Below are 57,671 nucleotides of genomic sequence, written 5' to 3' on the forward strand. Positions count from 1 at the left end.
AAAAGAGACAAAATTCTTTGGGGTTGAATCTGAAAAAGTTGGAAGGACTCCTCCCACTCCTGGCTGGGTGAAAGACAACCCGGAAAAGAGGATCGAGGATACCAAAGACTTCTTAGGTTATAGTATCCTCGAGCGTATTTAATTTTTTAAAACGTCTTCAATAGAAATATTCTCTTCTTTCACTCTTGAGATCGAAGCTCCTGGAAGTTCTTTTAAAGAGAAATCCATTTTTAATGAATAGTTTCTATCAATCGTATTTCTTAATCCTTGCTCTGCCTGGTACCATTCCATTTTGTCTTTATTGGCATTACATGACTGCAATGATTCAGCATCCAGCATCCCCCAACGAAGCTCAATACAGTGGTATGGATCAAAAGAGAGCTTAAAAATATTCTTTAAAACGTGATCCAGGTTAAACGACTTTATTGTTCCGTTTGTCCTTTTAATATCAAACGAGCAAGATTTGCTTTCTTTAGCATAAGCTGCTTTAAGATCCGCGATTAAATCATGCCCCTGGTATCTAATGGCCGGATCTGAGTTTCTATAACCCTCGATCATTTTAATCATAAGTGTACGCCCTTCACGAATCGATGCTTTTAAACGCGCATCTCTTGAAGGAGTTGAATAACTCTCCCAATCCCCGTCTGTTCCATAAATATTATCAGGAAGTTTATCCGGGTGGTTTTGAGTTGAAAGCCCTGCTTTAATAGAAGCATCGACCGCAGAAACTCTTTCTTTTACATCATGACAGATTTCATCCATCATTTCTGTTAACTCGACAACAGGGTTATAAACAAGATTGCCTACAGAAAGTTTATTGCGGACATATTCGTAAAAATCCATTTCTTTATTATTAAAAATAAATTTTTTACCTTTTTCAAATTGCTCTAAAGAATAATCAGGAAGTTCGTCGTTTGAAACGGCATTGACACCAGCTTCAACACTAAATGGTCTCCAGTTGGAAAATCCCCCACCAATTTCCACAATCGTCTGCGAGAATTTCTCTCCGTAAGTGATCGCCGTTAAGCTGTTATCTGGGTGAGCATCAATTAAGTGCACTTTCCCGTTAGTTGTCACTTCGTAAACGACAGCAATATGTCCGTTTGGATCGTATAGAACAGTCCCCGGTTTAATAGCATTTCTGTTAATCGACACCGGGTATGTATCTCTAAATAGTTCATTGGTCATATCAGACGAGGCATCGGTACGAAACGATGCTGTTGAAATGCTATTTGCAACGCCTTCGAGAATCGTATTGATATTGTCGCCGTTTTTTACATAGCGTTTTTGAACCAGAGTGTTTCCAAAACGATTGTAACGAATATCAGTGTCTTTATCCCCGTAGATTTTTTTTCTTATGCTTCTGATTTGGGCCTTAATAATCGGTTTTTTTAGAAAGCTTGCCTTTTCTAATTCAAGGTTTAGTCTTTCAAGTTCCGCCAATAGAGCTGTAATCTCAGGTGATTTAATTGGAGCTGGAGTTAGGTTAACCGGATACGTAAAGGGAAGATCATTCATCCAGCTAAAATACGCTCTCAAAATATACGGTAGATCAGCACAGTCCGAGTAAACATCAGAAAGACCTTCAGGATTCAAATTATAATAGCGAGGATTGGCCACAGGGCTCTTTAAGCAGTCACTCGTCGTGTGACAGGCACCAGATTTTTTCCCCTTCCCTAAAGTCGCAACGAACTCTTCATATGATTTCTCAAATGACTTGTTCCAGGTTTTATTTTTAATCTGCCAGCCAATTGGTTTTTTACTATCGGCCATCGCAGAAAAAGACGTACTCGAAAGAACGATCGCCAGGGCCACTAGTGCTTTATTGTTTGCCATAAAAAGTCCTCAGAATAAATTTCCGAGTTTCTACCCAGCGGGAGACAATAATTAAATGACGGACAGGGGGATCCTGTATTTTTTACAGGACTAAGGCTTGATATCAAGTGCTTCGAGGACTCCGAGGGCCGCAGTGTTGGCAACCATTTGGGCACCTAAAGGGGTAAAATGGCCGAAAACTTTTCCAAAGCCATCAGAGAAGAGGTCGCTGAACTGTTTTTTTTCCATCATTTTTTTGAAGTTCTCGTTGTTTTCAACGAAGGTCACTCCTTCGTGAGCAATGATCACTCGCTTCAGCGGGGCCACGGGGAGACGTGGGTACTGCATAACGACGACAGGAATTCCTTTCTCTTGAAAGCTTCTAATAATGCGCTGGATATTTGTTTTATAAGATGAATTTTCCCAATAATCTGTTTGAGTAGCATAGGTGATTCCGTCTGATGGAAGTTTTAACTCTTCTCGAAGGCTGTTTTTTATATTTACAAACATTGGACGGTGAAATGGGACGACGTCTGATTTTAAAACAATTTCAACTGTTTCTAAAGCAAGTTTAGGATTTTTTAGGGCATCACGCTGAATTTCAATTATTTTTTCTAATAATGGGTAGGAGTCGCTGCAATAGCCGTTGCTATTGAGAAGTTTCGCTTTAGCTTCCAGAAAATGAATCGCTTCCTTGGTCTTACCTTCTTCTACCATCAGCCCGGCACGATAAACATAGTCATTAAATTTTGTCTGAACTTCACTATAATGAGTTGTTTGCCCGCACCCTGAGGCAATCACGTGAGTTGTATCTTCTCTCAAGGCAAATTTCTTGTTAGCTAAAGTGATCCTGACAAATTTAGCAATCCTAGAGTATTCTGAAAGCCATTCCAATCCTGCTTCCCATGGCTCAGGATCATTATCGGCCAGCGACCATAAATCATTAATCCCTGTCATGACTATACCCACGTCAGGGGCGTGTTCCTGAATCAATTTAGGTGTATGCTCAATAAGCACTCTAGTCGTTGTTCCAGTTATTCCGCCATTGATTACTTGAAACGCATTTTCTCCAAACCTAAGGTTGAGAGTTTTTTCCAACAATGAAGGATAAGAAACATCCCCTCCCCAGGCAGTCGTTGATTCCCCAATACAAAGAATTTTATATTTGGCACCACTAACATGACTCTCCTGAGATTTTTGCAGTATCTTTTGAAGCACGAAGGCGGTGGTATGAAGTGAAAGCTCTAAAAAGAACAGCATTACAAAAGAAAAAATAATAATCTTCTTAAAAGTCTTCACGGTTTTTTCATGTCTCCTGAGATTTTAAGTATAACAGGAACCAGATTTTCTGCCATGGTTTGTGCGCCCAGTGGAGTCATGTGGCCAAAGACATGAGCAAAATGATCGGAAAAAACTTCGTTATAAGTCTTTTTCTTAAGGAGCTCTTCAAACTCATTGATGTTTTCAACAAAAGTCACGCCTGAATCATCTAAAAGTATACGTTTTAAAGGGTTAACTGGCATCAATGGGTACTGCATTACAATGACAGGCAATCCTTTTTCTTGAAACTTTCTTACGAGAGATTGCAGGTTTTTTTTGAAAGTCGTATTTTCCCAATACGTGAGAACCTTTGCCCTGGCCGGTGACATTCCCAAGTCTTTCCTGATTCTATTTCTCACATCCAATAGTTTAAAGCGATAATGGGTAATCATTCTTTGATTTAAAAATTCTTCAATCTGCTCAAGCGCTTTTTTAGGATCTTTTAAATCCTTTTCGTAATACTCTACAACTCTCTCCTGGAGTAAATACGAGTCTGCACAATATCCAAACGGATTGAGCCTTTTTATCCCTAACTTCAAAATCTCAATACTTTTTTGAATTTGATTTTTCTGACGGTATATTTGTGCCAGATTTAGGTAGATATCATAGCTGGTAATTTTTTGCGCCACTAATTCTTCTAGGGCCTTTTGATTTTGGTACTCAGGAGTTGAATATTTTGGACCTTGATTACAAGTCGAGATAAAAACTTCTCTCTCCTCTGGAATCGTATTATCGGACTTAAAATTAATAACACTCAGCCTGATGATCTTTGCAATTCTTGAGTATCCAGACACCCATTCCAGACTCTTCTCCCACCACTGCATTTCCTTATCCGGAAGGTTCCAATAATCATTAATCCCTACCATCAAAATTCCCAACGAAGGATTATTTTGAGCAATCAATGCATCTATATTATCTAAAATATCATTGGTGTCTTTTCCCGGCATTCCTGCATTAATGACTTTGTAGTGATTTGAACCACTTTTTATCGCCAATTTTTTTTCTAAAATCTTAGGATAAGATGACTCTCCTCCAAGTCCAGTTGTAGACTCCCCAAGGCAAAGTATATTAAATGTTCCTGATGAAATGTTAGCGCTTTGTCTTGAATGTTTATTCCAGCTCTGAACAGCAAAGGCCGTCAATTGTAAAAGAACCTCAAGGATGAGAATCCAGCCAATGAAATAAGCAATTTTTTTTTTCATTTACTTTATTCTAGCGTATGATGTGGGCAATGAACAAGGAGCCCTCCATGATTATTTTCATCACTGGTGCCACCGCAGGTTTCGGCGCTGCTATGACTAAACGCTTTATCAAATCAGGACATACCGTTATTGCCACTGGCAGACGAATTGAAAGACTCGAAGAAATGAAAAAAGAGTTAGGGGAAAACCTTTATCCGCTTAAGCTTGATGTTCAAGATAAAAAGGCGGTTGAATCTGCCATTGACTCGCTTCCGACAGAACTCAAAAACATCGACGTTCTAATCAACAACGCAGGCCTTGCTTTGGGAACAGACCCTGCTCACAAAGCTTCACTAGAAGATTGGGAGACAATGGTTCAAACCAATATCAATGGACTTCTTTACTGTACCCACAAAATCCTGCCTGAAATGGTCAAGAGAAACCGTGGTCACATTGTAAACCTTGGCTCAGTAGCCGGAGAATATCCTTATCCTGGAGGAAATGTGTATGGGGCAACGAAGGCCTTTGTTCATCAATTAAGTTTAAACATGCGCTCAGATCTTCTAGGAACAAAAGTGCGTGTGACAAATATTGAGCCGGGAATGTGCGAGAGCGAATTTTCAGAAGTGCGCTTTAGAGGAGACAAAAATAAAGCCGAAGCTGTCTATAAAGGCATGCAAGCTTTAAGTGCCGATGATATTGCTGAGACGATTGAATGGGTTATCAATAGACCTGCTCATCTCAATATCAATGTTATTTCACTGATGCCGACAGAACAGGCCTTTGGTCCTTTTGCTGTTTATCGCAGCCACAATTCATGAAACTTGCGAGAGAGGTCTTCACGGTGTTCCGGGGCTGCAATATTGATCAGCGCCTTTGACCTCTCTTCCAATGTCAGGCCATGCAGGTAGGCCACTCCATATTCAGTTACCACATATTGCACGTGAGCTCTGGTTGTCACAACTCCCGCCCCGGGTTTTAAGAAAGGAACAATCTTCGATTCGCCTTTTGATGTTTTAGAAGGAATAGCAATAATTGGCTTTCCTCCTTTTGACAGAGCGGCCCCACGGATAAAGTCCATCTGACCTCCAATCCCCGAATAAATTCGAGGCCCAATTGAATCAGCACAAACTTGTCCTGTGAGATCAATTTCAATCGCACTGTTGATCGCTACCACTTTTGGGTTCTGAGCGATGATGTGTGGATTGTTCGTGTACGAACAATCCAGAAGCAAAACTTCCGGGTTATCATCAATAAAGTCATAAATTTTTTGTGAACCAATAACAAAACTTGAAACAATTTTTCCCGGGTGTTTTACTTTATACTTTCCAGTGATAACGCCCTTATCTCTTAATGAGATAACACCGTCAGAGAACATTTCAGTATGAATCCCTAAGTCCTTATGGTTTCCGAGGCGAGATAAAACCGCATTCGGGATGGCCCCAATCCCCAACTGGAGTGTCGAGCCATCTTCAATCAGGCCCGCAATATTTTTCCCGATAGCATCCGTCACGGGAGAGCTAATGAGTTCTTTACTTTGATAGAGAGGGGCCTCAACTAAAATGGCCTTCGTGATTTTTGAGCAATGGATCTGGTCACCAAAAGTCCTAGGCAGGCGCGGATTAATTTGTGCAATAATTTTTTTAGCTGTTTTAAGGGCCGCGATAGAGATATCGACAGAAGGCCCAAGGCTACACATTCCATGCTTATCTGGTGGAGTTAGTTGCACCATGGCCACATCGAGTTCTACTTTCTGATTATAAAAGAGATGGGGAATGTCACTTAAAAAGATCGGTACGTAGTTCGACACCAAGTGATTGTTAGTAGCTTCGCGCATATTTCCGCCGTTAAAAAAGGAGTGAACCTTAAAATTTTCACGGTAAATGTCGCCGGCATAACTTGCGTCACCTTCAGTATGCATATGATAAATATGAACGTTACTTAGGTCTTTTGACCTTTTAACCATAGACTTAATAAGTTCTTGCGGAGTTGCGGCCGCAGAATGAATAAAAACATTGTCATTGGATTTGATTTCTAGAACGGCCTCATCGGCACTGACATAATTTAGCATCTTCGCCTCTTTGATTAGTTATCCTCATTTTATCCCTAGATCATCTAAAAAAACATAATATAAGTCAGATTCCCCTTAAAAAAGGGCAAGAGTTTCGATAAACTTTTATGAAAAACTAAGATAGGATTTCTTATGAACATACTACTCACTGGATTATTGTCCTTTTTTTTAACCGTAAAAGTGGCCTTTGCCGGTCCTATGGCCAATTACCATATAGAAAAAGGAAAACTGCACTCAGGCGGTAGCGCTCAGGTTGAAGTTCTGGAGAATTCTCCAGAAAAATTTGTTGCCAAGCTCAGTTACCATATTCAGAAAAAAATCCTGGTCCCCATTCCAGAAGATCAATTAAAAGGCGAAACTGTTTTTGAGTTTCCACCAGAGTTTCGTGACGAAAGAGGATACCTCGAACTAGAGACCAAAGGTGTAATTGAACTTGAGAAGGCCAAGCTTCAATTCGTAAAAAGAGTAAACTGGCGTGGTCTAAAAGACGCTTATCAAGTTTTAATTCTTCCAAAAAATGGGCGCTCTAAGATTGAGGCCGTTTACCACCCTTCTATTAAAGCTGCCGGCTGGGGACGAGTCTTGGTCACATTCATTAACTCTATTCCCATCTTTAACGGCTACCAGGTTCTTATTGAAATTGACAACTAGGTCTTATGAAAAAAGAAAACCGTACTCCTATCACCCATCACATTCTTCCCACGTCATCTAATCTGTTAGGGATTTGTTTTTTCATTTTAAGCTACGTTAAAATGGGAGAGAAATCAGAAATCACCTTGCTGGATGAGTGTGTAATTTTACCAATAGTGCTCTTCTTTGTGGCAAGCCTTCTTTCCTATCTATCCATGCGCTCAGAAAAAGACAAACCACGCATTGAAAATACGGCCGATCTTATCTTTATGTTTGGTCTCTTAAGTCTGTCAGTGATTGCTATTGCACTTTTTTTCGAGATCATTAGGTGAGTTTAAAAACAATTTTCGCCTTGCTTTTTTTTACTTTCTTTTTTAATGCCCATGCCGAAAATGTTACCATTAGAATCTGCAGTCTCGATACTGGCTTCCCTCCTTTTACCAACACTAAAGGAACCGGAAAATGGCAAACATTAATAAAAAAGACTTTTAGCAATCTCAATCTCACAGCTCGTTTTCAATACATTCCCCGTGAACGCTGCCTGCTAAAAATGAGACGCGGAGATATTGATGCTAGTTTTGCAGCCCCTTCCGACAAAAGGGCCAGTTATATGGCCTTCCCTAAATTAAATGATGACAATTACGACGCCAATAAGGTGGTGGATATTCTTGTCTTCAGAGTCTACAAAAAGAAGAATACCCCACTTGATTGGAATGGAAAAAAATTTGAAAATCTTAACGATAAAACAATTGGCGCACAAAAAGGCTTTAACACAATTGATGCTTTAAATGCTCTTAATGTGAAAACTGATGGTGACTTGGTTGCCACTGCTGAACAAAACATCATGAAACTTAATTTAAATCGTATTATTGCCGCTGTTGTTGAAGAAACCCAGGGTGATCAAATCATCAAAGAAAAAGGACTTAATGAATTGGTTAAACTCCCAACAGTCTTTGCCAGCGCGACCGTCTACCTGGCCTTTTCTCAAAGTTTTTACGCGCGAAACCCTGAACTTGCTGAAAAAATTTGGAACAATATCCAACCTAAAAAAAATAAAAAACTATCAATACTAAATCTTTAGAAGATAAACCCACTTCGTTTTCGTTCGTCCAATACTTTTTGCTGTTGCGAGTACTCTCTCCGTAGTGCTCGCTCCCAGATAAAATGGAAGCTTTTGTTTTTCAAATTCTCTCAACACTCTTTGATAAAGAAGCTTGCTCACTCCTTTGCCTTGAGAATCCCTGGCAACAAAAATAGCGGCAATTAAACCCAACTTTCTTTTTTTATCTATAAAATACCCGATATCTCCAACCAGTTTTCCTCTTTCTTTGGCCACAAACAAACTTTTATTCTTCAACAGTTCTTGATAGAACTTGCGCATTCCTTTTTTAGCATCTACTCGTTTAAAAAGAGTATGCATACGACTGGTTTTATCCTTGATGTGTGACTCGCAATCGAGCTCAACCAGGCGGTTGATATCTTTTTTCTCGAGAAGGTCTATTTTGATATCAGGGTTATCAAGTTGTTTTGAACGCAAAATGGCCAGACTCTTTTTAGTATTTCCCAAAAGTTCGATATAGGTCAATGTCCCCAGTTTTTCAAAATACTTTTGCGACACTGTGTCTTCGGCCGAAATCTCAATGGCCATACGACGAACCTTCTCCTCTTTTTTAGTTTCTTCTTTCATCGTCTTTGCACATCTCTTCAGATGAGCATAGAACTGGCGACGGACGGGAGGAAGGCAGTAACAAGAGGAGACATGAAAAAAATGTTCATGAAATTCGCCCATAAACATTTTACGAAAAACAAAAAAATACCCGAGTTTCCCATCAGCGAGAAGCCCATAGGCCAGGTTATTTTCCTCACTGGCCATCTCAATTGATTTAAGAATGGATTTCTTTTCACTGACAGGGGCACTCTGTTTATAGAACTGGCGATAGCGTTTAAAACTTACTCCAGCGATTTGATTTAAGATTTTTTTGTCCATAAATTAATCTTATTACAAAAGAATAGTGCACTCAACCTTGAATTTTCCCTCTGGAGAAGATAGATTTTTCTTCGTGCACAAGACCACTCGACTCAACCAAACTCTTTTATATTTAAAACTTATTGTTTTAAGTTTTATCTTCTGTTTGCCAAAAGCAGAGATGGTAAGCCTCGAGCGCCCGAATTTCTATAAAATTGACAAGGCCGAAACCTCGGCGCTTTTAATCGTTAATCATTCACAGATTGAAACAAAGGTCGCAAAAAAGTCAGGACAACACCTGGATTTTATCCTTCCTGATTTCACTACCCCACTTTTTTATTCTCTCGAAAAAGAAAGCCTTAATCGTTTTATCAAGGTTTCTTCCAACGATCAGTACATCTCTCATCTCAAAGCACGTGCTCCCCCTGTTATTGGCTAAAAGATTCTCTTAAATCAAAGACATTAATCAATTGTCCGCCATGGATACGGGAGCTATATGAGTGAATTGCCAACGAACGAATCAACTTCAAAACCAGAAGTAAAAAAGAACTCTAATTACCAAGCAGTTATTATCTTGATAGTTTTTATTGTAATGTTTGTGGGTCTTGTGGCCTACGAAATTGCAACTAGAAAATGATTGTCTAGGCAGAGACTCTTTCAAATCTCCGGTGTCTCTGCCTATTCTTTATACCAACAGCTTGCTCTCTTTGTTGGATTCCTAAAAGTCTCATATCGGCATTGAATTGAAGGATAATTGTTAATTAATGTCTCTTTTACCACCGTCACGTTCACCGCATGCCTGACCAACTTTCTTCCTTGTCCTACCGAATTAGAATCAAACTCTTTCATTGAGTTCATCATCTCAAAGCCGGCCTTTTCAACTCTCTTGGCGATATTTTGCTCCAACTCTCCGATCGCTTTATAATAACGAGGAAGGCAGACACTTGCTGCAAAAAAATCAGACTGACCTTCTGAAGAAGACCACTCAGCACCAGTTATAGTTTGATGAGGAGCGCCTCCGATAATATGTCCGATCTCGTGACAAACAACCGCTGCGTAGGCATCCAGACTCATGCCCTGAATTCTTGTTGTCCCACCTAAAATCATCATACGGAATTGCTGATTATAAAAGCTCACCCCCGCCCCAAAAAAAGGACTCTCCCATTGAGCATCAAGCATCAGCGGGTAACCAGTTTTTTGAAGTTCTTTGTTAAAAAGCCCCATTATTCTGGCCGGGATAGTATAAAAATCAGTTAATTTAATTGGTGAATTAGGGGCCATCTCTGGCGTGATACAAAAGTAATCATTGCGATCAGCAGGGCATGTGGCCGCAAAAGCAGTACCTGTAAAAAGTGTAAAGACCAGAATTCCCAATATTTTTTTCATAAATGTCTTATACCAAACTACAAAATGAAAGGTGATTTCGTGAAAATTTTCCACGAGTGCCCCTAAATGTTTTTTTTCGAGCTATAACGCCGCCACTACTCTAATGAAACGAGGTTCTTATGAAATCATCGACACTTATCATGGCAGCTGCTCTTTTTATCGCTCAAGCTGGGATGGCCACAGAAATGACTAAAAGAAAACTTTTTACTCTGGAAAAGAGTTTAAACTCTGAAAATATCCTTCTTATCCATACGCAGACAGACGAAAGTTGCAAGTTTGTGACGAACGAAAATGGCTATATAGACTTCTATTGGCTAATGAATGGTCTAACTAAAAAACCAGTGCATCCAATGATCAGAAGTAAAGTTCAAGAACGCGTGGCCTTCTCAGGAATCAATGCGACTCGAGATTCATTCAAAGTAAAACTTAATGACTTAAGTGAAATCAAACATGACCTCGAAGACAATAATATTGAAGCCATCGCCGTTCTTAAAAATGGTAACTGTGACGTATCATCAGTGATCAAACTTGGAGCTTCTGCAAATTATCGCAAGATGAATTTAAAACGCACTTTCTGTGAAGTAGATAAGAACATTCTGAGTGTCCCAAAAGGATGTAAATATCTTGAGCTTCAAGGGACAGACGCCGATACTGGCGAGTCCCTAAAAGTGCGCTTCAAAGGAAAATAATTAAAACTGGATACTCGCAGCGATATCATCAATAGGCGCAAACTGCGCTTTGTCGGCTTTTAACTTTTGATCGACTGCACGCAATTCGTTTTTAAAGTCTTTAACATGCTTCTGCAAAAGAGTATTTCTCTTTCCAAAATCATACTCAGCATCCATTAACCTGGTCTTCGTAGACTCTTTAAAAAAGAGTCTACGGGCCATTTCATATTTTCCATAGTCCCAAAACTTCGTAAGCTTACTGCGGTCAATTTTAACTTTCTCTCCTGCTTTAGGAGGAGCGTGACGAAGCCTTAAAGGAATCTTTCTAATATCCATGTTCCCATAATTGTAATGATCCACTGTGTGCCCAATACTCACATCAAAAAGATAATAAGCAACAGTCGAAATAAGAAGCTCGCGGTCTCGCACCAACTCCACTCCTTTAGGGAAACCTGGAACCCATCCCGAAATATAATCGGCCCATTTTGAAAGATAAAACACTTCTGTTTCTGTAAGATCAACCAGAATGTTTGTTACAAACTTTCTAAAGACCGGGTAATAGGCCTGATGAAACTCTCCATATTTTCCGACGATGAACTCTGGTTCAAACTGGTATTTAAAAGGTTGGTAACTGTAGTTGTGATCAATTCCGTTATATCCTTCCACTAATAAATCGCGCAGTCCTTCATATTCTCCCGGGTATGGAGCATAAGGCATCCACCACTTCGACATGAGAAGTGAACTCTTAAATGTCAAAACAGCTTTTTCCAAATAAAGCGTAAAACGCAAATGCGGGATAAGGAGTTGAAAAATAATATGATCTTTAGGTAAGGCCGTTTTAGTAATAGCGTTTATTGAATCCATTGGAAAATGAAGCAGTGGATGCACGACTAATGTCGAACAAAGAGCTCCCCCTTGAAGGACAAAATACTTCGCCAGCTCCCAGGCATCGCCATTTCCTGGGCTGAACATCGACTTTGTTTCATCGACATAAATTTCAATTGCCGTGTAATGATCGCCGTCTTTTTTTAGCAAAGTCTTGGTGGCCGAAGCATAAATTCCAGGGAAGGTTTTTACGACCCTCACCGGCTCAAAATCACAAATCCAGATATTGTCTTGGAGGAGAATGTCGCCAAAAATCTCTTTATCTTTTGAATCAAAAACATTTTTAATGAATTTTGCCAACATAGTGTGTGTAAGCATCTGAGCAAACTCTTCATCACACACTTTCTCAAGTCCTGGATTGAGGATCCCTTTAATAAAGGCCACTGGAGTGTAAGCTAATGTGAAGACATAACGAGAACCAATATTGAGCCACCAATCGACGGCCTCTTTTAATGGCAGATGAATAACTCCTGCTGATTCACCAAAAGGATGTTCCGGGCATGGCTGAGGCCATGGACCTTTTCTATTATAAAGAAAATCTTTAGGAGCTTTGTAATCAATTCCCATTGTGAATCCTATCAGATTATGTTTTCAATATTCTGATTGTATTACAAAATTTTTTCTTATTGTGAAAATGTTATTTAAAGATTAATTGAGTAATATTAGCGCCTATAGATCTCATTTTGGAGCTCTCTATATCTTTTAGTCTTCTTGAACTGAACAAGTGCATTTTTTAGCTTTTTAACTGTCTCATCTGAAGTCTTAAGACTAACCCCGATATAAAGCTCATGAGAAATGCTATCCACTCTCCCCATTTTCTCGACTTTATCAAAACTAAACCCCGCTCTTTTGATCCTTTCAAGAAAGCTCATTTCGTCATAAGGCATAATTTCGATTCTTCCTGCAAAGAGTTTCCTAATACTAATTTCATCACTTGAAACTAGTTCAAGATTTTTACCAGACACAAAACCAAGCTTTATTAACTCGATAGATTTAATGTCATCAATAGTCCCGCCAGTTTTATAACGCTTGGCCTCGTCAATAGTATTGGCCTTAATCTCGTGGCGGTCGCGCAGCTTCCAGAAATAAACATTGTAAGGCACAATAGTTCCAATCCACCTAAAGAGTTTCTCTCTTTCTGCGGTTCTCGCCAGTGAATAAATTAAAACATTGGGTTCTTTCTGAGCAATTCGATAGGCCCTTGCCCAAGGGTAACCATAAAAACGGGCCTTGATACCTGCAATCTCCAAAACACCTTTGACAATCTCAGTAGAAATCCCTCTGACTTCATCGCCATCAAGAATTTGATAAGGTGGAAATTCAGTTGTCACGACCTTCAATTCTTCTCCTTTGCCTTCAGCTTGAACACCTAGAAAAAGAATCATGGCCAATATCAATGTTTTCATAACTCTAGCCTACCAATTTCACTAGAATTTACCAAGTAATAACTACAAGATTCTTGCAAAGACCCAAGGAGTTGCTAAGCTACATAGATGAAACTTATGGTCACGTCTCTTTGTTTGTTTTTCTCTCTTTCCGCTTTCGCATTGGAAGATTGGAAATCACAAATCATTGCCGATGCCAAAACTCTTTATACTGAAGAATCCCTCCGCGAATTTAGTAAACCTATCGAATTTATCACTCAAGAAGATATCTCTGCCGCGGCCAGCGCCAGTCATGACTTTGATAAACTCTCCGTTATTATTAATACCGGACTTTTAAATAGTATTCGTCTTACACCGGACTCTTTTCGCATGATCATTTGCCACGAACTTGGCCACCTCTTTGGAGGCGCTCCAAGAAAGAATGTTCCACCTGAATGGGACGGACCTGTTGGATCAGATGGAATGAGCTTAATGAGCAGTGAGGGCCAGGCCGATTATTACGCAAGCTCTGCTTGTTTTAAAAGAATGCTCACACTAGAGAAACAATCTCCAAAAATTGATCTAAAACGTGCAGGCCCTGTTTTAAAAAATAAATGTCAGCTTATTGCCAAGAAAAATGGAAAAGACTTAGAGGCCTGCTTAAGAAGCGCTCTGGGAGGCCTTGACTTTTTAAACTTAGTGCGCGACTTTCCTATCTCATGTGAGCATGAAGATAAAAACATCGCTCCTCAACTCATCCGCGACTCTTACCCAGAGAGACAATGTCGTTTGGACACAATAATTAATGGAACTCTTTGCTCGGAAGTTCTCCCTCTATCACTTCATCCTTTTGACGATTCAAAAAATACCTGTGTTTCTTCCTATGCTTTAAGACCTAAGTGTTGGTTTCCTTAATTTCTTAAAAATCGCTTCATCGCATTGTAGATTTCTTCCCTCTTGAGAAATGCCCAGTCTGCATTAAGATTTTCTCTTATGCGAAATTCATTCAAAACCCTGGCATTCTCTTGTCTTCTCATCCTCTGCGCTTCTTGTTTAAAGCAGACGGAGTCCATTACTCCTATTGCAAAGGTGCAAACACTGGCAGAGTTACAAAGAGAGGCCATGATGATGACTGCTCTGACAGCGGGGAATTCTGAACTCTCAGAAAATGCCAAATCGACATTAGAGCAAACTAAAGACGCCCCTGATTTATTTTACCTCAACATAAAATACAACATCAAAGACATGGATGTTTATGAAACGGCCGACATTCCCAATAGCTTTGAACAATTGAGTAATGCTTTTTTAAAAACGATGGTAAAACTCTTCTTGCGCATTAAAGGCCCTCAACGTGTAGAAATCGATCCCATTGAATTAGATCTCCCAGATTTAAACCTGGATTTTGATGTCGTCAAAAGCATCAAGATCAAACGCGTTTACTTTCAGTACAATAAAGAATTTGATCAGTCTGTTAATAACAAGGCAAGCTTTGCTTTTGTTAGTGGTCTTGATTTAAATCGGGTTGGTAGAAATAAATCACTACTTCTCAATTATAAAAAGGCCAACAACCGCTGCAACTATAAATGTATCGATTTCACCATTGCCGATGGCAATGTTTTTGATCTTATAAAAAACAACTCTCAGTCTATTATCTTAAGGCCTGCTCTTACAATTGGCTCTCTCCCTAAAGTCACTGAACTTCGTATTGATGGACAGATTGATTTACAAATTGGCCTAAAGCTTCCTTTCTAAAAATAAAAAAGCCCCCGCATAAAGCGAGGGCCTTTTACCTAAAAGCTTAAACAGCTTGTGGGTATGGATAGTAATCATCATTGTTACACTGATCCCATCCTCCGCCTTGGTATGAGCGAGAATCCCACTCATTGTCACGGCAGTGTGGACGCTCTGGTCTATCGTTATCATCATTGTCATGCCCTTTTGTAGCACAACAGATTAAGATGATCACACCCAGGATAAGAACCAATTTGATTCCCATTCTGCTTCCTGACCAGCTTGCTCCTTGCGAGTAACCCCCACTCAGTTTTTCCAGAGCAAAGTTTCTTGCTTCATCAGTCGACATTGACTCATCATTGATTGTTTTAGCAATCTCTCTTACGTCATTTTGTAATTGTTTATCCTTGATTTTCGCCAGGGTAAACTCGACTAACTCTTTATTGGTTAAGCCTTGAGTCTGAAGAGATTGAATCTCTTTTTCAAATCCATCGACAGTTGTTTTAAAGAACTGCTGATCTTTTTGATCCCACTCAACGTTTAACGAATAATTCATTTCATCGAACGTTCTTTCTAAAGCTTTGGCCATAGCAGAAGTCTCTTGCACCGGTGCCATTGCGAAAGCATGTGTAAAACTCGTAAGCAGTAACAGGGCAGTAAATTTCTTAAACATAATTCCTCCAAAGAATTTTTATTTACGTGAGAAAAAACTAATATTAATTTCTAGAGGCCGCAAGTTTTTATAACTAAATTTATTTTTAGTTTTTAAACATAAGTCGCTGATTACTTAATTTATTTTCTAAAAGGAGGTGCTATGAAGGAACGCTTATTATTTTTGTTTTTCTTAATTTTCTCTTTTACAACAAGTGTTAAGGCCGAAGTATGGCAGGCCAACCAAGTCTGGAACGAATATTGGGAGAATGAATATCAAAAATGGGTGAATAAAAATCTCACCACACAAATTTTTAAAGATGGAAAAACTTTATTGACTGGTTTACCCACTGACTGCGCTGATGCTCTATATGCTATTCGCATTCTTTTTTCTTATGAGCACTCTCTTCCTTTTGTCATTAATGCTCCGGAAGTGCTTTCTTCACAAATGAAGACATTCGGCAATGACACTTCAATGTTTGACTCTATTAGTGATGAGAAAAAGCGCGTGCGCGCTTTTATCAATTACATCGGTGACGAAGTCGGTGCCTACAATCTGCAAAAGGATACTTTCCCGGTTAAGATCAAAGAAATCAATTCCGGCATTATCTACATTGTTGAATGGCAACTCTTGGGCATGGGAAAATACAATCAGCATTCTTATATGATTAAAGGATTCGATCCTGATCATGAACTCATTTACTACTATTCGGATGCCCCAAGAAAAGTCAGAACACTTGAAGTGAATGTGAAGTACCCTCGTTTTGAATTTGGATACGCACCTTATGGGTATAGAAGATGGAAACATCCCGAACACCTCTTGATTCCAGAAAACCAAATTCCCTCTGAAGCAGGCTACAGTCGTGAGCAATACGAACTGGTTGCCCGCGTAGGTAAGAAGCAGATACTAAAAGAAATCAGAGACATTCTTAGAAATTAGCTTTCCCTATCATTGGGCACCCCAACCTTGATGGAGCCTTAAGGTTCTGTATTTATTATAGCTGGGGTGTCCGATTATTTAGTTTTGCGATAAATAGTGTTTATGAAAACAAAACTCATTATCGCAACACTATGTTCGTCACTCATGTTTAATCTCGTCGCAAGCGAGATAACTCCTCTCCTATCAAGTGACTCCCCTTACAGGAATTTAAGAGAAGGAAATTCCCATCTCATCACTTCACATAAAGAAGATGATGTTGTGAGAATGTATAAAGACACTCCTGCGATAGAGTCATTGCGAAAGATCATCAATGATAAAACAATCAATCGTTGTGCAACTAAAGTTGTAAGCGCTATTCAAAAAGAGCTTTCACTTTCATCTGAGGATGAGACAGAGTTGGCCATTTTAGGGTTGCGTTTAGATGATTCAATTGATGACATTACCGCCGGTATTTTAATCAAAGCGGCCGATTCTCATTTTCTTTCCCATCCTATCGCTAAAAACGACCTGACCTCTGAAGAAGAAACGAAGGCCTTGGACATTTACAAAACTAAAATTGCCGATCTTCAGAATAAGACTCTTTGTAGTGAAGACACGTATAGAGCACTGATTGGAAAGCTTAATGAAGGATCTTATAAATTCATTAAGAACCTAAAGCACTTAAATAAGCTTGCGCTTGATAAAAAGATTATCAAAGAAAGTGACTTCAAAATACTTGAGCGCATGAGGGCCAAAAAAGTTCACGAGTGGCCCCTTACTCTATCGAGTTATAGAAGTGCACTGGACACAGTTGCGAAGAACTTTCCAACGAGAAAAAAAGAATCAGCTAAACTGGTGACAGATGCTGGCCGATTTAAAAATAAAACGTCATTAAGACAAGGTCTTTACGAGAAGTTCAACGCTACTCAAATTATTCTTCTGGCCAATGTTGTAAAGTCTCTTAAGAAAAGACTGGAAGCTAAAGATGTCACGATTCACATTAATTACGTGGATCAGGAATCTGAGATCATTAGCCTTTCTCCGATGGAGAAGTTCAGATTCATTCTTAAACTTTTGAGAAAAGAGCTCGCCTTGATCAACAACAGTACGATGATCAATGGAAGACAGGCAACCTTCCTGGATATTATCACTGCTGCTTACGAAGTCGGCTATATCAGTGCTGATGAGATCGACCAGTTTGCGGCCTTGGAAGAAATCTGGAACCCGAAAAAAACCACTAAGGAAAAAGTCATGGTTTGGGTCAAGCTTTTTGGTGGGGTCGCCTCAGTGCTTCTTCCTCCTCCATTCGGCTTTCTTTCGGTCATGGCCATTATGTTAATTGACCAGCAGGTTTCAGAAGCACCAGTTAACCCGGATTCAGATTTTAACTTAATGTAGGACGACAATATGAAAACGCTCTTAACTTTTTTCCTTCTGATTTTTACTCTTGAAGCTCATACTTCTGACATTATGAAGCGTGCAGTTGTCCGCGATGACAACTTCAATGCAGTCATTAATGATGTTAAACTGGATAACTTAACCAGCGATGAAGCCTTTGAAGGAAAATACTTTAAGATCGTCAAAGGAAAAGACAATGAAGCTGTGCGCTTTGATGACACAGAAGACATGCAGTTAAGAGCTGCGACGACTTACTATCATTTAAATAAGGCACGCCAATACTTTGTCGATGTCGCAAAATCTGATTATGTAAAAAATCTTCCACAAATCATTGTGCGAGTTGAACTCATTAACGTCTTCAATGAGATCGGCCACTTTGCTAACGATAATTTAAATCCACAATTCAACAATGCCCTGACGGTCCCGGCCGGGAAAGGATATCCTCCAAAGAACATCCCTCCTTGGAATATTGAAATCTGGTTTAGGCCATCAAAAGAAATCAATATAAAGGACTTTCAGGGAAGTGTTGACCGCCCAAGTGTTAAGGGGGCGATCATTGATTTTAGAAATCAAACCCACATGGCAAACTTTAGGCAGTTTATGACTGAGCTTCTTTCAGGTGGCGCGATCTCTGATCCAAGTAGTGTCATGAGATTAGTTGGAAGTAGTCTCTTAATTGAAGCTGTTTATCAAAGTTCAGATATCGCTTCTGAGTTTTTCTCGCGAAAAATCTATCGCCTCGACTCTGCTCTTGTTCCAGAAATCATTTACCATGAGTTCTCACACGTTGCTTTAAGTAACCACATGGAGCTTTCACACTCTACTCCTGTCAATGAAGGGATGGCCGATTATTTTGCCGGAAAGATCGCCAACAGTAAAAAACTGGCGCTTAAAATTAAAGAGTACAACCTCTTTAACGGTAAGAAGGTTCAAAGAAAACAACAGTACAACCTGGCCTTTGAGCGCGGTGAATACGCCAATGCCGACTTCGTCTTTGGCCTTCTGTGGAATATTGGAGTGACAGTTGGTGAAGATGTAGAAATTCCTTTTATGAACAACCTGGCCGGAAAACTCCATACCAATGCCAATATCCGCGAAGACTTAATTCAGGCATCTTTAGATGCATGTAAAGAAAGCTGCAAGAAGCCTTCGACGGATCAGCTGAAGCTTTATACGTTTTATCACAAGAAGAACTTATAGCTTAGTGTAGTTTTCATCTCCTGTTGAAAATGAAAAGGTCAATGAGCTGTCGTTGACCTTAAGGCCCGCATTACTTTTTCCCTTCTGGCAGGCACTTCCCTTTTTCACAGAAATTGTATCGAAATCAATTCTTCCATCAACTGTCCTGTAAGTCCCGCTCGACTCACATTCATCACTCACAAAAGAACAATCTTTTTTAAACTCAATGTAAGTTCCATCGGACTTGGCCTTCCATTTTCCAATCACTGAACTCTTCTCGCAGGAAACCTGGGCAGTTGATCTTTCAACACTCGAGACCTCTTTCTTACTGCAAGCAACACTCAAAAGAATCAGGACAAAGATCTTTAAAGAAGTTTTCATAAGTACGCCCTCATTTAAATGATTAGTGGGTCATACTTAAAATTCGGAATTTATATTTATTACTAAACAAAATATTCGTTCAAGAATAGATCTAGATTATTTTTTTAACTTCATCGTGGGCTTCAGATCAAAATAATAACATAGCGCAATCATCAACAAGAACAAAATGAAAGCAATCGCCGCGATCGCCAGCTCTTTCATCAGGATGAAGAGAATAATGAGTAACATGTAGGGAGTAAGAAAATTGATGATGAACGAACGGTAGTACGATCTCTTTACCGCTTTAATGGTGTCTACATCACTTTCATCATCGAGCATGTTGTAACTTTTGAAAGCAAAAAAACCGTGGACGATATTACCAATGATCAACAGTCCGATGACAATCGCAAACCATTTGTACTCCAGAATTTTTAAGTAGAGATCGTTCTGAAACATTTTATAGAACATACACAGAGCTGCAATCGCACTACAGAGAGAAGCAAAGAGATATGACCTCTTCTCTCTTGCAACCAGCATTTGAGAACGTGTGTTGTTCATGAATAAAACTCGAAGTCACAATGGCACCATCAACTCAGTGTCTAAACACATTTACAAAAATCAGGTAACCGAGGCAAACGGTATTTAAATAATTACCCTATCGGATGCTTTTCTTAAGTCCTTGAATTTAATTTTTCCGAATAATTCGCTCTTATGAAAATTGCCCCCATCAAGATTTTTTCCTGTTGTTCGATAACATTTTGAATACGGAAAAAAATTTTTACCCAATGTTTTTAAGACCTGGATCTAAGCAATTTTTTATTTATTAACTTTTCAACAAGGACGAAGCATTTGAAGAAGAAAATATTGACGACACTGTGCTTGTTCTCTTCTGTCACGGCGTTTGCCGCTGACAACCTCGTGGCCAATCCTGGTTTTGAGTCAAGCCTTACCAGCTGGAGCAAATCGGGTTCGTTTTCTGCAGTAAAAACTGCTCAAAGCGGCCAGTATGCGGCCAGAGGAGGTACGGCCTTAGGAACTCTTACCCAAAATGTAATGAGCAAACTTACGATTGGCGGGCGCTACACTCTGAGCTTCTATGGAAAGCTAGACTCTATGGGAGTCTCTTCTATGGTCAGCATCAGGTTTAAGAACTCGCGCGGAGGCATACTACAAGAGAACAGGATGATTATCGGTTCAACGGCGTGGAAACAATACTCTACGACCTTTACTGTACCAGCAAACTCAACTGTTGCAGAAATCTATGCGATTAAAGAGGCCGGAGCTTCATCGTACATGTATGTCGATGCATTCTCTCTAGTGAGTCTGGATGTGGCCACAAGACCGGTTAATACAGCTCCAGCGGTTTTAAGCACGCAATCTATCTCTACCAACGAAGACGCTCCTGTGACTTTCAGCTTAAACGCTGGAACTGACGCTGAAGGAAATGCTCTGACTTATGTAAAAGTGTCAGACCCGGCTAGCGGGTCATTATCTTGCGAAGGTGGAGCTTCTCGCATCTGTACCTACACACCTGCGGCAAACTTTAATGGTCAGGTTACTTTCACATATAAAGTAAATGATGGTGCTCTTGATTCCAACATCGCCACTGGAACAATTACTGTTAATCCAGTAAATGACCTTCCAGTTCTTCCTTCTGCCCAATCAGTTTCGACTGCTGCCAACACAGCTGTCTCTTTTAAGCTTAACGACGCTGTTGATATCGACAGCACAAATATCACTTATAGTATCGTTTCAAAACCAGCGAGCGGAACTGTGACATGTACAGGACAAAACTGTACTTACACTCCTGCTGCAGGTTTCAGTGGAACGACATCTTTTACTTATAAAGCAAACGATGGCCTTGGTGATTCAAATGTAGCTACAGTCACTGTGACAGTCGTAGCTGCTGCTAACCGCGCTCCAGTTCTTCCTTCATCTCAAGCTGTTTCAACTGCATACAATACAGCAGTTAACTTCAGCCTGAACGCAGGGACAGATGATGATGGAAACGCGTTGACGTACTCAATCGTTTCTCAACCAGTAAATGGAACTCTTTCATGTTCTGCCCTTTCATGTGCTTTTACTCCTGCTTCAGGATTTAGTGGAACGACATCATTTACATATAAAGCAAATGATGGAAAAGCAGACTCAAACGTAGCGACAGTCACAATCACTGTTGCATCTGCTCCGGTTGTAATTCCTGATCCAGATCCAGTACCTGCTCCATCAACAGGATACATTCCTCTTGGTGTTGGTGGCGGTGGAGCAATGAGTGGTGTTTCAATCAGCCCTTACTCTAACTTATGGTTCGTCGGAACAGACATGGGAACTCTATTTAAGTCGACTGACTTAGGTAAGAGCTGGAATGCTGTTAACCACTTCCAGGCCGTTTTTGATTCTGATTTAACAAAAGCTGTAAGCGTTGGTTTCTCAGCTGATGGTGTAACGGTATTCCATGCTTCCGCTGGGCTCAATCCGAAGAGAAGTACTGATGCCGGTGAAACATTCACGGCCATCAACATGGGTCTGGCCTCAGGTGAAATCATTAAGTACTTCTACTCTGACAGCTCGAATGCCAACATTATGTATGCTGGTACGACAAAAGGTCTTTTAAGAACAACGAACAAAGGGACATCTTGGACGAGAGTAAACTCTGAAGAAGCTGTGGGAACATTTATTGACCACAACACTAACGGGAAAGTTTACCACGCAACTAAAACAAAAGTTCTTGTTTCTGGCGATGACGGTGTAACGTTCTCTACTTACTACACTCCGACAGCTGGTTCAGTAAGACTTTTTGCCGGTGGTTCTGATGCAAGTGGTGTAACTCTTGCGATGTCAGACAGCGATGGATCAAATGCTTGTTCATGGGCAGGTAAATACCTGAACGACTGGGGTCAAACATCAATTGACCAGACATACGCAGCTTGTGGTTTCGTATGGGTTTCTAAAAATGGTGGAGCTTTCACTAAAAATGCTCAGCCTGTTGGTGACCATTTAAAGATGGCGGAAAACGACTCTGCAACAATCTATACGACTGGTGGTAGAGCATGGATTCGTCAGTACGGTACAAAGGTGCATGTGTCTCGTGATAAAGGACAGACATGGGGTCTAAAGCTTAACCAGATCGACTACGATGTAGTTCCATATGCTCCATGGTCAAAAGATAAAATTGAATACTCTGCCGTGGCCCTTGATGTTGGGTGGTGGGATTCAGGATACGAAAGTTTTGCAATCAACCAGAGAAATTCTGCGGTGGTTGCTGGTTCTGGATACTTCTTCCTTCACTCTTCTCTAAACACTGGAGACAACTGGCTGGCAGCTTTCACAAAGTATGCTGATACAGGGACTCCAACAGCAGGTAAAAAATGGATCACAAGAGGTCTTGAAGTTATCTCTGTTTATAAAATGAAATTCCACCCGACAAACTCGAACCTTCTATACGGAGCTTCGGCCGATATCGGTGGTGTTGTGTCTGAAGATCATGGGGCAAGTTTCAGAATCCCATCCCACCAGTACAACAGCTTCTATGACTATGCTTTCGACCCTGCTGATGATTTAGTGGTCTACTCTGCTGCCGGATCTCTACACGATTTCCCGAACGAGTGGCATGCTAATGCAGTTACTGGTAACGGTGGTATCTATAAATCTGTTGATAGAGGTAGAAGCTGGAAGCGCTTAACTCCAGTGGACACTAACTACAACCGTCAGTTCCTGTCTGTTGGTTATGATGCGAAGAATGATGTTATCTACGGTGGTACTCATGAAACTGGTATCGCAGTGTCTTACAATGATGGAGCGAGCTGGACATACCTGAATACGGGTCTTCCTGCAGGTAACAAGATCATTCCTCAAATTGAAGTAGACCCGAACACTGGTAACGTTTACGCGCTATTAACGGGAGATGCCCCAACGTTCTCAAACCAACCATACACAGGTGTTTATTTCCTTGATGTGGCCAATGGTTCAAAAACGTGGAAACTTCTAAGAGGAACTGTTAACTATCCTAAAGACGCTGATGCTGGATACAAACTATGGTACTACCCTACAGCATTCGCAATCGATTTCAATAATCCAAGCACAATCTGGATGGTTGACTACGAGAACAAAGGAAACTGGTTAATGACTGGTGCTTGGAAAACAACTGATGGTGGTAACACTTGGAACAGAATGAAACAAGTCACTCACGCGACTGATATCAAGATTGATCCAAAGAACCCTAACCAAGTTCACGTTTCAGGTTACTACGACCTGACTGGTGGATGGGGTAACGGTGGTATGCTTTACACAAAAGATGGTGGTGCGACATGGTCTAAGAACTCTCTTCCTCCACTACAAAGAAACGCGAGAAGTGTGACTCTTGATCCAAAAGACTCAAGCAAAATCTACTACTCATACTTTGGTGGCGGTATCCTATACGGTGCGAACCCAGCTAAATAAGTCTAACGAATCTTTCGGGCCCACTTCGGTGGGCCTTTTTTTTGCCCCATTTGGGGAATTGTTGAACAAAACTCTCTCTAAAATCCTCATTTATTTTGGTCATTCTCTTGCAACACAGGGACGCAGTAAGTGTTCTTTAAAAAGGAGTTCATTATGACGAGTCACCATGGGGAAAGTGTTTCGCTTTGGTTTCAAAACGCTGCGATGCCTGAACGTATCGCGCTCAAAGAAGATTTTAAAACCGATGTCTGCATTATAGGTGCAGGAATTGCAGGACTCACCACTGCTTACCTCCTGCAAAAAGAAGGAAAGCGCGTATGTGTGTTAGAAGCTTCTGACTTAGCTAGTGGCCAGTCGGGAAAAACCACCGCCCACTTCACCCATGCGTTGGATGACCGCTTTTATCTCATTGAGAAATACCATGGCGAAGAAGGACTCAAGCTTGCGATTGAAAGTCATAGCGAGGCTATTCGCAAGGTTGAAGAGATTGTGCGAAACGAACATATCGAATGTGACTTAAAGCGTGTGAGTGGTTATCTCTTTGCAGAAGGAGACAAGCGCGTAGACATTCTGGAGCGCGAATTCGAAGCGGCCCATCGTGGAGGTCTCATTGATGTCACCATTTCTTCCACCTCTCCTTTTCCCAATATCCAAACCGGCCCATGTCTGCATTTTCCCCGACAGATAAAACTTCATCCGATTAAATACCTGAAGGCCTTAACCGAAATTATTCTAAGAGGTGGTGGTCATATTTTTACCAACACTCCGGTTGTTGAAGTTCAAGGCGGAGAAAATGCTTTTGTTAAAACCAAAGACAATTACCGCATCTTTTGTGATAATATCGTTGTCGCGACTAATACTCCCATTAACGACATGGTGGCCATTCACACGAAACAAGCTCCTTACCGAACCTATGTCTTAGGTTTTAAAGTTCCTAAAAAATCTTATCCTGATATTTTATTGTGGGATACGCTCGATCCCTACCACTACGTGCGCCTTTATGAACGAGAGAACTTCGATGTTCTGATCGTTGGAGGCGAAGATCATAAGACAGGGCAAAATGCCGAACCAAAAAGTTGCTACCAACGCCTGGAAGCCTGGGCGAAAAGAAAATTTCCACTGATTGAAGAAACTCTCTATCAGTGGTCAGGGCAAGTGATGGAGCCAGTTGATGGACTCGCCTACCTGGGACACAATCCGATGGATGAAAAAAATGTTTATATCATCACCGGTGACTCTGGAAATGGAATGACCCACTGTACGGTGGGAGCGATGCTTATTACAGATCAAATCATGGAGCGAGCAAATGAATGGGAAAAACTCTACACTCCTTCTCGCATTTCACTGAGTGCGACTAAAAATTATGTTCAGGAAAATGCTAACGTGGCCTTACAATACGCCGACTGGATCAATACATCTTCGAAGGCCGACCTCGATCAACTTCCAGAAGATGAGGGAGTCGTTTTTAGAGATGGAACCAAAATGGTGGCCGCCTATAAAAACATCAACGGCGAAATGGAATATATGAGCGCTGTCTGTCCTCACCTTGCTGGAATTGTCGCCTGGAATGGGGCCGAAAAATCGTGGGACTGTCCATGCCATGGCTCGCGTTTTGACTGTCATGGGAAAGTGATTGAAGGACCTGCCATTAGCGATTTAAGACGATCTGATTATCATCGAGAGGCAGAAGAGCATATTTTTGAGAAGGATCTGCAGGGGCGCTTTGATAAGAATGCGATGGAATAATGATTAAAGCCTTTTCATAACCATTTTTAAAGCATGGGACATGGAAGGGCTTTCGATAAAGTTTTCATGGGCACCTTCAATCTCAATAGTGTCGATTTTTCCATTGATCACACTTCTCCACCCAAGATACGGATCAGCATACCATCCCTGGTGCGCCTTAGGAGCACGTATGAGAGTGATATTCCCTTCAAAAATTTGAGGAGTGTAACTTCTTAAGGCCACATAGTTTTTGGCCTCAATACTAAAGTACCTTACACTATGAGGAATAGAGGCCTTGGTGAAAAGGTAAAACTTTACCTTCATGTAATTGATGGTCTTATGAAATTTAAAGACCATGGAATTTTTAGTGCGCTTTAAAAGATTTACTTTCACATTTCCATAAGTTTTAAAATCAATATTGGGTCCAATCGTATCAAACATAAGGAGGGATTTGATTTCTTCACCTTCTCTCTTGAGTTGAATAGCGGCCTCTAAAGCAATCATGCCTCCCATTGAACCTCCCGCCAGAATGTAGGGGCCTTTAGGCTGAATCTTCTTTATCTCTTCAATATAAATGCGGGCCATTTCAGGGATCGATTCCACAATCTCATCTTCGCCGTTTACTCCACGTGCCTGGATTCCATAAAAGGCACGGCTCCCTACACAATCAGCAAGACGGTAGTAATTGAGAACATTTCCACCGACTCCATGAAAACAAAACACAGCTTCACAATGGCCCTCGGCCGGCTTGATGGTCACTACGCATTTTAAATCGGCCAGGTCTTGATTTTTTTTCCTGATGCCCTCTTCCACTATCTCGCTTAGGGTCCGGATGTTTGTCGATTCAAATAAAGAGGCAAGTGGAAGATTTAAATTAAACTTTTCATTGATGGCACCAAAGATTTCAATGGCCGAAAGAGAATGTCCGCCTAAATTAAAAAAGTTCTCCTCAATATCAATGTCTTCATGTCCCAAAAACTGGGACCAGATTTTCCTGATCTCTTCAATGATATGTGAAGAAGCTGATAGCTCTTCCTTAACAACTGTTTGTCCCAATGATTCATTAAGTTGTTTTTTATCAATTTTCCCGTTCATTGTTTTAGGAAGATCAGGCAAGATGATGATTTTCGCAGGCACCATATAATGAGGAAGCGAGTTTTTTAAATGCTTCTTCATTGCATTTTCATCATATTCATCACTGGCAACAGCATAAGCGATAATTTTTTGATTATGTACTTTAACAGCGCATTCATGAATATAAGGCATATCCATGACTCTGGTTTCAATCTCACCTAACTCAATTCTAAAGCCCCTGATTTTTACCTGATCATCGCTTCGCCCGAGACATTCGACTTCACCGTTTGCTTCAAATCTCGCCATATCACCTGTGTTGTACATCAACTCCCCTGGACGGAAAGGATTAACAACGAAGCGTTTTTGAGTCTGCTCAGGATCTTTGATGTAGCCTTTTGCAACTCCCAATCCACCAATAAAAAGTTGCCCCTCAACTCCTACCGGGCAATGTTCGCCGAGTGAATTGAGAATATAAAGGCAAGTATTATCAATCGGACGCCCTACCAGGATTTTACGCTCTTGGGCCGAAATCTTTTTTACTGTAGACCAGACAGTCGTCTCAGTGGGACCATACATATTCCAAAGCTCTTTTATTTTCGGTAAAAGTTTTAAGGCCAAGTCTCGAGGCATGGCCTCTCCCCCACAAAGAACTTTAAGCTTACGGCTTCCTTTCCATTCAGAAGCAAGCAGAAGTCTCCAGGTCGTTGGGGTCGCCTGCATGCAGGTAATATCTTCTTGCCGGATCACGTGAGCTAAAAGCTCGCCGTTAACAACTTCCATTTCATTGCCAATATAAACACTCGCTCCGCTAATGAGCGGAAGAAAAAGCTCCAGTACAGAAATATCAAAACTAAACGTCGTGACAGAGAGAAGTTTGTCATCTTCATGAAGCCCTGGCTCTTTTTTCATTGATAGAAGAAAGTTCAGAACATTCTTATGAGTGACCTCTACTCCTTTTGGCTTTCCGGTGCTTCCCGAAGTAAAGAGAATATAACAAGTAGACTCCAGGCCCACATTTTCTGAATAGAACTCACTTTCTTCAAAGCTTTCTTTAAAAACATCTTCATAGACAAGAATGTTTTCCGTAGAAGGAAAACGATCGAGTAAAATCTTTTCAGTTACGAGGGTCTTAATACCGGCCCTATCCGCCATATAACTTAAACGTTCATCGGGAAACCCCGGGTCCAGTGGCACATAGGCAGCCCCAGTTTTTAGAACGGCCAGCAAAGAGATCAGCATCTTCTCATTTCGTTGGGTACTTACTCCAACAAAGTCACCTTTTTTGACACCTTCTCTTTTTAACTTTAAGGCCAGGTGATTGGCCCTTTGGTCAAGTTCACCATAAGTCAAAGATGTATACTGCGTTTTTAGTGCATGCCTGGATGGAGTTGTCCTGGCGTGTTCTTCAAAAAGCCGATAAAAAGGCGCTCTTTCTGAGAAAGAGTCATAAACTCTTTGGTCTAAATCTATATACTGGCGAGAGTCTTCTGGAGTTTTTACTCCCAGCTCTTTTAAAAGTAATGATTCATCTACAACAATCTTCTCCAGAAGATCAGTAAACTCCCGTGCCATGCGGGCCATTGTTTCTTCTTTGTAGAGATCCTTTCGGTATTCGATAACCCCTTCTACTTTTTCGCGGGATTTATAGAGATAGAAATCCACCTCAGTATGAACAGAGTAACGCTCAACTTTGACCTGAGAAAGCTGCTTTTCTTTAAACACGTCCAGCTCTTTAGTCACATCCAGATAAATAAAGAGCGTCTGGAAAAGTGGTGTTCTTCCAGGATCGTTCTCAATTTTGACTGTTTTTAAAATGACATCGAGAGGAACACTCTGGTTATAAAAGGCCTGCTTTAGAGACTCGAGAGTCAAACCTAAATTGTCCTTAAAACTCTTTTGTGCATCCAGTTTTGTTCTAATCGGCAGCGTATTGATAAAGTATCCAAAAGTTTTACGGCTTTCACGGTGGAGTCTGCCATGAACCGGAGTTCCGACAACAAGCTCACAATCCCCTGAGAGCTTGGCCAAGAGCACGTTATAGACAGCAAAAAAGACGTTATAGAGCGAGATATGTTTCTTTTGAACATAGTCTTCCAGCTTCTCCAGAAGTCTTGTGTTCAATTCAAAATAAAGAGTGCCTGAACGGTTATCTATTTTTTCTGGACGAGGATAATCCGTTTCTAAATTAAGAACAGGTAGATTCCCTTCCAGCAGGTTTTTCCAGGACGCTTTTTGCTCTTGAAAGTCGGCCATTTCCATCATCGCCAGTTCGCGAACTGCATGCTCTTTATAACTCATCCCCAAAGAAGGGAGCGCTGGCCTAAGCCCCTTCTCTAAAGCTTCATAGGTTTCAATAAACTCATGGAAGAAATAAGTATTACTCAGTCCATCCCAGACAATGTGATGAACCAGAAAAAAGAAAACAAAATCCGAAGGTCCAAGACGATAGAATTTTACCTTCATGAGTGGAGCTTCTGTTAATTTAAAAACGTGCTTCATCTCTTTTTGGATATCTTCTTTCAACTCACTTTCTTTGATATCAAAAAAATCAAAATGAAAAATGTATTCAGGAATGACCTCCTGAAAAGTCGCCCCTTGCTCAACTTTAAAACGAGTGCGCAGCGACTCCTGCCTTTGAACAATTAAATTGATCGCATCGTTGAGAATCTTAATATCCAGAGGTCTTTTGATTCTAATGGCCGTCGAAATATTATGAGTGATCGAATCAGGATAAAGGACATTGAGTCCCCAAACTTGTTTTTGATTTAAAGTCAGAGGGTAAAGACCTCTCTCTTTGTATTCACTTACTGTTACGACTGTCGTAGACAGTTGCTTATCTAAAATAACGACAGCAAGCTTTTTGATCGTCGGTGCTTCCACCAACTCTTTCATGTTGAGCTTAATTCCAAACGTCTCTTCAATGTCGCTTAATAAATCGATCGCCAAGAGGGAGTGACCGCCGAGTGCAAAGAAATTTTGATCGTTCTCCAAAGAATCCAATTGCAGGACTTTTTTCCAGAGACGATTAAGGCCTTCGTGAATATGGAGAAGGGTATTCTTGTTCAATTAATATCCTTTTAAAACACAGTCCTATCGGAATATTACATATCGTCTTTAATTCCTGAGCGCTATACTTTTTTATCAAAAAAGACGATGATGTATACATGTATTCTTCAATCAAAAGACTATCTCAAGATCACTGGCCATTGTTCCTTCTAAGTAATATTACTTCCGTCATAAATTTGATACTTCCTATTATTCTGGTGCGTCTATTGGCCCCGGAAGATATGGGTTTATATAAGACTTTTTTCCTCTATTTATCCTTGATTCCGTTTCTTACAATGGCCGGTGGACCAGTGAACTCCATTTATTTTTGGATAGGGAAAAAAGAAGATGAAAGAATGGAGTATATCAAAGCAAGTTGGAGTGCGACCCTCTTCTTGTCCTCTTTGATTCTAATTCCTGGTTTCATCGCCGCTTTTTTCTTTCATCACTACTTCACTCTATCCATGCCAGCTCTTTTAATTCTTATCGTGACTGGCTTTCTTGTTTGTCCCGCCGGGCATTTTAGCGAAGTCTGCATTGCTCGCGGTGAAAATGTTTTAGGGGCAGCTCTGGCCATGTTTTTTGAAGTGATCAAGACCGCAGGTTTTCTCTTCATTGCCTGGAAGTACCAAGATATCAATCTTCTCTTTCGCTTATATTTTTTTATGATGATTGGAAGTTTTGTCTTTATGACATACTTAGGGTACCGCGACGGCAGCCTTTCATTTGAGATTAATCAAGAAAAAATCAAAGAGATTTTAAAATACTCTCTGCCAATTTCTCTTTCAGCTTTTTTTATTTTCATTATAGATAAGGCCGATCAATTGATCATTTCCACTCTGACAAGTGCTGAAGCTTTTGCCTTTTACTCGCTGGGGTGCTTAGTTATTCCTCCTCTCTACTTATTAGAAACGTCGGTTCAAAAAAATCTTATTCCCAAGCTCGCTCATGCCTATACAGAAAGGCATATGATTAACATGGCCCATCACTACAAAAAAGGTATTGGTGATATTGCTTATTTAATCATTCCTGCTGTCTTTGGCCTCTTTTTTTATGCCTCTCCGATCACAGAGCTTCTCTATACAAAAACTTATTTACCGTCGGCCGTTTATCTCCAGGTCTTTGCCTTGAGCTATCTACTTCTTTTGATTCCCCACGATTCCGTTTTAAGGGCCACAGGTGAAACCAAAGTCATTATGAAAGTGTATTTTTGGCTTACGCCTTTTTCTATTTTCTTTATTTTTTTGGCCGCAAAATATCTGGATTTAAGAACAACTCTTTTGATTAGCATAGTCATTAAGCTACTTCCTAAGCTCTACTGTTTTTCACTCTCAGCGAAACTGATGAAAACATCTATCAAAGAGCTGATTCCTTTTCAAAGACTTAGTCAGTTCGTCGGGCTCTCCGCTCTTTTAACTCTTGTTAGCTTTGCTTCCAAAAATCTTTTTACTAACGAACTTCAATGGTTCTTGGTTACTGCCCCGGTCTTTGCGCTTCTTTACCTGGGATTTTTCATTTTTAAACACCTAAGAAATAGTGCGTAGTTTTCTTTTCATCGCCCGATGTTTTGAGTATTCTTTTGGGGACTAGTCGAACCCGCTATATAAGGAGCTCTTCAATGACGAGATTAACACTACAAGGTAACTACATTCACAGCCGCGGTACTCTTCCAGATGCTGGGGATCTGGCACATGACTTCACGATGGTTAAAACAGACTTGAGCGAAGTGAGCCTGTCTTCATTCAAAGAAAAATATAAACTACTCAACATATTTCCAAGTATTGATACTGGAACATGTGCTATGAGCGTTCGTACGTTTAATAAAAATGCAGCAGAGTTAGGCAACGTTGCTGTCATCAACCTTTCAATGGATCTACCTTTTGCTCAAAAGAGATTTTGTGCGGCCGAGGGAATCAACAATGTCACAGTTGCTTCACTTTTTAGATCAGATTTCTTCAAGCACTACCAATTAGACATCATTGATGGCCCTTTAAAAGGTCTTGCTTCTCGCGTGGTCATTATCATCAACGAGAAAAACGAAATCATCTACACTGAACAAGTTCCAGAAATCGCCAATGAGCCAAATTATGCTGAGGCGATGGTTGCTCTTAAGTCTTAAACTGTTTAAAAGCTAAACACCCGTCAGGATAAGCTCACCCTTATCCTGACGAAGTCCTTGAAAAAGGGTGCCCATTTTAGGCCCTTCCCTTGCAAATTCTCCCTATATGAAAACCCTCATCCTTGCCCTATCCATGGTCCTGGCGCTGAACTCATATGCCTATGAGTCTGATCAGCATACCGTTCCTAAAATGGAATTAGCAGATGTCGGTGTGGACATTTCCAGCTTTATCTACGGCCAGACGAAACGAGCAGTGGATAAACTTAATCTCGATTTAAAAGAGCTCCCACTTAAAATTGAAGAGACAAAAAAACGTCTTCAATCACAGGAAGCTTTAGAAAAACCATTATCAAAGCGCGAACTCAAAAAGAAGCTCGCTCAGGACGAAGCACGCCTGGCCTCAATTCAAACTGATGCCGGTGTGGTCGCCGCTGTCTATGATGAGCTCGGTGGAACTTTCACTTGGGAAGACCAAAGAGATGGTGTCTTCGGACTGCCACTTTCTATTATTCCTTATCCCGACAATATCAAAGACAACAAACCTATTACTTATCTTCCAGGAAAATTAAAAACGATCTATTCTTTTTCTGGATTTCATCGAATCATCTCTCCTTCATACTTTGTTTTTTGCTCAAGCTTAAAAATGTATGGTGTGTATCTAGGTGTCGATAAATTAGGTCACATGTTCAACCAAGGTTACGAGTACTATGTGCTTTATCACAAAGGTCTGACTGAAAAGAAATCAGCTGATGAAGCACTAAAAGCTGTCATTGCCTGGGGTGAAGAAACAGAAAGAGGAATGTACGGAATGGTGGTTGACGGCGTTTATTCAAACGGTGACTTAGCAGCTAACTTTGGTGGCTTTCATTACTACGAAAACCTCCTAAACCCCATCACTCTGGATGATGAAACCCTGGCCCCTCTTTTAAAGATCAACGAAGACCGCTCTGTAAGCTTTAATAACGAGCGCACGGTAGCTCCTGAAGATCTTCTTAGACCAGTTATTACCGATCACTTAAACGAGGCAATTAACCCTTCTCATTTTGAAAAGCTTCAAAGGGGAATTATCAAAAAGGCGATTAAGAATAGATGTGAAGGCATCATCCGTTTCTACAATATCGAGTCTGCCCAGGACATCCTGGAAAAGACCGATAGTCTAAAAAGCTGGCACGGAAAAGAGTATGGCCATAGATCAGACGAGTTGCTTAAAATTAACGAGCTTTGTTTCTAAAATTTCTAAGAATTAAACGCAGTATTTTTCTACGATATCGATGATCTCGTAAATATCAAGTGGCTTTTTAAGATAAGCACGGGCGTTTACACGTTGTTGATTTTCTCTAATATGTCCGTCTGCAGACATTACAACAACTGGCAGGTGAGCTATTTTTGGGTCTGCTTCTTTTTCAGCGCAGAATTGAAAGCCGTCTTTAATCGGCATCATTAAATCAAGAAGAATAAGATTGGGAAGATCTGATGCTTGTGAGAGTTTATCCAGGCCAACTTGTCCATTTTCAGCGAAAAGAACTTCGTAACCTTCGCCTTCAAGAAGTTCAACCAATGTTTCACGGATGTCTTGATCGTCTTCAACTAATAAGATTTTTTTATGAATCATTTGCTCTCTCTCCTTCCTGTGAGGTTCACTCAGTTTACATCCTGTGAAATAGCTGAGCGTAATGCATATGATAATTGGAATTACCAAATGCTAAGGAAACATATTAATTTTAACCTAAAATTGAGGATAAATCACTATCTAAGGGGAATCTTTAATGAGTTCCCCAATTTTCTTAAGGTTACGCCTATAGAACGAAATCTCTGCATGGATTTGTGGCCGACTGATCATGTTGCTTTAGTTCTTTTTGCTTGCTCTTATAGTACGCATCATAGGCCTTACTTGCTTCTTGAGAGATAGCACTTGCCACTGAATAACCTACTTTTTGATCGGTTTTTAACTCGTCAAAAATGTTTCTTTGTTCGAGATACTGAGGATTATCTCTCATGAGTTTTGCTTTTTCGACCCTGGCCGCTCTATAAAATTCGCGAAGATTCTCCAGGTTCTCTCTTTTTGCTGCTGTCAGATTTGTATTTTCTAAATCTTTTGTTTTCCCGGCAATTAATCGATCGTAATCAGTGCTTAAAACTTCGCGATGAGTATAAGTTGTTCCCTTCTTATAATAATCTGTCGTGATCGTGATTTTTCTTTCCAGCCCTGCAAGATCAAGCCTTCTTAATTTCGCAAAATAGTTATCCTGAGTTTTTTTATAGTCATCTAATTTCTTTTTTAAATCTGTCAGGTCCACTGACTTTATCAGGCGAGGCTTCGAGCTAAATAGGGTTTTCTTTTCTATCTGATTCATCTCTTCAATCAAGTTCAATACTTTTTTAAGGGAATCATAGTGAACTTCTCTTCTGCAAATTAATTCATCTGTCATGTTGTCTTTAATATAATCATCAATTTTATCCAAGGCCATGCCGCGGTATTCGTCGTGATAATACATATAAGGTGTCAGGTACGGATAAAGCTCATCCTGAACTTCAACACCTTCAGGAGTCGAGATCATCGGAAAACCTCCTCCCTGGGTTTGAGCTTTCGTTTCAAAAAAAACATCTTCCAGATTTTTCCCTTTTTTCATTTGGGCAGCAAAGATGTCAGCAAAATTTGAATAAGCATAGTGTTTAGGTCCAGAAGCGGCGATCACACACGTGCTTGCATTAGCAAGCGATAATGAATTTCCTGCGTGACAACTTCCATCGACGATTGCAAGCTTGATGTTATTATCTTTGGCCGCTTTCGTTAACGCTTCCAAAGCATCAAGACTCACTGACGAAGTGTCATTCAATGAGTTCATATTAGTCATTGCCGAACCGGCAGTTGAAATATTATGGGTTTTCCCGCTGCTTTCTCCGCCATGGCTGTTGATAAACACCAGAATTTTTCCTCCGGCCGGTATGTCCTTATTTTCAATTTTCTTAATGGCATCTTCAATGAGAGCTTTGTAGTTGGTAGAGGTAAATGAACCTGAGTTTGACGCCCCTTTAAATCTATCAGCAATAATGCTTTCCGTGTCCGGGTGACCACCATTAAAAGAAATAGTCGTTGAATAATTCTTGTTAGCTTTATAGAAGTCACCTAGGGCACGCACACTTCTATCAAACTGAGTGCCTTGAGCGCCTTTGGGTTCTCCGCCCCCACCAATAAAGATCATATTGTTATCAGCGGCCTGTACTGAAAGAGAAATGATGAATAAAACCATCAGCATTTTTTTCATATGCATTTCTCCTTATTGATAAAAGTAAAACCTGTTAAACCTTTTAGGTTCGCCGGGTCCGGCACGACATCAGTGTAACTTTCAATCAAGCTAAACTCACCCTGCTGTCCATTGAGCTTCTTAGTGATCTTGCCTCTTAACTTGATAGTTCTATCGATATAAGGTGCAGCTTTAAGCTCTTGCTCATCACTGATAGCAAACTGGTACTCAGAAAGAGTTCCTTTATTAACCAGAAAAACATAACCAGGTGCTTTTTGATTTTTCTCAATAACGCCATAAACGTCAAAGGTGCCACAGCCCGAAGGAGTTGTGGCACCGTAAGCATTCAGGCATACGATAAAGGCAAACAATGTTTTCATAGGACTATTTATTTAATTGAGTGTAATTCCAGAAGATCGGCAATGATCTTTGGGTCTTTTACAATAATAGCTTCAAATGTCTTAGATTCTGAACTCCCAATCCATGGGAAGAAATTAGCTTTTTTAGAAACCCCAATATAAACATCTACATGGGTGCCCTTAATCGCTCCGCCTTTATCTGCAGCGAAGAAATAACCGTCGTGAGTGATGACTCTTCCATTTGGCAGAGTGATCTTTGCCCCACGAGCTTTTGGGATATAAAGGGCCGTTCCCGGCTTAATATAGGTCACATCAGTTGCCAGCGTTCTGTATGGTGAAAGGATGTAATCATCCAACCCATCCCCATAAACTCCATTGGCCTCACGGAATTTAGTCTTCCCGATTCCTGTGTGTCTTGGATAAATTGATTTACAGTCGACGAAATAATCGTTTGTCGTTCCTTGGTAATTGAACGTTTTGATGTCACCATTTTTGAAATTAATTTTTACCGATCCTTCCATCGCAGTGTCGCACCAGTGCTTTAAGGTTAAGCGCGGTCCAAGCTCCTGCCCTTTCATATCGCGAAGAGGGGTCGCTCCTGAATCTTCTTCAATTTCCGGAAGGTAGTAATAAGTCGCCCAAAGTTTAAGACTTTGTCCCAGATCTGCTTTACTTGGCTCCGGAAATTCAAAACGGTCTTGATCTAATGGATCACCGCTTGCGAATGCAGAACCTAACGTAAGTAATCCAGCTACAACTAAAGTAGTTATCTTTAACATAAGAGTCTCCTGATGGATGTCTTATCGTTAAGGATAATCGAGAAATAAAATATTGGGATTGTGTTAGGAAAAGAGGCAAATTGTGCCCGAGAGTTTTACTAGGGGAAAGCGGAACTTCGGGCAAGAAGTTCCGCTCTGATTGGAAAAATTACTTTGATAATTCAGCAAGGAACTCTTTCATAGCAATCCACGATCTCTTATCGGCCTGCTCATTGTAAGCTGCTCCTTTAGAGATATCATTTCCTGCTGCCTTTTCTGTAAAGCTGTGAACAGCACCAGAATAAGATGTCATTGTGTAGTTAACTTTTGCTTCATTCATTCCTTTTAAGAATCCATCAATGTCTTTTTGAGGAACGAATGGGTCGATTGCCCCGTGAAGCACTAGCACTTGTCCTTTGATGTTTTTGTCATCATTAGAAGGAATTAACCCACCATGGAATGAAACAACTCCTTTTACGTCAGCACCAGAGCGTGCCACTTCAATAGCTGTCGTCCCACCAAAACAGTAACCAGTAACAAAAATTTTGCCGGTATCAACTTGTTTTTGTTTTCTTAGTTCTTCAATCGCAAGGTTTGCTCTTTCACGAAGAAGTTTTAAATCTCCCTTGTATTTTCCAGCAAGCTCACCTGCTTCTTTTGCATCCTTTGGACGAATCCCCTTTCCGTAGATATCACCAGCAAAAGCGATGTAACCAAGTTTTGCGACTTCAATTGCTTTTGATTCTGTTTCTGCTGTTACACCCATCCAGTTATGCACGATCATCACACCCGGCCTTTTTCCTTTATTTGCAGTGTCGTATGCAAGAAATCCTTCAAACGTCAGGTCTCCTGACTTGTATTCTACTTTTTCAGTTTTCACTTTAGCGTAAGCTCCGCTAGAAATTAATAAAGATAATAGTAATGCCTTAATCATAAAAATCTCCTTCTTTGATGATTTAAGTTAGGACAAGTAATGATAATGGATTTTAAAGAAAAAGCTCCATCATTTTCACGATGGAGCTTTGCATTTTTTAAGAATTCAATGAACGTTTGTCAGTTGCTGCTAAGCAGGCTTCTTTTAGTGACTCAGTATACGTTGGGTGCGCATGGCTTGTGCGCGCAACATCTTCAGCAGAAGCTCTGTACTCCATTGCTAAAACTGCTTCAGCAATCATATCTGCACAGCGCGGTCCAATCATATGAACACCAAGAATTTCATCTGTCTTTTTATCAGCAAGAACTTTAACAAATCCATCTGATTCTTCAGAAGCGCGAGCGCGTCCTGAAGCTTTTGTTGTAAACGATCCGGACTTGTACTCGCGCCCTTCAGCTTTTAGTTGCTCTTCTGTTTTTCCAACAGCGGCCACTTCCGGCCATGTATACACAACACCAGGGATCAGATTGTAATCGATATGTGGCTTTTGACCTGCCATATACTCAGCAACCATCACTCCTTCTTCTTCCGCTTTATGAGCAAGCATTGCTCCCTTAACCACATCTCCGATTGCGTAGATGTGAGGAACATTTGTCTGAAGGTGTGAGTTCGTTTCAACACGGCCTCTATCATCCATTTTTACTCCGGCCTTATCCAGGGCAAGACCTTCAGTGTATGGTCTTCTTCCTACCGCCACCAGACAGTAGTCCCCTTCAAGAGTCACAACTTCATTTGATGTTTTATTTTTTGCCTTCACTGTCACTTTTTTGCCAGTCGATTTAACTTCAGTTACACCGTGACCAAGAAGGAATTCGATTCCATCGCGTTTAAGCACTTTTGTCAGTTCTTTTCCAAGACCAGCGTCCATTGTTGCGATGATTGAATCAGCGTATTCGATAACTGTCACTTCTGATCCCAGTCTTCTGTAAACAGAAGAAAGCTCCAGACCGATAACACCACCCCCAATAACGATAAGTTTCTTTGGAAGTTCATTCAGAACGAGTGCCTCTGTTGAAGTAATGATTCTTTCTTTATCGATTATTACACCGGGAAGTGTCGAGGGTTTTGATCCAGTCGCGATAACAATCTTTTTACCGCTGATTTTCTCTTCGCCTTTTTCACCTTTTACTGAAATAGTATTCGCATCAACAAATGAACCGTGCCCTGTGAAGACTTCAATCTTATTTTTCTTCATTAAAAATTGAACACCACCACAAACATCAGAAACAACTTTTTTTACTCTGTCTCTCATTACGCCGAAGTCCAGTTTTACACCTGTTGCCTCGATTCCGTGTTTTTTAAATGAGTGAGTCAGTTCATGGTATTTTTCCGAAGAATCAAGCCATGCTTTTGAAGGGATACACCCTACGTTTAAACAAGTTCCACCAAGTGTTTTGTATTTTTCAACAATCGCCACTTTCATCCCTAATTGAGCGCAACGGATAGCACAGATATATCCACCTGGGCCGGAACCAATAACTACTACATCAAACTCTTTCATCTAAAAATCTCTCCTCTCTACGTTTTCGATATTCGTTTAAATATTTTTTGCTTTTGCCTGAATAAAAGAAAAGAAAAAGACAGCATTCGGGTCTGACGCCACAACACTCATTTCTTTTTTCATTCCTTCTACTATTTCTGTCGTTACATACCCCGCCGCTAAAAGCTGATCGCTGGCCGAAAGAAGTAAGTCACTCCAGAACTCAATCATCTCCTTTCTTTTTTGCGGATGACGATTGTCTAAAAACCAGGTCTTCACTTCTGTCTCGATATTTCTAAAACCGATTTGCATCAGGAGGTTGCCAAGTTTTGCCCCCATAAACGGATCACCTTTTTGGTCGTACTGGTAATCGTTGAAGGCCATCCAGTATTTCCACACATTGGGAGAATACGGGTCTAAGAAAAACGACGAGTTTAAAACTTCCGTCGCATAAAGCACTGCTCCTGGCGCAAGCACTCTTCTGATTTCAGAAAGTACTCGTCTTGGGTCCGGAACATGCTCCAGAACAAAACATAAAAACGCGCCGTCAAAGTCAGCTGAGTTAAAAGCTAATTTTTCGGCATTCATCTGGTGAAGATCATAGCGCCCTTTAGCGTATGAGTGTTCGGCCAGGGATTTTTTAGCAGCACTCAACTGCTTGTCGTTCAAATCAATTCCCGTCACATGAATGTCGGGAAAACGGCGAAGTAAAATCTCAGTTTGAGCACCTACTCCACAGCCCACTTCTAAAACCTTTTTTTGAGAAGAGAAATTTACATTTTGGTAAACCGTATGTTCAGCAAAGCGGGCCTGGCGCCTTAGTCGATCCTGCTCTACTAGTGAAAATCCATGCAAGTAAGGAAAGTCTTTTTTGTCCGTTGTTTCGCTCATACTCATTCTCCACAACAAAAGGCCGGGATATACCCGGCCTTTAATATTTAAACATCAAGTAGAAGTCTCGAAGGATCTTCAAGAAGCTCTTTTACTTGCTTCAGGAAGCTTACTGACTCACGGCCATCGATAATTCTGTGGTCGTAAGAAAGTGCCAGGTACATCATTGGACGGATCACAACCTGTCCATTAACGGCCACTGGTCTCTCGATAATATTATGCATTCCCAGAATCGCCGATTGTGGGATGTTCAGGATTGGAGTTGAAAGCATCGATCCGAACACACCACCGTTAGTGATAGAAAATGTTCCACCTTGCATTTCTTCAATCGTGATTTTACCATCGCGTGCTTTTGTCGCAAGAGCTAGGATTTCTTTTTCAATTTCAGCAAGAGATAAGCTCTCAGCATTTCTTACTACCGGAACCACAAGTCCTTTTGGTGTAGATACTGCGATACCAACGTCTGCATAGTCATGGAAAATGATTTCATCACCGTTGATTTGCGCGTTTACTGCCGGCCAGTCTTTAAGGGCAACTGTTACTGCTTTTGTAAACAGTGACATGAAACCAAGACCTACTCCGTGCTTCTTTGTGAATTGTTCTTTATATTTTTTTCTAAGTTCCATTAGCCCCGACATATCAACTTCGTTAAAAGTTGTTAGCATCGCTGTTGTATTTTTTGCTTCAACAAGTTTTGAAGCGATTGTCTTTCTTAGACGAGTCATCTTCTCTGGACGAACTCCTCTTGAACCTAGGGCCGCTGCAGCTCTTGGTGCAGCTGCCACTGCTGGTTTTGCTTCTGCTTTTGGAGCTGAGGCTTGAGCGTTCATCGCGTCTTCTTTAGTGATACGCCCGTCTTTACCAGAACCTTTTACGTCAGAAGAGTTCACTCCTTTTTCATCAAGGATTTTTCTTGCTGCCGGGCTTGGCACGTTAACTTCTTTTCCAGAAGACACTGCTGCCTGAGCTGGAGCTGCTTCTGCCTTTGGTGCTTCTTTCGGAGCTTCCGCTTTAGCTGCGCCTGCTGCTGGTTTTGCTGCCGATGTATCTAGTTCACCGATTTTTGCACCGATTTTTAATTCGCTTCCGGCCTCTGCCATGATCTTAAGAACACCAGCACTTGGTGCTGGAAGTTCCATCGAAGCCTTATCAGATTCGATTTCACAAACTGCTTCACCTTCAGCAACATAGTCGCCGTCTTTTTTAAGCCATGATGAAAGAGTAACTTCCGTTACTGATTCACCGATTACAGGGATTTTTAATTCAACGCTCATAATCTAGTCCTTATTTTGAAAATGCATTTGCAACAATATCTGCTTGTTCTTTTTTATGTACGTTAGAGAAACCAGTTGCCGGGCTCGCCAACGACTTTCTGCTGATTAGTCTTAGGTTTCTGAATTGATCGTAACGAAGAAGGAATGTCCAGTACCCCTGGTTCTTTGGTTCCTCTTGTACCCATACTGGCTCAGCACCTTTGTACTTCTCAAGAATTTTTGCCAGTTTCTTTTCTGGAAGTGGGTAAAGCTGCTCAACGCGAACGATAGCAACATCATCACGTTTATCAGCAATCTTTTTCTCGTATAGATCGTAGTAAATTTTTCCAGTACAAAGGATCACTCTCGACACTTTTTTACCAGTATTTGGATCGTCGATCACTTCCTGGAATTTTCCATTTACTAATTCATCGCGAGTCGACGATGCACGTGGGTCGCGAAGAAGAGACTTCGGAGTCATAACAATTGTTGGCTTTCTGAATGTCCACTTCACCTGACGGCGAAGAAGGTGGAACATGTTAGCCGGAGTTGTACAGTTTGCGACAACCATGTTGTCGTCAGCAGCTAGTTGCAGGAATCTTTCCGGACGAGCTGAAGAGTGCTCTGGTCCCGCTCCTTCGTGCCCGTGAGGAAGTAACATCACAAGACCGTTCATTCTCTGCCATTTTGCTTCAGCTGATGAGATGTACTGGTCGATCATGATCTGAGCACCGTTAACGAAGTCCCCGAACTGAGCTTCCCAGATCGTAAGCGCTTTAGGGTTCCCCCAAGCGTATCCATATTCAAATCCAAGTACAGCGTACTCAGAAAGAAGTGAGTTATAAATTGAGATCTTCCCTTGATTTGGAGAGATATTATCTAATCCACAGTAAGACTCATTTGTTCTGTCATCGAAGATTTTTGCCTGACGGTGAGAGAATGTCCCGCGGATAACATCTTCACCTGTAAAACGAAGTGGGTGTCCTTCATCAGCAAGTGTTCCGTAAGCAAGAAGCTCCCCTAGTGACCAGTCAAGTTTATCACCTTCGTAGAACTCTTTTCTGTCATCAAGGATCTTTTGAGTTTTCTTCATCAGCTCCATTCCTTGCGGAACGTGCAGCAGGGCCTTCATCACTTTATCAAGTGCTTCGCGCTTTACACCAGTTGCCGGTGACTCATCAAAAGCATCAGGGCCAGCGAACTCAAGACCTTCCCAATCTTTGTGCGGGCCTTTACCTTTTTTCGGGATTTCGTTCTGACGAACATTATTGAAGCGGTCAGAAAGAAGCTGCTTATAGTCTTCCATCATTTCTGTCGCCAGCTTCGCCTCGATCTCTCCTTTTGACAGAAGGTAATCAATATAAAGCTCTCTCGGGTTTTTGTGTTTTGTAATGAGACCATAAAGGTGTGGTTGAGTGTATCTTGGCTCATCCCCTTCATTGTGTCCGTACTTTCTGTAACAAACGATATCCACGAAAATATCTTCGTTGAATTTTTGTCTGAACTCTACCGCCAGCTCGATTGCGTAGACGACTGCTTCCGGATCATCTCCATTAACCTGGATGATTGGAACTTCAATTGTCTTAGCGATTGAAACACAGTACTGAGATGAACGAGCATCTTCGATATCTGTCGTGAATCCGATTTGGTTATTGATAACTAAATGGATCGATCCACCGACGTTGTAAGCTTTAAGCTTACTCATCTGAACTGTTTCATAAACAATCCCCTGTCCTGCCACCGCAGCGTCTCCGTGGATCTGGATAGGAATAACTTTGTTCATGTCACCGTTGTAGTGATTGTCTTGAAGAGCGCGGCAATATCCAACAACAATTGGATCTACAGTTTCAAGATGCGATGGGTTTGGTAAAAGTTTTACAAAAACTTCTTTTCCGTTTGTCGCTTTCTTAATTGAAGTAAAACCTTTGTGGTATTTTACGTCTCCGGCCTGTCCAGATTTTTCTTCTTCTGATCCGCCTTCGAATTCTGTAAAGATGTATTCGTAAGTTTTTCCTACGATATTTGCCAGAACGTTCAGACGACCTCTGTGGGCCATACCGATAACAAATTCCTGTGCTCCAAGTTCAGCAGACTTGTTGATGATAGCATCAAGAGCTGGAATCGTTGCTTCTCCACCTTCAAGTGAGAATCTTTTCTGACCAATGTATTTTGTCTGAAGGAAGTTTTCAAATACGTTTGCTTCATTGAGTTTTTCTAAAATTCTTTTTTTCTTTTCGATTGGAAGATTGATTTTCTTTGCAGTTGATTCAATTCTCTCTCTCATGAAACGTCTAACGTCAGTGTTGTTAGAGTGCATGTATTGGAAACCAATTTTCCCACAGTAAATTTCTTTCATGTGATCAAGGATCTGATCAAGTGTTGCCGGACCGATTCCCAGGAATTCTCCACACTGAAATACTGTTTTTCTATCGGCGTCTGATAACCCATACTCTTCAAGTGAGATTCTTGCTTTTCTATCTCTTCTTGGACGAATCGGGTTCGTGTCTGCAAGAAGGTGTCCTCTTGTTCTAAAAGATTGAATCAATCTAAAGACATTAAATTCCGCGCGAAGTTTTTGATCGCTAATACCTTCACCAGATGTTCCAGAAGTTCCAAAGCCTGCACCTTGAAATTCGAAACCTTGAAAAAATCTCTGCCATGATTCATCGACAGATTCAGGATTAGTTCTGTAAGTGTCGTACAGCGAATCAATGAAAGAGATGTCTGAACTCGAGAGATGTGAGAAGTCGAAAATTTTTGACATGATAGAAGCCTATGAAAAGTAAAACGTGAGACGTTTTACTCAGTTAAAAATTGGTACCCCTAATATAGCTCTAAGATACCAAAATTTTAAGCTTTATTTCATAGGCGGAAGATTTGTCTCAGTTATCTTTTTGGGCCTATTGCCTAGCCTACTGATGACAGCACTTTTTTGCCTTTTTCCCTGAGCCACATGGACAAGGATCATTGCGCCCAACCTTAGGTGCGTCTCTTCTCACAGTGTTATTTCTCATTACACCATCGACAAAGAACCACTCTCCATCAACTTTTTCAAAAGTGCTTAGTTCATGGTGGGTTTGCGTAGCTCCATTGAAAACAAAACGGCATTTAAACTCAACTTTTCCTGTTGAATCCTTCTCTTTTCCGGCCTCCGTCCCAAGAATCTCTAAACCTAACCACTCAGAGTTTAGCGCCCAAGACTTCACTCCTTCCATGTCCAATTCTTTACGTGTTGAAGCATGGTGAGTTCTCTCCACATGGTCTAGTTCCCCAACTGCAAATGCTGAATAGCGTGATCTCATTAGCTTTTCGGCCGTAGGGGCCTTTTTAGCTCCCTTAATGAATGGTTCGCAACAGTTGTTGTAGTTTTCAGATGATCCGCATGGACAAGCTTGCATAGTCATAACCCCTAATTAAAATCTAAATAATAAATCTGTAAAATGAGTGCTCTCATCATCGAAATGCACTTTGCTTTCTAAAAGACGGCTGGAAATAAAAGTGAAATGAGGACGTATCATCTTGAGGTATTTCTCCCTCGTGCGATGAATGGCGTACTCATCTTTAAACTCTAAATCTGCCACCTGTCTTTTGAGTTCTAGATTAGTCGGAACTGAAAAATAAAGATAGCGAATTCTTTTTGCCATGATTGGCAAAATAAATTCAATTTCCTCGTCTGATAAATACTGAAACACTGATGTACAAAGACCTAAATCGTAGGTTTTGTCTTTCTTTAAATCTTTCTTCGCCCATGTTACCAGATCGATATTCTCGAGTGTAAGCTTGGTCGATTCAATCGGACTTAATTTCTTTTTAGAGACAACATCAAAGGCATGTTTAGAAGGTTCAATTCCATAAGCACGGTAAGGTTTAAACGTTTTTAAAACTTCTTTAAAAAGAATCCCCAAACCAAAACCTAAATCGACAACACTGCTGATGTCGACATACTCAAGGCCAAAAATCGCCTTCATATATTCGGCGTGCTCTTTAGCGTTGACGATATTATCCATCTCTTCCGGTTCAGCGTAATTGACGTCCCAATACTCTTTGGAAAATCCCTTCGCTCCTAATTTATCTTGATCTTTTTTTGTCATCTTAGGCCAGCTTGGTCACTGCTGCGTAAACGGCAGTTAAAACGGCAAGACCACCAAGAACTGCAAAAAGCGCTCTTGCCTGCTTAACTCTAAAGAGCATGATGACTGAAAAACTAAACACGGCCCAAGCTGCCATTTTAACCCAAATCCACTGAGGAAAAGGTTCTCCATGCCTAAAGCCTAGTCTGGCAATCAAGCCCATCCCCGCGACAAAAATAAGGAAGGTCAAAAGTCCAACCGTAATCTTAAAAGACTTCTTCGCAATCCATTTGCCTTCGGCCAGGATCGCACCAACGGTTCCTAAAACCATCAGAAGTGTAAAAATGTGCAGGATCTTATAAGTTTCATAACTGATCATGAAAGGCTCCTTAAAAACTTGAGTGTGTGACTACAGTATATCTTTTGCCTTTAAGATTATCAAATTCAAGATATAATGAATTCATGCAAACCTGGACGTCACGCACATATAAAAGAGAAGATAAAATTTATCGAGGCGCTTTTAATTTTTATCGCAACGAGAACATTTATGCAGAAGAAAGTTTCGACGTCTACCGCGATAAAAAAGACCAGAGTTACCACTATGTTTCTGAGGCCGTTGTAAAGGTCACAACTGGTGAGATTTTAAACATTCACGTTGAGTATATCGTCAACAAAGAATACATCCCAACTTTCGTTTTGATCGAGAAAGTAATGGGGAAAGAAACGTCACGGGAAACCTTCGAATACAACTCGAAACGCAACCACTTGGCCTATAAATTCTCCAGTTCAAAGCACGAAGACCACAGCGCAGAGATCGCCACGGCCCCAAAATACCACATTGCCACGCCGACAGCGGCCAGCTCAATGCTCTTTATGCGTTCAAAAAAATTCGATGCCAGCGGAAAAAACTCATTCAACATTTTGGTGGGTTTTAATCAATGGGAATATAAAGAAGCGCCCGTCTTTAAGAACGTGATCCTTGAGCGTGCTAACCTTACGACTGAAAAAATGAACATCGACGGACAAAATGTCCAGGCCACTCAGTACCGCATGTACGATGAAGGAACTGATTTTAAAAACGTGAAGGAACCCCAGCACGTGAAGATCTTTTTAAGCCAGCACGGTGGGATTCCCTATTTAGTTCGTACAGAAGATGGGACTAAGATTCAGATTAAATACCTGAATGACTTAACAGAAAAAGAATAAAGCTAGAGTTGTGTCTCAGACCCTTTACCTAAGATAAACTCCTCAATCTCTTTTGTCGCCTCCGCCATCGTCGCCCTCTCCAGCGAGTAAGGCTCCATCAATTTAACCAGCTTCTCCATGGTTTTTCCTTTCCATGTCTTCACTCGGTTATCAACGATAATCACTCCTCCAAAATCCTGCTCAGTACGAAGAAGTCTTCCCAATTTCTGGTGAAGAGAACGCGTGCGGTGAGCGAGATAATAATCAGTGAATTCATTTCCTAAATTCGCTTCATAGAAATCGCGTCTTTCATTAATAACTAAATCCATGCGCAAATCAGGCACTTTATCGATGAAGATAAATTGCAGAGCATCTCCAGGAATGTCGATACCTTCCCCAAACGACTCCATCCCCAGAAGAATCCCTGAGCCCGAGCGTTTAAAGTCTTCAACAACACTGGTTCCCATTCCCTGAATAAAAAGAGGAATCTGCCCTTCGAATTCTTTTAAAAGAATTTCTCGTGCCACTTCAAAGCGCGACTTCGCTGAGAATAACAGCAGCGTTCGTCCGCCTAATTTTTTGATCAGCGGCTTAATATGCTTTAAGTGGTGCTCTACAAAGTTCGCCTGGTATAAAGACGGACCGTCATCGCATAAAAAGACTTTGGTGTTTTTCTTATAATCAAACGTAAATGGCAGATACGTTCCGGCCTTAAACCGTCTTTCAGGTTCAAGGTAAGAATACCCTGTCGCCCACTCAATCCCACGGGCCCCTGTATCCCCTGTTCCATTGGCCAGAGTGGCCGATGTGAAAATAACTGAGGCCGAAGTCTTAAGCAGGTTATCACTGACGATTCTTCCCACATCAATTGGTGAAGATGAAAATAGATATCCATCAGACTCGATATACTTCATCGAACGGCAGTAATTCGGCGTATCTTTTAAAAGACTATCGAAGGTTAAAACGTAATCAGAAAGCTGCGAGAAAAAAGACTCAAAACGAGTAAAGGCAATAATTTCGTTTTCACTCTTTAAGTTTTTAACATCAAAGCGCCCGCTGTATGGAAGAAAGTGTGCTAAATAAGTCTGCAGGATAAAATGCACACTCTCCAGCGAATTTAAAATCCCCTGAGCGATCGACTCTTTGTGAGTCTCGCGGTTGATCATTGGAAGCTCATTCCAGAAAAGCTCGGTATACTTAGGCATGCGCTTAAAATAAAGCGATACTTTCTCTCCCAATGGTGCCAGGTGATCCATAAGCATCTGGTGAGCTTTTAGTGTTTCTTCACGCAGGTTTTTAATCACATCACTAGACTCTCCCGGCTCAGTTTCATTTTGAGCAAGAAGATAAAAGAGTGACCCCACCCCTTGAAGGTGCTGAAGGTTGCCGACAAAAATCTCAAAACTCTTCTGGTCAATCTCCAGCGAGAAGGCCTTTGTCGCCTCTTCTTCAATCTTATGGGCCTCGTCCACTACAATGTGCATTGGTCTTGGCATTCCCTTAGGCCATGAGAACATGAGTGAATGGTTTCCGATAATAATATTGGCCTCACGGGCCTCGCGAAGTCCGGTGATATAACTGCAGTTATTTTTAAACGGGCAGTTGTTCCCTGAACAACTTCTAAAGTCTACGGCGATTTCGCGCTCGCGCTTCATGAGCGGCTCTATTTTTCTCTTTAAGACATAAGGAAGATCGTCCCTTAGAAGTTTTTCATGTGAACGCGAACGCGCGTTGTGGAAAAACACTGTTTCAAAATAAAGCGAAGTAAAAGAGTCGTTAAAGTCTTGCGAGTAACCAAGAAGTGTATTTTCACTCTCTTCCTGACGGAAAAGCGATTCACACAAATGGTTATTTGATCCCACTAAAAGTTTAATTTTCACTTCGTCTTCAGAAAGCCCTAAAAACTCTCTTACCTGAGGCACGTCTTTATCGAAGGCCTGGTGCTGAAGTGTTTTAGTTCCCGTAGCGACCAGAACCGGCTTCTTTTCCTCCATTGAAAATAAAACAGAAGGAATCAGGTAACCAAAAGTTTTCCCGGTTCCGGTTGGCGCTTGAATTAAGCTGTGAATGTTATTTTTTAGCGATTGTCCTGCTTTTAAAGCAAGATCGATCTGCGCCTGGCGCTTTTTATATAGAGGAAAAAGTGCTTTAATTTTCTCTTCGTCGTTAAAGATCCCTTTGATATTGGCCCCACTGAATTCCAGCGGGAAATTTTTTATCACTGGTTTTGGTTTGGCAATTTCCGGGAAACGTCTTGTCCAGATTTTTTCTTTGGCAATTTGCGTATGCGCATCCAAATCAAAATCGATCTGACGAGAAATCTCATGAAGCTCATCATCACTTAAGTGTAAGAACTGCATTAACCAGAATTCGTCCGCTAAGATTTTTTTCTCTAAAATCTGTAGTTTTAAAAACTGATAAAGCGCCTTATCTAAGCGAGTGAGTTTCGTCGCAATTAAAACTACTTTTAATAAATCCAATGAGTCTTCAAAACCACGGTGAGTTTCCGTCTCCGCAATTTTCCAGTCCTGGATGAAGTGCTCTAATTTCAGTGAAGAGTATTCAGGAAATAAAAGACCTAAAAATAAAAGCGTGTCGCAGTACTCTTCGCGAGTGCTGCCATCGTCAATTTTATCGAATGATCTTTTTAAAAAGCCTTGTTCAAAGTCTGCATTGTGAGCAATCAATTTGCGCCCGTATAATTCCTGCAGGTCTTTTTCGACCTCTCTCCAAGTGGGAGCTTTCGAAAGCATCTTGTCAGTAATGCCGGTCAGCTTTTGAATAAAAGATGACAACTCTCCTGGAAACTGCACTAAGCTTGAGAATTTTCTCACTAGCTTTGTGCCCTCAAATTCCAGAAAACCTAGGTCGATAACCTGGTCGTAACTAGGGTCTGCGCCCGACGTCTCGACGTCGATGACGGCCCATTTTCCGAGTCTATGGGATGTTTCTTGTTCCATGAATGTCCTGATTGATGTGCTCTATGGCACTATTGTCCTAACTTTAATATGTTCTAAACGAAAAGTAATTCATTTACGCACCATGAAATATTTGAAGAAACGCACTAAATCCATTATTGTGGGCACTCAATCACTAAGGAATATTCATGAGCAGTGCAGTTGTATTTCAGATCCAATCAATTCTTATTTATTCAATGATGGTTTTTGGGATCCTAAAGAGAAAGAACAGGAAAATTCACGTTCCTACAATGACGGCCGTCCTGATTTGGGATGTTATTTTAATTCTGCAAATTGAGCTTTCTCGCGGGGCCGTAGAAAAGGCATCTAAAGCGATCGTGAATCCTATGATCTTAAACATTCATGTGAGTTTTGCTCTTCTTTCAGTTGTGTTCTATATTTTACTAGTCATCACTGGTAGAAAACTTATTGCTGGCGACAACCAAATTAGAGCGCGCCACCGCCTTTTTGGCTGGAGCGCTTTTGCTCTTAGAACTTTAACTCTTATCACTAGCTTTTTTGCAGTGGCACCAAAGTAGGATTTTTATGGCATTTGAAAATGTAAAAAGTATTATCAAAACTGGTCTTCCTGACGCTCACGTTGAAGTTCTCGACATGACAGGAACAGCTGACCATTTAGACATCATGATTGTCAGCGATGCTTTTAAAGGAAAGATGCTGATTCAACAGCACCAGATGGTCATGGATTTGTTAAAAGAAAGTTTAAAAACGGACATTCACGCCGTTCAATTAAAAACAATGGATTTTGCCACAGCTGAAAAGCGCGGCATTAAACTATAATCAATTTTAGGAGACATATATGAGTAACCCATTTGAAGTTGTTCAAGGTTTAGCGATCGAAGAAGCAGACAAGAGTCTAGACATCAACACACGTATTAAAAACCTTATCTCAGCAAGCCCAATCTTCCTTTTCATGAAAGGAACACCGGACATGCCACAGTGTGGATTCTCAGCAAACGTTATCAGAATTCTTAATCACCACCACGTGAGCTACAAGACATTTAACATTCTTTCAGACATGGATATCAGAGAAGGCGTAAAGCAATTCTCTAACTGGCCGACTTACCCACAACTTTACGTTAAGGGACAACTTGTTGGTGGAAACGATATCATCACTGAGCTTATGCAAAATGGTGAATTAGAAGACATCTTAAAAGTGTAATAAAAAAAGCCCTCGAAAGAGGGCCTTTTTATTTTTTAGGCTTCAATTAAATCTTGTTCTATTTCTTTGATCAATTCATCCAGGTCAAACGGCTTCGAAAAAAACTTCTTCGCTCCTGCTCTCACTGCATCTTCTGTCGATACGTCTGCTTGCCCTGAAACGAAAAAGAAAACAGGTTTATTGTTCATCTTATTCACATGTGAAAGCACGGCCATTCCGTTACCGTTAGGCATTTTATAATCAGAGACGACAATATCAACATGTTGAGCATCAAGGATTTTAATGGCATCATTTCCACATACAGCAGTTACCGTTTGGTAGCCACAGTAGCGAAACTCTTCTTCCATTAATTCTAAAATATCTGGTTCATCATCTACGATGAGGACCATTAAGTTCTTTCTATCGACCATTAAACTATTATAGTCGAAAAGAGCGCGTCAAATCTTAATTTTTTCTCGTTTTTTGTATAAATAAAATAAAAGTGTTGCAAAAAGCGAAGAAAGTAAGATCAGGCTTATATTATTAAAAATAAAATAAAGCGCGTAGGCCATTCCTCTGATTATGGCGCGTAATGTCTCATGCTTATAGATTAGTAAGGCGTACTTAGGGGCCGTTTCATAATAAAAACTTATGAATGCCTTCCCTAAATAAGACTTCGCGAGAACTGCATCTCTGAAATGTCTAAAGTAAGAAATTACGTAATGGTCTTCTCCGAACCCGGCCGTCAGTAAAAAGCATCCTTCTCTTTTAAGTAGCTCCTGGATCGCCAACGGTCTTTGAGTCTTAATTTGTGAAACCACAGTCCCGAACTTATAAAGGTCGACAAACAAGACGGAAAAATCGTAATCCACGTCATTGGTCAAACCACTCACTGTCACTTGTCCAGCAGAAGCAAAAGGATACTCAGTCGAAGTCAGGCTTCCATTCCCATCATATGAACGAATAGGGCTCCCACCTGCCGGGCTCGATGGCCCATGCTTAAAAACGCGAACCGCTTTTGGTTTTAAAATACTGCCATTTGATGTGTACTCCAGGATCAAGCGGGCATCCCCTTGCCTGATATTTGAAATAACCGGAGTGACTTGAGCTGCAGTGTAAATGCGATTACTCATGTTCACTTCAAAGTACATTCCCCCAGTATATGAGGCAGGATCCGTCACTGTCCCTAGGGCCAGAGAATTGGGAGTTGCCGTCGAGAAAAAGATATACAGCAAGTAAGATTTTTCTGTTCCATTCGTCGTCGTAAAATTAGAACAATCTGTTAATTGATCGCAAATTGCTTTAATGGTGAAAGGAAAATTTGTATTGCTATTTGTCGTTCCATTAAAAGGGCCAGAGCCGTGCTTAACGGCTAATTTATACCCATTTGACCCATCTTTAATAGAGGCATAAAGATAGAAATCACTTGATGTCGTATTTAAATAAAGTGGAAGATTAATTGGATAAACTGCACTTGGTGAATAAAGACTCGTCACTCCAGAATCTAAAAAGTAATCTGCATTCCCTGCAGATGTTCCTTCCATCGGTACATAAATTTTCGCCGGAGCACTTTCAGAAGTCCCATCTCCACTCGGCTCAATCGAGTTCAAAGTTAAGCCCGTATTAGTTGTACCTGTTACAACAAGCTCAATATCTGGATTTAATCTTACTGTCGTTGAGGTCCCCGCAAAAAGCTGGGCCGACCAAATCAAAAGAAGTGATGAAAGGATATGTTTTCTCATTGAAAAATTATCCCCTTATTAGAAGTGCATCGTCAACGAAGTAGTCGAAAAAATACTTTGATTTCTTCCAATAAATTCTATAGTTTCTCTCTCATGGAAGATTTTTTAGTCAACATTAACGGCACTCTTTTAAAAGGCCCAGAGGCCAAGATCTCCGTCTTTGACCGAGGCTTTCTCTATGGCGACTCAGTCTACGAAGCGACTCGCACTTTTAACAAGAGACCTTTTAGGATTGACCAGCATATCGATCGCCTGTTTTTATCCGCTGATAAAATCTCACTGGAGCCTACTTACTCCAAAGAAATCATCCTGAGTGAAGTCCTAAAGACAATCGAAGCCGCGCCTTTTAAAGACGCGACAATTAGAATTGTCCTCACTCGAGGAACCAATAGTGACCTGGGGCTAGACCCCGAGCTTTCCGGCCCTAATAACCTGGTTATTTTTGCCAAGGAAATTAAGCCAAATCCGGCCTGGTGGACCACTGATGGGGTCAGTATGATTTTCTTCCAAAAGACCATCGAAGCTTCGGGCTCTCTGCCTAAAACTGGAAATTACCAGGAAAACATTCTGGCCAACCGCGAGGCTACAACCCGTGGGGCCTACGACTCTTTTATGGTCAACACCCATGGCCACGTGACTGAAGGGACGACAAGTAACGCCTGGATCATTAAAAACAATATTCTCTTTACTCCACCGCTTGCCGACGGAGTTCTAGAAGGGCTAACCCGTAAAACCCTGCTGGAAATGGCAAGGCGTCAAATGCTTCCTCTCCCTCTAGTGGAAAAAAGTTTAAGTAAAGACGACTTCTTGAGTGCAGATGAGTGCTTTATTACCAGCACAACGCGAAATGTCGTACCGGTTACTAAGATCGAGTCGCACCTGATTGGAAATGGAAAACCAGGGGCATTAACCCTGAAGCTCCTTGAGCTCTACCTCGAGTTTGTAAAGTAGTTGCGTTTTTAAAATTGACATGACTTAAAGGAACCTGTATTACTTACGGACGTAATTTTATTAAAATCACAACGAACTAATTGTTGAAGTTGTTAAAAAGCTAATTATTTAGGGGCAGTTCATGGCAAGAAGTACTACAGGAAAAAGCCGTTTCAAAATCCAAAGATCACTAGGAATTGAACTTCCAGGACTTGGAAAAGCAGGCGCTTTAGAAAGAAGACCATATGGTCCAGGTCAACACGGAAACAAGAGAAAGAAAATCTCTGACTTCGCTGTTCGTCAAAAAGAAAAACAAAAACTTAGATACCACTACGGACTAAGAGAAGGTCAATTAGTTAACTACGTAAAGAAAGCTAAAAAAGACAAATCTCGTGCGTGGATGGATTCACTTCTAATCACTCTTGAAAGCCGTCTTTCAAACGTAATCTTCAGACTTAACTGGGCACCGTCAATGCTTGCAGCAAACCAAATGGTTTCTCACGGACACGTTGTAGTTAACGGAAAGAAGATCAACGTTCCAGGATACACAATTAAAAAAGGTGACGTTATCACTCTTACAGACAGAGGATACGCTTCACTTAACTTCACACAAGCTCAGGCAACTCCAAGACTTCCGTCTGTTCCAGCTTGTTACTCAGTAGACGCGAAAACTGCGAAGGTTGTTGACCTTCCACTTCCAAGCGACATTCCATTCGAATACGCTGGTCAGTTAGTAACGGAATTCTACTGGAAAGTTAAACCATAATTTTTATTGGTTTCATTCCATGAAATTCAAAAAAGCCTCCGGAAACGGAGGCTTTTTTTTGCCTTTTTCCCAACTGGCAACAGTCCGTAACCCAACCAATTTAATCCAATACAAAATCTCTCATATCGAGACCCTATTCCTCCGAAAAGTCCTTCGAGTTTGTTTAACTTTTAGGGATGGTTATGAAACAGCTGACGTCACTTCTTGTTCTAATCACTTTATTGATTGCTGGATGCTCGACTCCTTCGTGGAATCCGCACTCTGATAGATCAATTGCCAGTGAGCACCTTTCAAAATTCGATGGAAAAGAACCTATCGCCAAAGGTGTGCTTGAACTTTTAAATGAAGAACAGAATCTGCATAACAAGGATTTGTGGGGGGCCAATGCCTTTGCTTCAAACATCGCTCCTGAGTACATTCCTGAAAACAATCCGAAGTTTCCACTTCCCTATTATTTAGTTCCGGCCGAAGATGCAAAATTTCTTCAAGCGGACTCTCTTGATAAGCGCGTTTCAAAGCAACTGATGATGATGGTTGATGGGAAAAAATACTTCAAGCTTTTTGTTCACCCGGAATCAGAAGCTCACTATGAATTTATGAGGGACACTTATAAATATGTTTCTCAGGATGAAACTGAATTTACCGCTTCACCGACATCGAGTTACCGATCGCTGGTTGTGTGGGATCACAGCGATTTAAAAAACAAACCTTTTATCGCCAAAGTAAGTCTGGATAAAAATGTTATTGGAAGTATCGACCGTCTGGTAAGTGAAAACGAAGTTGAGCGTTCAGTGGCCAACCAAAAAGTTTTCGACCGCATTGGTTTAGAAAAACTCAATAAGATGAATGTAAAAGTGTTCCCGGAAAGTGCTGGTCTGGTTATGGGCAAAGAGCTTCCTGGAGCTCCTGAAAAACTAGGAGGCCAGCTGATCCGCGAAATCCCGGATGAAGTTGTAAACTCAAAGAGTAAATGGCTTTCTTTTTCGGCGCTGATGAGCCCGAATAAAAAACCAAAACCATTAATCATGGATGTTATCAAGGCCAGCGGAATGGATTCATTCACCTTCTTTGAAGAGTACATGATTAAAAGCTACATGAAGATGTTTGAAAATCTTTCTCTAAAATCAGGAATGAATTTTGAACCTCACTCACAAAACCTATGTTTTGAGACAACGATGGATTTAAAACCAACTGGTAAATGGGTTGTGCGCGACTTCGGTGGAGTCTGGCCGGATGTTTTTACTATGGCCAAAAATAATGGCCCGGTTGATGTTTATATGGAGAGCACTAACGTAAAAAAATTCAAACTGCGTGGTGGACGCTCTAACTACATCAGCAGTTATGTTTTTTTCTATAAGAGACAGGTCTTCGATATGATGCTTTCTCAAGTGGCCCTTTACGATGAAACAATGACCCAAAAGAAAATGGCACAGCTTAAGGCCATGATTGATACTGCTTTTATCAAGCAGATCAACTCTTACTTGGGACTGAATTTAAAAACTATTCCCAATATGAATGACTATAAAGTGATTGAAGAACTGGTGATCAACGAAACCAAAATGCCCGAAGAGATGCCTAAAAAACCACTTTCTGAATCAGCTGATTTAAAAGAGTTCATCCTGAAGAAACAGGAAAATGAAGAATGGATCAGCATGGCCAAAGTTAAAGGGAAAACTGAGTTTTTCCTGACTGACCACGGGGTTTATGAAGTGCAAAAAGGGAAAGTTGTCGGTATGGCCTTCTTTAATGCCCAAGAGAAAGATGAGTACAAAAAGGGCACAGGTTTTGTGCTGAAACTTAGTACCCAAATCCCGGTGAAACCATTAAACTGCTGGGGAATGCTGAAGAGCTTTTTCTAGAGGATTTTATGCTTAATTACCGCTTCGAAAATAACGGCAAACCAGTGCTGGTGATGCTTCATGGACTACTCAGTTCACTGGATACATTTATCCCGCTTTTACCGACACTCTCTGAGCATTTTTCAGTACTTCTCATAGATCAACGAGGGCATGGAGCTTCGAAGCCTTCTGGCAGCGATTACACCGCAGAGGCAATGGCCCGCGATGTGAAAGATGTTCTTGATCATCTAGGAATAAAAAAAATCACTCTTCTTGGTCACTCGATGGGTGGAAGAACTTCACTGATGTTTGGAAAACTTTACTCAGAGATGGTTGAAAAAATGATCATCGAAGATATGGGGATTCATCAAAGACAGCCTCGCTCTCCAGAGCGCGATCAGGAAAAAAATGAAATTGCCAAAAAAGCAGAAGTCGAAAGCCTGCTCTTTGACAATAAAGACGATATCTTCACCATTATCTCTCCCCTTTACTCATACGCTGCTGATTTGATGAAAACAAAAGTGGTAGAAAGAGACGGTAAGTATGAGCTTAAATTCTGGCCTCACGTTTCTGTTCTCTATGGTTACCAGGGAAATTATTCTGACCTGACCTCTGCTTTAACAGAGACAAGCTTTCCGGTGTTTTTTATCAATGCTGACCCAACAGTAGGCTCTGCGCTTACACCTACTTGTATTGAGCACATCAAGACTCACGTCCCACGCGCACAGATGTATGAAATTCCAAAGTCCTGGCATAACATTCACAAGACTCACCCAAAAGAGTTTTGCGAAGTCGTTATTAAATTCCATAAAGGTGAAAAGATTTAATCTTGCCTTGCGCGGATCTTACTTGAGGAAAGACTTCTGTATGGATGATCTGGAAGAATAATAATTTCCAGTTTTGGATTTATGGCCTTCACCTTTTCAATCTGAGGCCCGTAATCACTTGTCTCAAAGTCTCTTGGCGCCACATAGATCTTAGTCAAAGCATTGAGTAAGACTTCCGGTTCATTCCACTTGAGAATATTCATAAAGGAGTCGTCCCCCATCAGGAAATTCTTTTGTGCGATCTTAACTTTAGGCAACCAGTTTGATGTCGGGTTTGGTTTATTGCGCCCGAAAAAACCCGGGTAAACTGAGTATGGCGTGTCTTTTAAGGTCAGGCACAGGTGCATGAAATCATCATAAGGATTCATTTTATCTTTGAGTTCTTTATGAGGATTGCAATCAGGTACGATCACAATATTTTTTTCAGGGCAAAGCTCCAAACAGGCCAAGTGCCCAGGGTGAAAAGGAAAAAAACTTCCACCAAAAAACGTCACACTGTCTTTAATTTCGTGCTTAAGAATATCTGGTTTGATCTGCCCTTTAGGTGTTGAAGAAAGCACGGGCATGAACTTAAAGAAATCCCCAAGAGAGATCAGAAGATTAAATTGATCCAGTTGTGAGAGGTCATCTAGTTTATAAATATCACACCACTCATCATGGTGTTCTCCACCCAAGTGAGCACTGTCTAATTTAACTTCCAGTGAGTTTCTAAACTCAAGTGGGTAAAGGAGCTGCATTACCTAAAATCCTTATTCGAAATCGCGGTCCATCACCGTCTTTCTACCTTCCATGCGGGCCTTTTGGGCCGCACGATCAGTATGCCTTCTCACAATTATTGAGAGAGCTTCCATCACGTTGGCAGATGTGTTCATGTCGTACTTGTCTTTAATATATTGTTTTAGCTTTGAAGCGACAATGAGAATATCTTCTTCGTTTGCAGACCCAACTACTTCTGCTCCACTTGCTGGTGTTGGTTTATTCGAAACAATCACTCTTCTTGGAGCTGAGTCGTCACTGGCCGGATTGTAATCTTCTTTTCTTGGAGAGCGGTTTTCTTCTGCCCATGAACTCTTGTGATTCATCACCGGGTTGTGCAGGTTCCAGCAGTCGACTGAGCAGAAAACGAGCTTGCGACAAGTGCTGACATTGCAGGCCTGGTAAATGGTATTGAAGCCAATTTCTTTCTTGCAGCTTCCGCATTTTCTCCAATAGGTCAATTCCGACACTTTTAAGCTCCTTCTCGAATCAATTTCGTGTTAAACTGATTTTAACATGAATTTTGAAACCGAATATAAAAACATCCGCTTTTTGATTTCACTCGAGAAAGAGAACTATACTGACGTCTCC

The 57,671-nt window shown here is 40.9% G+C and carries 56 protein-coding genes (2 of these 56 cut by a window edge); 27 read left to right on the top strand and 29 right to left on the bottom strand.

The annotated features are described in order from the left end of the window. Positions 1-142: the end of a class I SAM-dependent methyltransferase gene (locus ACN20O_RS01435; protein WP_491636483.1), read on the top strand. Its footprint begins 710 nt before the window's first position; the window shows 142 of its 852 coding nt (coding positions 711-852); its start codon lies beyond the left edge, outside the window; it ends in the stop codon at positions 140-142. Here the strand turns inward: ACN20O_RS01435 and ACN20O_RS01440 are convergent. The 3 genes from ACN20O_RS01440 to ACN20O_RS01450 form a co-directional block, all read right to left on the bottom strand. Then, the gene (locus tag ACN20O_RS01440; protein WP_491636485.1) at positions 139-1,836 is read right to left on the bottom strand and encodes a hypothetical protein; all 1,698 of its coding nucleotides are present in this window, start codon (positions 1,834-1,836) and stop codon (positions 139-141) included. The two genes, ACN20O_RS01435 and ACN20O_RS01440, sit on opposite strands and share 4 nt — an antisense overlap. Before the next feature lie 90 nt (positions 1,837-1,926). Continuing rightward, positions 1,927-3,114 (bottom strand): SGNH/GDSL hydrolase family protein, encoded by a 1,188-nt coding sequence (locus ACN20O_RS01445; protein ID WP_491636487.1) that lies wholly within the window; start codon positions 3,112-3,114, stop codon positions 1,927-1,929. Further along, positions 3,111-4,337, bottom strand: a complete 1,227-nt coding sequence (locus ACN20O_RS01450) for a hypothetical protein (RefSeq protein WP_491636489.1) — start codon at positions 4,335-4,337, stop codon at positions 3,111-3,113. The genes ACN20O_RS01445 and ACN20O_RS01450 overlap by 4 nt, the downstream gene beginning before the upstream one ends. A gap of 47 nt (positions 4,338-4,384) precedes the next feature. Between ACN20O_RS01450 and ACN20O_RS01455 the strand changes: the two genes are divergently transcribed. Continuing rightward, positions 4,385-5,137 carry an SDR family oxidoreductase gene (locus ACN20O_RS01455; RefSeq protein ID WP_491636491.1) on the top strand — a complete coding sequence of 251 codons (753 nt, stop codon included), beginning with the start codon at positions 4,385-4,387 and terminating at the stop codon, positions 5,135-5,137. On the opposite strand, the gene ACN20O_RS01460 is transcribed toward ACN20O_RS01455, so the two are convergent. Then, complete coding sequence (locus tag ACN20O_RS01460; RefSeq protein WP_491636493.1) at positions 5,116-6,387, bottom strand: acetyl-CoA hydrolase/transferase family protein; 1,272 nt, start codon at positions 6,385-6,387, stop codon at positions 5,116-5,118. The two genes, ACN20O_RS01455 and ACN20O_RS01460, sit on opposite strands and share 22 nt — an antisense overlap. 132 nt (positions 6,388-6,519) lie before the next feature. Here ACN20O_RS01460 and ACN20O_RS01465 point away from each other — a divergent pair, with 132 nt between their 5' ends. The 3 genes from ACN20O_RS01465 to ACN20O_RS01475 are packed head-to-tail and all read left to right on the top strand — an operon-like array spanning position 6,520 to position 8,098. After that, positions 6,520-7,038, top strand: coding sequence for a hypothetical protein (locus tag ACN20O_RS01465; RefSeq protein ID WP_491636495.1), 519 nt, complete (start codon positions 6,520-6,522; stop codon positions 7,036-7,038). A 5-nt stretch (positions 7,039-7,043) separates the two neighbouring features. Beyond that, positions 7,044-7,349 carry a hypothetical protein gene (locus tag ACN20O_RS01470; RefSeq protein ID WP_491636497.1) on the top strand — a complete coding sequence of 102 codons (306 nt, stop codon included), beginning with the start codon at positions 7,044-7,046 and terminating at the stop codon, positions 7,347-7,349. Continuing rightward, positions 7,346-8,098, top strand: coding sequence for a substrate-binding periplasmic protein (locus ACN20O_RS01475; protein WP_491636499.1), 753 nt, complete (start codon positions 7,346-7,348; stop codon positions 8,096-8,098). Before ACN20O_RS01470 ends, ACN20O_RS01475 begins: the two co-directional genes overlap by 4 nt. Here ACN20O_RS01475 and ACN20O_RS01480 read toward each other — a convergent pair. After that, positions 8,087-9,004 carry a GNAT family N-acetyltransferase gene (locus tag ACN20O_RS01480; protein ID WP_491636501.1) on the bottom strand — a complete coding sequence of 306 codons (918 nt, stop codon included), beginning with the start codon at positions 9,002-9,004 and terminating at the stop codon, positions 8,087-8,089. The two genes, ACN20O_RS01475 and ACN20O_RS01480, sit on opposite strands and share 12 nt — an antisense overlap. 73 nt (positions 9,005-9,077) lie before the next feature. On the opposite strand from ACN20O_RS01480, the gene ACN20O_RS01485 reads away from it, so the two are divergent. Beyond that, entirely contained in the window at positions 9,078-9,422 is a 345-nt protein-coding gene (locus tag ACN20O_RS01485; protein ID WP_491636503.1) for a hypothetical protein, read from the top strand. Positions 9,423-9,479: 57 nt separating this feature from the next. Next, the gene (locus tag ACN20O_RS01490) at positions 9,480-9,620 is read left to right on the top strand and encodes a hypothetical protein (RefSeq protein ID WP_491636505.1); all 141 of its coding nucleotides are present in this window, start codon (positions 9,480-9,482) and stop codon (positions 9,618-9,620) included. Between the two features lie 41 nt (positions 9,621-9,661). On the opposite strand, the gene ACN20O_RS01495 is transcribed toward ACN20O_RS01490, so the two are convergent. Then, positions 9,662-10,369, bottom strand: coding sequence for a hypothetical protein (locus ACN20O_RS01495; RefSeq protein WP_491636507.1), 708 nt, complete (start codon positions 10,367-10,369; stop codon positions 9,662-9,664). A 119-nt stretch (positions 10,370-10,488) separates the two neighbouring features. On the opposite strand from ACN20O_RS01495, the gene ACN20O_RS01500 reads away from it, so the two are divergent. Next, the gene (locus ACN20O_RS01500) at positions 10,489-11,058 is read left to right on the top strand and encodes a hypothetical protein (RefSeq protein WP_491636509.1); all 570 of its coding nucleotides are present in this window, start codon (positions 10,489-10,491) and stop codon (positions 11,056-11,058) included. Here ACN20O_RS01500 and ACN20O_RS01505 read toward each other — a convergent pair whose 3' ends face one another. Then, a complete protein-coding gene (locus ACN20O_RS01505; protein ID WP_491636511.1) occupies positions 11,059-12,489 on the bottom strand; it encodes a hypothetical protein in 1,431 nt (476 codons plus the stop codon). It lies immediately after the preceding gene. 95 nt (positions 12,490-12,584) lie between these two features. After that, the gene (locus tag ACN20O_RS01510; protein ID WP_491636513.1) at positions 12,585-13,328 is read right to left on the bottom strand and encodes a substrate-binding periplasmic protein; all 744 of its coding nucleotides are present in this window, start codon (positions 13,326-13,328) and stop codon (positions 12,585-12,587) included. A gap of 87 nt (positions 13,329-13,415) precedes the next feature. Between ACN20O_RS01510 and ACN20O_RS01515 the strand changes: the two genes are divergently transcribed. Then, positions 13,416-14,201: a hypothetical protein gene (locus ACN20O_RS01515; protein ID WP_491636515.1), complete on the top strand. Its 786-nt coding sequence runs from the start codon at positions 13,416-13,418 to the stop codon at positions 14,199-14,201. 78 nt (positions 14,202-14,279) lie between these two features. Continuing rightward, entirely contained in the window at positions 14,280-15,038 is a 759-nt protein-coding gene (locus tag ACN20O_RS01520; RefSeq protein WP_491636517.1) for a hypothetical protein, read from the top strand. Between the two features lie 46 nt (positions 15,039-15,084). Here the strand turns inward: ACN20O_RS01520 and ACN20O_RS01525 are convergent, their stop codons facing one another. After that, the gene (locus ACN20O_RS01525) at positions 15,085-15,690 is read right to left on the bottom strand and encodes a hypothetical protein (RefSeq protein WP_491636519.1); all 606 of its coding nucleotides are present in this window, start codon (positions 15,688-15,690) and stop codon (positions 15,085-15,087) included. 141 nt (positions 15,691-15,831) lie between these two features. Between ACN20O_RS01525 and ACN20O_RS01530 the strand changes: the two genes are divergently transcribed. The 3 genes from ACN20O_RS01530 to ACN20O_RS01540 all read left to right on the top strand — a co-directional run bounded on the left by ACN20O_RS01530 (position 15,832) and on the right by ACN20O_RS01540 (position 19,185). Continuing rightward, on the top strand, positions 15,832-16,608 hold the full coding sequence (locus ACN20O_RS01530) for a hypothetical protein (protein ID WP_491636521.1): 777 nt from the start codon (positions 15,832-15,834) through the stop codon (positions 16,606-16,608). A 102-nt stretch (positions 16,609-16,710) separates the two neighbouring features. Further along, complete coding sequence (locus ACN20O_RS01535; protein WP_491636523.1) at positions 16,711-17,985, top strand: hypothetical protein; 1,275 nt, start codon at positions 16,711-16,713, stop codon at positions 17,983-17,985. A gap of 9 nt (positions 17,986-17,994) precedes the next feature. After that, complete coding sequence (locus ACN20O_RS01540) at positions 17,995-19,185, top strand: hypothetical protein (protein ID WP_491636525.1); 1,191 nt, start codon at positions 17,995-17,997, stop codon at positions 19,183-19,185. Here ACN20O_RS01540 and ACN20O_RS01545 read toward each other — a convergent pair. Next, positions 19,180-19,545, bottom strand: coding sequence for a hypothetical protein (locus ACN20O_RS01545; RefSeq protein WP_491636527.1), 366 nt, complete (start codon positions 19,543-19,545; stop codon positions 19,180-19,182). The two genes, ACN20O_RS01540 and ACN20O_RS01545, sit on opposite strands and share 6 nt — an antisense overlap. A gap of 96 nt (positions 19,546-19,641) precedes the next feature. Further along, a complete protein-coding gene (locus tag ACN20O_RS01550; protein ID WP_491636529.1) occupies positions 19,642-20,082 on the bottom strand; it encodes a hypothetical protein in 441 nt (146 codons plus the stop codon). 291 nt (positions 20,083-20,373) lie between these two features. On the opposite strand from ACN20O_RS01550, the gene ACN20O_RS01555 reads away from it, so the two are divergent. After that, complete coding sequence (locus tag ACN20O_RS01555; RefSeq protein ID WP_491636531.1) at positions 20,374-23,964, top strand: Ig-like domain-containing protein; 3,591 nt, start codon at positions 20,374-20,376, stop codon at positions 23,962-23,964. A gap of 153 nt (positions 23,965-24,117) precedes the next feature. Further along, positions 24,118-25,710, top strand: coding sequence for an FAD-dependent oxidoreductase (locus tag ACN20O_RS01560; protein WP_491636533.1), 1,593 nt, complete (start codon positions 24,118-24,120; stop codon positions 25,708-25,710). A gap of 3 nt (positions 25,711-25,713) precedes the next feature. Here ACN20O_RS01560 and ACN20O_RS01565 read toward each other — a convergent pair whose 3' ends face one another. Then, positions 25,714-29,829 (bottom strand): amino acid adenylation domain-containing protein, encoded by a 4,116-nt coding sequence (locus ACN20O_RS01565; protein WP_491636535.1) that lies wholly within the window; start codon positions 29,827-29,829, stop codon positions 25,714-25,716. A 98-nt stretch (positions 29,830-29,927) separates the two neighbouring features. Here ACN20O_RS01565 and ACN20O_RS01570 point away from each other — a divergent pair, with 98 nt between their 5' ends. From ACN20O_RS01570 to ACN20O_RS01580, 3 genes are all read left to right on the top strand, one after another. After that, positions 29,928-31,352: a lipopolysaccharide biosynthesis protein gene (locus tag ACN20O_RS01570; protein WP_491636537.1), complete on the top strand. Its 1,425-nt coding sequence runs from the start codon at positions 29,928-29,930 to the stop codon at positions 31,350-31,352. Between the two features lie 74 nt (positions 31,353-31,426). Beyond that, positions 31,427-31,927: a thiol peroxidase gene (tpx, locus tag ACN20O_RS01575; protein ID WP_102244118.1), complete on the top strand. Its 501-nt coding sequence runs from the start codon at positions 31,427-31,429 to the stop codon at positions 31,925-31,927. A gap of 106 nt (positions 31,928-32,033) precedes the next feature. After that, complete coding sequence (locus tag ACN20O_RS01580) at positions 32,034-33,158, top strand: hypothetical protein (protein WP_491636539.1); 1,125 nt, start codon at positions 32,034-32,036, stop codon at positions 33,156-33,158. Between the two features lie 12 nt (positions 33,159-33,170). Here ACN20O_RS01580 and ACN20O_RS01585 read toward each other — a convergent pair whose 3' ends face one another. From ACN20O_RS01585 to ACN20O_RS01640, 12 genes are all read right to left on the bottom strand, one after another. Beyond that, on the bottom strand, positions 33,171-33,539 hold the full coding sequence (locus ACN20O_RS01585; protein WP_491636541.1) for a response regulator: 369 nt from the start codon (positions 33,537-33,539) through the stop codon (positions 33,171-33,173). Positions 33,540-33,723: 184 nt separating this feature from the next. Further along, positions 33,724-35,193 carry a hypothetical protein gene (locus ACN20O_RS01590; RefSeq protein ID WP_491636543.1) on the bottom strand — a complete coding sequence of 490 codons (1,470 nt, stop codon included), beginning with the start codon at positions 35,191-35,193 and terminating at the stop codon, positions 33,724-33,726. Continuing rightward, on the bottom strand, positions 35,190-35,552 hold the full coding sequence (locus ACN20O_RS01595; RefSeq protein WP_491636545.1) for a hypothetical protein: 363 nt from the start codon (positions 35,550-35,552) through the stop codon (positions 35,190-35,192). The genes ACN20O_RS01590 and ACN20O_RS01595 overlap by 4 nt, the downstream gene beginning before the upstream one ends. 8 nt (positions 35,553-35,560) lie before the next feature. Continuing rightward, positions 35,561-36,310, bottom strand: coding sequence for a 3D domain-containing protein (locus ACN20O_RS01600; protein WP_491636547.1), 750 nt, complete (start codon positions 36,308-36,310; stop codon positions 35,561-35,563). A 148-nt stretch (positions 36,311-36,458) separates the two neighbouring features. Beyond that, positions 36,459-37,223 carry a dienelactone hydrolase family protein gene (locus ACN20O_RS01605; protein WP_491636549.1) on the bottom strand — a complete coding sequence of 255 codons (765 nt, stop codon included), beginning with the start codon at positions 37,221-37,223 and terminating at the stop codon, positions 36,459-36,461. Between the two features lie 97 nt (positions 37,224-37,320). Next, a complete protein-coding gene (lpdA, locus tag ACN20O_RS01610; RefSeq protein WP_491636551.1) occupies positions 37,321-38,724 on the bottom strand; it encodes a dihydrolipoyl dehydrogenase in 1,404 nt (467 codons plus the stop codon). A gap of 36 nt (positions 38,725-38,760) precedes the next feature. After that, a complete protein-coding gene (locus ACN20O_RS01615) occupies positions 38,761-39,594 on the bottom strand; it encodes a class I SAM-dependent methyltransferase (protein ID WP_491636553.1) in 834 nt (277 codons plus the stop codon). 47 nt (positions 39,595-39,641) lie between these two features. Beyond that, positions 39,642-40,868 (bottom strand): 2-oxoglutarate dehydrogenase complex dihydrolipoyllysine-residue succinyltransferase, encoded by a 1,227-nt coding sequence (odhB, locus tag ACN20O_RS01620; RefSeq protein WP_491636555.1) that lies wholly within the window; start codon positions 40,866-40,868, stop codon positions 39,642-39,644. Positions 40,869-40,878: 10 nt separating this feature from the next. Next, the gene (locus tag ACN20O_RS01625) at positions 40,879-43,611 is read right to left on the bottom strand and encodes a 2-oxoglutarate dehydrogenase E1 component (RefSeq protein ID WP_491636557.1); all 2,733 of its coding nucleotides are present in this window, start codon (positions 43,609-43,611) and stop codon (positions 40,879-40,881) included. Positions 43,612-43,759: 148 nt separating this feature from the next. After that, positions 43,760-44,245: a YchJ family protein gene (locus tag ACN20O_RS01630; protein ID WP_102244128.1), complete on the bottom strand. Its 486-nt coding sequence runs from the start codon at positions 44,243-44,245 to the stop codon at positions 43,760-43,762. 15 nt (positions 44,246-44,260) lie between these two features. Beyond that, positions 44,261-44,938: a class I SAM-dependent methyltransferase gene (locus ACN20O_RS01635; RefSeq protein ID WP_491636559.1), complete on the bottom strand. Its 678-nt coding sequence runs from the start codon at positions 44,936-44,938 to the stop codon at positions 44,261-44,263. A 1-nt stretch (position 44,939) separates the two neighbouring features. Continuing rightward, positions 44,940-45,296, bottom strand: coding sequence for a SirB2 family protein (locus tag ACN20O_RS01640; RefSeq protein WP_491636561.1), 357 nt, complete (start codon positions 45,294-45,296; stop codon positions 44,940-44,942). Positions 45,297-45,379: 83 nt separating this feature from the next. Between ACN20O_RS01640 and ACN20O_RS01645 the strand changes: the two genes are divergently transcribed. Continuing rightward, entirely contained in the window at positions 45,380-46,123 is a 744-nt protein-coding gene (locus ACN20O_RS01645) for a hypothetical protein (RefSeq protein WP_491636563.1), read from the top strand. A 2-nt stretch (positions 46,124-46,125) separates the two neighbouring features. Here the strand turns inward: ACN20O_RS01645 and ACN20O_RS01650 are convergent, their stop codons facing one another. Next, positions 46,126-49,062, bottom strand: a complete 2,937-nt coding sequence (locus ACN20O_RS01650) for a helicase C-terminal domain-containing protein (protein ID WP_491636565.1) — start codon at positions 49,060-49,062, stop codon at positions 46,126-46,128. A gap of 146 nt (positions 49,063-49,208) precedes the next feature. Here ACN20O_RS01650 and ACN20O_RS01655 point away from each other — a divergent pair, with 146 nt between their 5' ends. From ACN20O_RS01655 to grxD, 3 genes are all read left to right on the top strand, one after another. Then, the gene (locus ACN20O_RS01655; protein ID WP_491636567.1) at positions 49,209-49,598 is read left to right on the top strand and encodes a hypothetical protein; all 390 of its coding nucleotides are present in this window, start codon (positions 49,209-49,211) and stop codon (positions 49,596-49,598) included. 7 nt (positions 49,599-49,605) lie between these two features. Next, entirely contained in the window at positions 49,606-49,860 is a 255-nt protein-coding gene (locus ACN20O_RS01660) for a BolA/IbaG family iron-sulfur metabolism protein (protein ID WP_491636569.1), read from the top strand. Between the two features lie 133 nt (positions 49,861-49,993). Further along, entirely contained in the window at positions 49,994-50,242 is a 249-nt protein-coding gene (gene grxD / locus ACN20O_RS01665) for a Grx4 family monothiol glutaredoxin (RefSeq protein ID WP_491639252.1), read from the top strand. A 35-nt stretch (positions 50,243-50,277) separates the two neighbouring features. On the opposite strand, the gene ACN20O_RS01670 is transcribed toward grxD, so the two are convergent. Together ACN20O_RS01670 and ACN20O_RS01675 are read right to left on the bottom strand one after the other, a co-directional pair. Beyond that, positions 50,278-50,652: a response regulator gene (locus ACN20O_RS01670; protein WP_102244136.1), complete on the bottom strand. Its 375-nt coding sequence runs from the start codon at positions 50,650-50,652 to the stop codon at positions 50,278-50,280. Between the two features lie 27 nt (positions 50,653-50,679). After that, positions 50,680-51,963, bottom strand: a complete 1,284-nt coding sequence (locus ACN20O_RS01675) for a CFI-box-CTERM domain-containing protein (protein ID WP_491636571.1) — start codon at positions 51,961-51,963, stop codon at positions 50,680-50,682. A 93-nt stretch (positions 51,964-52,056) separates the two neighbouring features. Here ACN20O_RS01675 and ACN20O_RS01680 point away from each other — a divergent pair, with 93 nt between their 5' ends. The 4 genes from ACN20O_RS01680 to ACN20O_RS01695 all read left to right on the top strand — a co-directional run bounded on the left by ACN20O_RS01680 (position 52,057) and on the right by ACN20O_RS01695 (position 56,324). After that, a complete protein-coding gene (locus ACN20O_RS01680; RefSeq protein ID WP_491636573.1) occupies positions 52,057-52,914 on the top strand; it encodes an aminotransferase class IV in 858 nt (285 codons plus the stop codon). A gap of 121 nt (positions 52,915-53,035) precedes the next feature. Then, positions 53,036-53,659: a 30S ribosomal protein S4 gene (gene rpsD / locus ACN20O_RS01685; protein WP_102244139.1), complete on the top strand. Its 624-nt coding sequence runs from the start codon at positions 53,036-53,038 to the stop codon at positions 53,657-53,659. A gap of 182 nt (positions 53,660-53,841) precedes the next feature. Then, positions 53,842-55,518: an IucA/IucC family protein gene (locus tag ACN20O_RS01690; RefSeq protein WP_491636576.1), complete on the top strand. Its 1,677-nt coding sequence runs from the start codon at positions 53,842-53,844 to the stop codon at positions 55,516-55,518. Positions 55,519-55,526: 8 nt separating this feature from the next. After that, complete coding sequence (locus ACN20O_RS01695; protein WP_491636578.1) at positions 55,527-56,324, top strand: alpha/beta fold hydrolase; 798 nt, start codon at positions 55,527-55,529, stop codon at positions 56,322-56,324. On the opposite strand, the gene ACN20O_RS01700 is transcribed toward ACN20O_RS01695, so the two are convergent. Together ACN20O_RS01700 and ACN20O_RS01705 are read right to left on the bottom strand one after the other, a co-directional pair. Next, positions 56,321-57,061, bottom strand: coding sequence for a nicotinate-nicotinamide nucleotide adenylyltransferase (locus ACN20O_RS01700; RefSeq protein ID WP_491636580.1), 741 nt, complete (start codon positions 57,059-57,061; stop codon positions 56,321-56,323). The two genes, ACN20O_RS01695 and ACN20O_RS01700, sit on opposite strands and share 4 nt — an antisense overlap. Before the next feature lie 12 nt (positions 57,062-57,073). Next, a complete protein-coding gene (locus tag ACN20O_RS01705; RefSeq protein WP_491636582.1) occupies positions 57,074-57,550 on the bottom strand; it encodes a hypothetical protein in 477 nt (158 codons plus the stop codon). Between the two features lie 46 nt (positions 57,551-57,596). Here ACN20O_RS01705 and ACN20O_RS01710 point away from each other — a divergent pair, with 46 nt between their 5' ends. Continuing rightward, positions 57,597-57,671, top strand: the beginning of a protein-coding gene (locus tag ACN20O_RS01710; protein WP_491636584.1) for a hypothetical protein. 270 nt of this gene lie beyond the right edge of the window; 75 of the gene's 345 nt are visible here — the first part of the coding sequence; its start codon is at positions 57,597-57,599; its stop codon lies off the right edge, out of view.

This window comes from Bacteriovorax sp. As-1, assembly GCF_058446905.1.

Bases quoted from the DNA above. Each gene is read 5' to 3' on its own strand.
- ACN20O_RS01440 (WP_491636485.1), bottom strand. From the start codon at position 1,836: ATGGCAAACAATAAAGCACTAGTGGCCCTGGCGATCGTTCTTTCGAGT.
- ACN20O_RS01450 (WP_491636489.1), bottom strand. From the start codon at position 4,337: ATGAAAAAAAAAATTGCTTATTTCATTGGCTGGATTCTCATCCTTGAG.
- ACN20O_RS01455 (WP_491636491.1), top strand. From the start codon at position 4,385: ATGATTATTTTCATCACTGGTGCCACCGCAGGTTTCGGCGCTGCTATG.
- ACN20O_RS01460 (WP_491636493.1), bottom strand. From the start codon at position 6,387: ATGCTAAATTATGTCAGTGCCGATGAGGCCGTTCTAGAAATCAAATCC.
- ACN20O_RS01465 (WP_491636495.1), top strand. From the start codon at position 6,520: ATGAACATACTACTCACTGGATTATTGTCCTTTTTTTTAACCGTAAAA.
- ACN20O_RS01470 (WP_491636497.1), top strand. From the start codon at position 7,044: ATGAAAAAAGAAAACCGTACTCCTATCACCCATCACATTCTTCCCACG.
- ACN20O_RS01480 (WP_491636501.1), bottom strand. From the start codon at position 9,004: ATGGACAAAAAAATCTTAAATCAAATCGCTGGAGTAAGTTTTAAACGC.
- ACN20O_RS01490 (WP_491636505.1), top strand. From the start codon at position 9,480: ATGAGTGAATTGCCAACGAACGAATCAACTTCAAAACCAGAAGTAAAA.
- ACN20O_RS01495 (WP_491636507.1), bottom strand. From the start codon at position 10,369: ATGAAAAAAATATTGGGAATTCTGGTCTTTACACTTTTTACAGGTACT.
- ACN20O_RS01500 (WP_491636509.1), top strand. From the start codon at position 10,489: ATGAAATCATCGACACTTATCATGGCAGCTGCTCTTTTTATCGCTCAA.
- ACN20O_RS01505 (WP_491636511.1), bottom strand. From the start codon at position 12,489: ATGGGAATTGATTACAAAGCTCCTAAAGATTTTCTTTATAATAGAAAA.
- ACN20O_RS01510 (WP_491636513.1), bottom strand. From the start codon at position 13,328: ATGAAAACATTGATATTGGCCATGATTCTTTTTCTAGGTGTTCAAGCT.
- ACN20O_RS01515 (WP_491636515.1), top strand. From the start codon at position 13,416: ATGAAACTTATGGTCACGTCTCTTTGTTTGTTTTTCTCTCTTTCCGCT.
- ACN20O_RS01520 (WP_491636517.1), top strand. From the start codon at position 14,280: ATGCGAAATTCATTCAAAACCCTGGCATTCTCTTGTCTTCTCATCCTC.
- ACN20O_RS01525 (WP_491636519.1), bottom strand. From the start codon at position 15,690: ATGTTTAAGAAATTTACTGCCCTGTTACTGCTTACGAGTTTTACACAT.
- ACN20O_RS01530 (WP_491636521.1), top strand. From the start codon at position 15,832: ATGAAGGAACGCTTATTATTTTTGTTTTTCTTAATTTTCTCTTTTACA.
- ACN20O_RS01535 (WP_491636523.1), top strand. From the start codon at position 16,711: ATGAAAACAAAACTCATTATCGCAACACTATGTTCGTCACTCATGTTT.
- ACN20O_RS01540 (WP_491636525.1), top strand. From the start codon at position 17,995: ATGAAAACGCTCTTAACTTTTTTCCTTCTGATTTTTACTCTTGAAGCT.
- ACN20O_RS01545 (WP_491636527.1), bottom strand. From the start codon at position 19,545: ATGAAAACTTCTTTAAAGATCTTTGTCCTGATTCTTTTGAGTGTTGCT.
- ACN20O_RS01550 (WP_491636529.1), bottom strand. From the start codon at position 20,082: ATGAACAACACACGTTCTCAAATGCTGGTTGCAAGAGAGAAGAGGTCA.
- ACN20O_RS01560 (WP_491636533.1), top strand. From the start codon at position 24,118: ATGACGAGTCACCATGGGGAAAGTGTTTCGCTTTGGTTTCAAAACGCT.
- ACN20O_RS01570 (WP_491636537.1), top strand. From the start codon at position 29,928: ATGTATTCTTCAATCAAAAGACTATCTCAAGATCACTGGCCATTGTTC.
- tpx (WP_102244118.1), top strand. From the start codon at position 31,427: ATGACGAGATTAACACTACAAGGTAACTACATTCACAGCCGCGGTACT.
- ACN20O_RS01580 (WP_491636539.1), top strand. From the start codon at position 32,034: ATGAAAACCCTCATCCTTGCCCTATCCATGGTCCTGGCGCTGAACTCA.
- ACN20O_RS01585 (WP_491636541.1), bottom strand. From the start codon at position 33,539: ATGATTCATAAAAAAATCTTATTAGTTGAAGACGATCAAGACATCCGT.
- ACN20O_RS01590 (WP_491636543.1), bottom strand. From the start codon at position 35,193: ATGAAAAAAATGCTGATGGTTTTATTCATCATTTCTCTTTCAGTACAG.
- ACN20O_RS01595 (WP_491636545.1), bottom strand. From the start codon at position 35,552: ATGAAAACATTGTTTGCCTTTATCGTATGCCTGAATGCTTACGGTGCC.
- ACN20O_RS01600 (WP_491636547.1), bottom strand. From the start codon at position 36,310: ATGTTAAAGATAACTACTTTAGTTGTAGCTGGATTACTTACGTTAGGT.
- ACN20O_RS01605 (WP_491636549.1), bottom strand. From the start codon at position 37,223: ATGATTAAGGCATTACTATTATCTTTATTAATTTCTAGCGGAGCTTAC.
- lpdA (WP_491636551.1), bottom strand. From the start codon at position 38,724: ATGAAAGAGTTTGATGTAGTAGTTATTGGTTCCGGCCCAGGTGGATAT.
- ACN20O_RS01615 (WP_491636553.1), bottom strand. From the start codon at position 39,594: ATGAGCGAAACAACGGACAAAAAAGACTTTCCTTACTTGCATGGATTT.
- odhB (WP_491636555.1), bottom strand. From the start codon at position 40,868: ATGAGCGTTGAATTAAAAATCCCTGTAATCGGTGAATCAGTAACGGAA.
- ACN20O_RS01625 (WP_491636557.1), bottom strand. From the start codon at position 43,611: ATGTCAAAAATTTTCGACTTCTCACATCTCTCGAGTTCAGACATCTCT.
- ACN20O_RS01630 (WP_102244128.1), bottom strand. From the start codon at position 44,245: ATGCAAGCTTGTCCATGCGGATCATCTGAAAACTACAACAACTGTTGC.
- ACN20O_RS01635 (WP_491636559.1), bottom strand. From the start codon at position 44,938: ATGACAAAAAAAGATCAAGATAAATTAGGAGCGAAGGGATTTTCCAAA.
- ACN20O_RS01640 (WP_491636561.1), bottom strand. From the start codon at position 45,296: ATGATCAGTTATGAAACTTATAAGATCCTGCACATTTTTACACTTCTG.
- ACN20O_RS01645 (WP_491636563.1), top strand. From the start codon at position 45,380: ATGCAAACCTGGACGTCACGCACATATAAAAGAGAAGATAAAATTTAT.
- ACN20O_RS01650 (WP_491636565.1), bottom strand. From the start codon at position 49,062: ATGGAACAAGAAACATCCCATAGACTCGGAAAATGGGCCGTCATCGAC.
- ACN20O_RS01655 (WP_491636567.1), top strand. From the start codon at position 49,209: ATGAGCAGTGCAGTTGTATTTCAGATCCAATCAATTCTTATTTATTCA.
- ACN20O_RS01660 (WP_491636569.1), top strand. From the start codon at position 49,606: ATGGCATTTGAAAATGTAAAAAGTATTATCAAAACTGGTCTTCCTGAC.
- grxD (WP_491639252.1), top strand. From the start codon at position 49,994: ATGAAAGGAACACCGGACATGCCACAGTGTGGATTCTCAGCAAACGTT.
- ACN20O_RS01670 (WP_102244136.1), bottom strand. From the start codon at position 50,652: ATGGTCGATAGAAAGAACTTAATGGTCCTCATCGTAGATGATGAACCA.
- ACN20O_RS01675 (WP_491636571.1), bottom strand. From the start codon at position 51,963: ATGAGAAAACATATCCTTTCATCACTTCTTTTGATTTGGTCGGCCCAG.
- ACN20O_RS01680 (WP_491636573.1), top strand. From the start codon at position 52,057: ATGGAAGATTTTTTAGTCAACATTAACGGCACTCTTTTAAAAGGCCCA.
- rpsD (WP_102244139.1), top strand. From the start codon at position 53,036: ATGGCAAGAAGTACTACAGGAAAAAGCCGTTTCAAAATCCAAAGATCA.
- ACN20O_RS01690 (WP_491636576.1), top strand. From the start codon at position 53,842: ATGAAACAGCTGACGTCACTTCTTGTTCTAATCACTTTATTGATTGCT.
- ACN20O_RS01695 (WP_491636578.1), top strand. From the start codon at position 55,527: ATGCTTAATTACCGCTTCGAAAATAACGGCAAACCAGTGCTGGTGATG.
- ACN20O_RS01700 (WP_491636580.1), bottom strand. From the start codon at position 57,061: ATGCAGCTCCTTTACCCACTTGAGTTTAGAAACTCACTGGAAGTTAAA.